Genomic DNA, 57,401 nt, shown 5'->3' on the forward strand with positions numbered 1-57,401 from the left:
GGGCAATAAAACCAGGAACCACTATCAGCGCGACAGGACCCACGTTTAGCAGAGCAACCCCGACATCAAACTCCTGTGATAACGGCTCGACAAAGAAGCCATAAATACCCACCAAGCCTGGCCCAAGGGCAAGGCACAACATCCCGGCGATAGCCGTTGACCACGACTTCTGGACCGAACAATGGGTTTCTTTATCTAAATGCACGACGTATACGCAGTCTGATACGGCCACTTCGCCAACAAGCCGATAGCATACACGCGATAAAATCGGTGCGCAGCCATTTGCTGATTGCACTGCAAACGCACAGCGGTCGCCACAGCGAAAGCCGCGGAACGGTCCAACCAAGATGATTGGCCAGGAATGGGCGCAACCCCCGGGGAGGAATCATCCCGGAGGTTGTGGTCAGTAAACCGATCAGGCAGCCTTGCGCGGTCCGCCGTTGAAGCCCGGCCAGCGAGAGCCGGATATCGTGTCAGCGAAAGGCAGGAAGCCTTGCGGATCCAGCTCGCCAGCAATGGTCATTTCACGGTCCAGGAAGACCGGCCACCAGAGGTAAGACTCGACCATCTCCTTTTTTGGCAAAAGGCTAACCAGCGGATCCCAGGGACTGTCGCGCAGGATCAGCTCACCCTCGACGTTCTCGCGATGTGCGGTAGCGTACTTGCTCCGCACGTGCACTACGTGAGGCGGATAGTCGAAAGCCGCGGCAGGCCCACCGACGCTGACAGCACGAGAATACTTCAACCACCACTCGTTCTGCTCGAACTCGGGCCCACCATCAACCGGGCCAGTGGACGCGCCCTTGTACTCAGCAAAGGTATAACCCTGATGTGTACAACGCGCGGTAACCTGAGGCCCGAGACGGTAGTATTCGGTGGTGCAGGGATACTTCGGCTGGCCATTGGTTTCCTGGCTAACAAAAATCGCAGACTCCTGATCAATGCCATATCCGAGGGTAAACTCGCCTGCTGTGCCTTTGAAGTTGGCATCCACAGAGGTCACGATGCCGTATTCGGGTTCGTCGGGCACCGGGAAGTTATAGATCGTCAAGCGGACAAAGGGATCGTCACCGGGCTCGATACCCGGCGGCAGCAGTGCTGCAATCTTGTCAGGGTCAGTACGGTAGACCAACTTGAGCATTGGCCAGTTAATAATATCGCCCGGGCTTCCCTGGGGTGCAACTGTTTCATTAGTCATATTATTTATCCCTCTGTTTTACTTCAGTCATTGCTGCGTTTGTTGCTGCTTACATGATGGCGCTCTAGCCCACCATGGCTGGCACGGGCGTTTCCCGATTGAGAATCATGTCCGCGCGAGCACGTATTTTTGTGTCGGTCTCGGGAGTGGTTTCCAACAGCCAAAATGCATTTTTTTCAATACCCTTGATTGCCATATTCGCCACTTCATCCGGATGAGTAGTCTCGAGTTGAATACCGAATTCCTCACACATCTTTTTCATATCTTCTACCGAGTTAATGCCCGACTCATTGCCGTCAACGCCTTCTTTCTTCAAATCTTCAGGACGCACGCGACCTGAGTTGAACAAGCCCGTATCAACAACGTGAGGACCGGGGAACAGCGCGCTCACTTTCACAGCCAAATTACCCGCCTGCACTTGGTAATGCAGGTTTTCCGTGATGGCGTGGACCGCCGCCTTCGTCGCGGTATAAATCGGTACATCTGGAAGAATGGTGTAGGCGCCGTTACCGGAGCCTGTCACGACAAAATGTGATTCCTTGCCGGAGGCAACTAATCGAGGCATAAACGCGCGAATGCTGTTAATCACGCCCCACACATTCACGTTCATAGTCCACTGCCAATCCTTCTCGGAGTAATCCCACATGGCACCCGTTTCACCGGCGCCGATACCCGCGTTGGCAAACACGAGGTCGATACCACCAAAGGCATCAGCGGCCTTATCGGCGACCGCATTCAGGCTGTCGATCGAAGTGACATCACAGTGTTCAATCAACGCGTCAATATTTTCCGCACCGAGATCTTTTTCAATCTGGGCCATTGCTTTCTTGTCGACATCGCCCACAACAATTTTTGCGCCTTTCCGACCCAGCGCAAAGGCCAATGAGCGACCAACGCCACTGGCACCGCCGGTAATAATGGCAACCTTGTTATTGAAATCCTGCATAGTGTTACGCGATCTCCCGCTTGTCTTCAGAGGTGAGGTAAAACTGGCGCACCCACTTGCGGAATGTCACAAGGGTTTGGTCGGCCTTACAAAATACCGGGCGGTGTTTGTGAACCTTGTTGGCCCAGATCGGATAGTCGTCACTGATGCCAGCAATGATGCCTTTCATCACATCATCACCCGCCAGGTCTTCGATCTCGCGGCGCACAATCAGAGTCCAGCGCATCAGCGTGGTGTGCTGGTCTATAGGCTGCGGGCTGTTATACATAATCATTTCAGCATTGGGGCCATAGGTATTGCGCACCATGGCGAAACCGGGGCTGTAAGTCGTGGCATGCAAGTGCCCCGGAACGTCCGCGTCAACCATCTCTGAGTGCAAATGCATGGTGCGGCCATCATCGTCAATCGTAACGACCGAGTCGGGGATTGAATTGTTGTTATGCACAAACTGAAAGTGCACCGGGTCACAGGAATTCTCGCAAATATCCTGCACATGGGCAGGCACCAAGTGCTCGGTGTATCGAGGGCTGGTCCAGTTCGGATCACCCAGTTCAGGCAGGTCGGGCAGCGCCCACTGGGGGGGGGTATTTTCCGGGTGGAACCAAACGTAAGCCTCGCCGTTTTTCTCTTCCGAATGCCAGGTGCGTATTTGTGCGCGGGTTGGAATCTCATCGCAGTACGGGATGTGATTGCACTGGCCGTCGTCAGCCCCAAACTGCCAACCGTGAAAAGGGCAGCGAATGTTTTCGCCAATCACCCGCCCCTCGTGGCCCAGGTGAGCCCCGAGATGAGGGCAATAGGCGTCCTGCACCGCCACGCGACCAGAGCGCGTTCTGTACAGCACCAGATCTCGATCGAAAGCCTTTATTGCCTTCACTTCCCCCACGAGCAGTTCGTGAGAGCGAGCCACGGAGAACCAACCCATAGGAAAGTTCGGGGTGGCGTTGGTTTTAGATTCACACGCTTCGACGATACTCATTGCTTCACTCCTGTGTATCAGGATTGGGTTGCGTTAGTTAAAGAGCGAGGCTTCGGGTCCGATTTCGTCGGCGACCGCTCGCAACTTTGATTTGTCCAATCCGTAAAAATCTACCGCATTGCCGCCCAGAATTTTACGTCCGTCGTGCTCGGGCAGACCAGAAAAAGTGTCTTTGTAATACTGCTTTGTGTTCGGCCAGGTGCCCTCGGGGTGAGGAAAGTCACTGCCCCACATAATCTTGTCCAGGCCGATTTCATCTCGCGCTTCGATATCGGCACGTCGCACGCAAGAGGCCCCGATACCGACATTGCGCTGAAAGTAGCCGCTCGGCGACAGGGAGAGGTGGCTTTTGAAGTCCCCCAGCTTGGCGGAAATATCGCCTTCACTGTACTGGAAGTCCAGCAGGCGCAACCAGGGCGGCAGCATGAACATGGTTCCGCCCTCGACGATCATTACCTTCAGCTTCGGAAAACGCTCGAACACGCCACCCCAGATCATGAAAGTGAGGGGGCGATACAGCCACCACATGACCTCAGAAACAAAGACGCCCATGGCGCCGGGGAATTCATCCCGCCTGTCCTCGGCCGGAAATCCGTCACCGAAGTACTCCGCGTGTGGTGCCGGGCCGGAATGAAAGTGAATAATCACTCCAAGGTCTTCACAGACTTCCCAGAAGGGATCATACTTGACGTGGTGATAGGCGTCCTGCTGATACCACATAGTGGGAATCATCACGGCTTTCAACCCATTATCCACGCACCAGCGCACCGCTTCGACAGCCTGATCTACATTCCACAAAAGGGGGATAGATGCTACCCCGATATGGCGCGCCGGGTCGTTGGCGCAGAGTTCTGCCAACCAACGATTGTGGGCCATAGCGCCAGCCCACTGTAATTCGGGCACCATGTCTTTGGGCGACAGGCCGAGGCCTGCGCCGAAGGGCGGCGTGTTCTTCTCGGTGATGCCGTCGGGGAAGATCACCTCCGCGGCGATACCGTCCTTTGTCAGCATGTTCAGACGCTGCCTGTAATCCCAGGCGCCGGTAAGCTCCTGCTCAACCGGAGCACGCCAGGCATCGTTGATTTCTTTGATCAGGAACATTTCTTCCGACTTTTCCATCATATCAACAGTGATGGGCACGGCCATATCCAACATTTCGTGGTACTTTGTCTCCACGTAGGGTTTGTAATCGGCGATAGGCAGGCCGGCGTGGCAATCCGTGGAGACGACCAGAATACGATCAGACATGATATAAAAACTCTCTGCTGGGATACTGTGTTACTGAATTTACACCTGATATTAGCTAACCAAATGAGCAAGCTTGCACATTTGTATACAAAATAGTTTAATAGATAACTGATTGCAACCCCCCTGACGGAAATTTCATGGAAACGGCAGAGGCACCCCTGGGCCGCCGCGAGAAGCGCAAATTGGAGATCCGTGCGCGCATCGAAGATGCGGCTTACGCCCTGTTCCAACGTCACGGTATAGAAGAAACCAGTATCGAGCAGATATGCATCGAAGCGGACGTGGCCCGGCGCACCTTCTACGGGCACTACCCCAACAAGCACGCCCTGCTGGGTGGGCTGGGCATCTCGAAGCTGTACAGTCAGATGGGCCCCATGCTGCAGCAGCTCATGGCCAACCACCCCACTACCCGATCCCGTCTTGAAGCCATGATTGACTACATTGAGTCGAATTTCGCCAGCATGAACGAGATCGACCGACAGCTGATCGTCATCGGTCCCTCGGTGATCGCCCAGGACAGGGAAAAGCAGGCCGAGCTTGGTAACACTGCCATGGAAAGTTTTGTCGGCCTGATTCATGCGGGCAGGGAGCACGGCGACGTGAATACAGAATTTTCCCCCGAGATACTCGCCTCGGTGGTCGTGGGCACATTGAATACCCTCACCACCAGTTGGGCCCTCGACCACAGTTTCCCGGTATTCGCCAAACTGGAAGAAGCCCGGGGCGTATTCGAACGCCTGATCTGCAAAGACAACTGAGCTGTCGCATTATTGCCCCCCGATACCGAAACGGGCACGCTCTTGCGCAGTATCACTGACCACGGAGCTGACACCATGGGACCTCTACAGGGACTCACCATCGTTGAAATCGCCGGTATTGGACCCGGTCCCTTCGCCGCCATGCTATTGGCAGACATGGGCGCCGACGTGATCCGGGTAGAGCGTCCCGGCGGCAGCTTGTTCACCTCTGTACACAACCCCAAGCTCGACTTTCTCAATCGCAACAAGCGCTGCATCAGCGTCAACCTGAAAGAGCCCGACGGTGTGGATACCGTGCTGTGCCTGCTGCAAAAAGCAGACGGGCTGATTGAGGGGAATAGACCCGGCGTTATGGAGCGGCTCGGCCTGGGTCCGGATGTCTGTCTCACCCACAACCCGGCACTGGTCTATGGCCGCATGACCGGCTGGGGACAGGAGGGGCCGATGGCGCAGGAGGCAGGCCACGACATAAATTACGTGGCCTTGAGCGGAGCCCTTTATCCTATTGGGCGACGGGGTGAGAAGCCCGCGATCCCGCTAAACCTGGTGGGCGATTTTGGTGGCGGTGGTTTGTGGCTTGCCTACGGCATGGTCTGCGCACTGCTGGAGGCGAAGGGCTCAGGGCAGGGGCAAGTCGTGGACGCTGCTATGATCGACGGCGCCGCCACCCTGATGGCCAGCACCTTCGCCGCGCAGCAGGCAGAATTCTGGAGCGAGGAACGGGGTACCAATCTACTGGACTCTGGCTCTCATTTTTACGAGGTGTACGAAACCAGCGACGGCAAATACATCTCTCTGGGGTCTATCGAACCACAGTTCTACGCCGCACTGCTGGAAAAGCTTGGCGACGACGCGGTACATTTTGAGCACCAGTTTGATGCGGAAAACTGGCCTGCAATGAAAGAGAAAATGGCTGAGGTTATCAAGCGCCGCACCCGCGACGAGTGGGACGCGATAATGGCTGGCGCCGATGTCTGCTATGCGCCGGTACTGGCCATGAGTGAAGCGCGACACCACCCACACCATCAGGCCAGGGAGTCATTTATAGATGACGGGGAGGTTTGGCAACCCGCGCCGGGGCCGCGCTTCAGCCGCACTCCCGGAGAGATCCGTCACCCGGCGGCAGAGATCGGCGAACATACCAAGGCGATTCTGCGTGAGTTTGGCTTCAGCGAGGAGGACATTGCGGCAAGATTGGCCAGCGGCGCTGTGGTCGGCAAGTAACCGCAAGACCCCCACGGAACCTCTGCCGCGTCCGTTAACGACGGGTCCTCGATTCGTCGGCTTGTGGCACAATGCCCCCTCACGCACACCGCACAATAATTGAGCCCTTCCATGTCGACAAATACGATCCCCCAATACTGCCGGCACGTTGCCGTCGATGCGGCAGACTCGCCTCTGCACATCGCAACCGGAGCAGTACCCACACCACATGCCGACGAAATACTGATACAGGTTGCAGCAGCCGGCATTAACCGTGCAGACCTGCTGCAGAGGGCGGGTCTGTACCCGCCACCGGAAGATGCATCCCCGGTCCTCGGTCTGGAGGTCGCCGGTACTGTTGTCGCCACCGGCGACTCAGTCGAAGACTGGCACGCGGGCGACGCTGTCTGCGCACTGACACACGGCGGCGGCTACGCTGAATACGCGGTCGCTCCTGTCGGGCAGTGCTTGCCCGTCCCGACAGGCTTCAGCATGACGGAGGCGGCAGCCCTCCCCGAGGCACTGCTCACTATTTGGCATAACCTCTACCAGCGCGCGCGCTTGCTGCCGGGTGAACGGGTGCTGATTCATGGCGGCGCAAGCGGTATGGGCACCATGGGCGTAATGATGGCGAGTGCTCTCGGTGCAGTCGTCTACACCACCGCGGGCTCGGATGAAAAATGCAGAGCGCTGGAAGCGCGCGGTGCCACTCGCGCAATCAACTACAAGACCGAGGACTTCGAGCAGGTACTGTCCGATCTCGGCTTGCGCAATGGCGTGAACGTGACGCTTGACATGGTGGGGGGCGATTACATTCAAAAGAACCTGAATCTGGCAGCTCCCGAGGGCCGCATCGTGAATATCGCCTACATGCGCGGTTTCAAAACAGAAGTGAATTTTGCTCCCCTGTTGATAAAACGCCTGGTGATGACCGGATCAACCCTGAGAGCACAAACCTTCGAACAGAAAGCAATCATGAAAAACGAAATCATGACCACAGTTTTTCCGCACCTTGAGAATGGCGACATACGTCCTGTTATCGACAGCACCTACCCACTGGCAGAGGTGGAGCAAGCACACGCGCGCATGAAGGAGGGCACGCACATGGGCAAGATTATTCTACTCATGGAGCAGGCATCCTAGTGCTACCCCCATGCCTTGATCGACTCGAGAAGCCTGTAGTGGACTGTCCGCGTCTGCGATGGCCGATCCCGTATCCGCTAAATCGCATTGTTTTGAGACTGTCTCGCCAATACACCGTGGCACCGGCATAAACAGCTTCAGCCGTTGCGGAAATCGGTACGCTACCCAGTGTCTTGCCGAAGACAACCTGCATCGCGCTGCCGGCCCAAGCTAAACGCGGCACGGTCCATTTGTTACATCTATTTAGAATATGAAAAAAAACACTTGTAGCGAAATAGTCTTAAAAGCGGCCAACTCACTGCATACATAGCCTCTTCTTTCTAAAAAACACCCTTTTATACCCGGTTTTTATACTGTTCAGCGCTAAAGAAAAGTTGTTGATATTTCATTATGCGCTTAAAAACACGGTTTTTACCCTGCGAAACGGCGCTCGCTCGCTTCGTTCTATGCCGGTGCTATACTCAAATACAACCTCGGCGTCAGCATCGTCAGACCGGAAGCAAACGTCTGGCCGCACGACAAGAGAAGTCGGCAACCGCCCGATTTTATCGTGGCTTTTCCGACTTTTCCCTGACACGACGCCTGATCCGAGTGCTTGCTTGCCAACAAAAATAAAGGGGCACAGCGTATGAAGCGTCACTTCTACATCAGCGAAGACCTGGATGATCTTGAGATCGTTGAGCATCAACTTGAAGACGCAGGGGTTATTACTCCGCAGATTCATGTGCTCAGCGAGGATGACGCTGGGGTCACGGCCCACCGTCTTAACGATGTCGAAGCAGTGTTACGCAAAGACGTTGTTCACGGCACAGAACTGGGAGCACTGGTGGGCATATGCACCGCTATCTTGATCCTCGTTGTTGCCTGGTCAACCGGTATCGCCGATACAATTACCTGGGTACCACCGGTTTTCCTTTCCATCATTATTCTCGGCTTTTGCACCTGGGAAGGCGGTTTCATCGGTATTCAACAACCTAATTACGATTTCAAGCGCTTTCAGGACACCCTGCGGTCGGGCAAGCATGTATTGCTCGTCGACGTAAACCAGAATCAGGAGCATATCCTGCGACAGGTGACCAATGAGCATCCCAAACTCACCCCTGCCGGTGAAGGCCATTCGGTACCGGGATGGTTTATGGGATTGAGAGGACTTTTCGAAAATACTATAAAGGATACCGCTTGGCGCACTACGAGTGTGCACTCTAGAGAAAAGTAACAGATACGAGACACCCTAAAAAATAAAGATTCCCCCCTGTCTGCCTGCGGGCGGACAGACAAGGAGTGTGAATGAAAATTGTAGTCGCGCTGGTCCTGCTCGTTCTCGGTTCCATTGTCTTTCACTGGTTAAGCCCCTGGTGGTTAACCCCACTCGCAGCTGATTGGGGAGAGATCGATCTCACTATCGACATCACTCTTTACATAACAGCGGTTGTGTTTGTCGCGGTTAACCTCTTTCTCGCCTACTGCGTCTATCGCTTTCGCTACAGCCCCGATCGGCGCGCCGAATACGAACCTGAAAACAAGAAGCTCGAAGGCTGGTTGACCGCCATCACCTCCATAGGTGTGATCGCGATGCTTGCACCCGGCCTGGTGGTATGGGCGCGTTTTGTCGACGTTCCCGAAGATGCACACGAGGTCGAGGTCGTAGGTCAGCAGTGGCAGTGGAATTTTCGCTTACCGGGAGAGGACGGAATACTCGGCGAAGTTGATGCCGCACATGTTGGGCTCAACAACCCGTTTGGCATGAACCCTAATGACCCCGCCGGTAACGATGATGTACTCGTCAACACGAATGAATTGCACCTACCTATCGATCAAAATGTCAGATTATGGATGCGCTCCAAAGACGTATTACACGACTTCGCTGTGCCGCAGTTCCGCGTGAAGATGGACATGGTCCCAGGCATGGTGACCTACGCTTGGCTCAAGCCCACAGTGGAGGGCAAGTACGACATACTGTGTATGGAACTTTGCGGTATCGCCCACTACGCCATGCGGGGCTATGTAGTGGTGGACTCACAGGAAAACTATGACGAATGGCTTGCGGCCCAGTCCACATGGAGTGAAATAAATGGTCGCCCGCCGGGCGACCCGGTTGCCGGCCAAAGCCAGTTCGCCACGTGCGCGGCCTGTCACGGACAGAACGGCGAGGGAAATATCGCGATGAACGCGCCCGCGCTTGCAGGATTGCCCGCGTGGTATATCGCCCGCCAGCTTGAGTACTACAAGCAGGGTATCCGGGGCGCTCATGAAGACGATATTTACGGCAAACAGATGGCGCCCATGGCTAACATGCTGGCGGACGATCAGGCCGTGCGTAATGTCACCGCCTATATCGACACGCTGGAACTGGCCGATGCGGCACACACAATCGATGGCGATCCGACGAAAGGCGCAAGTCATTATGTGTCCTGCGGCGCGTGCCACGGCGCGCAGGCACAGGGGAACTACGCTCTGCAGGCACCGCGCCTTGCGGGGCAGGACGACTGGTACCTGAAACGCCAGCTTCAAAATTTTCGCGAGGGTGTTCGCGGCACACACAACGAGGACAGCTATGGTCACCAGATGGTGCTGATGGCCCGCTCATTAAAGAACGAAGATTCTATAAACGACCTGCTGGCTTACCTGAACACACTGTAACAAGTGCAACAGGCGCAGGGCACTGGACTGAGGAACACACAGCATGCAACACGTGGCAATCGCTGACCAACCGGATGAACTCCACGACCCACAGAGTTTTATAGCCAAGTATGTATGGAGCCAGGATCACAAGGTAATTGCGATCCAATACGGCGGCACCGCTATTTTTGTCGGGTTGATTGCTCTCGTGCTGTCCGGGCTGATGCGGTTGCAACTCGGTTTCCCCGATACATTCGATTTTATCGATCCTAGCTCCTATCTGCAGTTTGTCACCATGCACGGCATGATCATGGTTATCTATCTGCTGACTGCACTGCTGTTGGGCGGTTTTGGCAACTATCTGATTCCGCTCATGGTAGGTGCCCGGGACATGGTGTTCCCCTTCATGAACATGCTGAGTTACTGGGTATATCTGCTATCCGTACTAATCCTGCTGGCCAGTTTCTTTGTGCCGGGAGGGCCCACCGGAGCGGGATGGACGCTTTATCCACCACAGGCGATCCTCGAGGGTACACCCGGTTACGACTGGGGCATCCTGTTGATGTTGGTTTCGCTGGCGGTGTTCATCGTTGCGTTTACCATGGGTGGACTGAATTACGTGACTACCGTATTGCAGGCGCGCTGCCGCGGCATGACGCTTATGCGTATGCCGCTGACGATCTGGGGAATATTCACCGCTACCGTGCTGGGCATACTTGCCTTTCCGGCGCTGCTGGTAAGCGCCATTATGATGATTCTCGACAAGACCCTGGGCACCAGCTTTTTTATGCCGGTCTTGGTCTCGCTGGGCGAGTCACTGGAATACACCGGTGGCAGTCCCATTCTGTTCCAGCACCTGTTCTGGTTCTTCGGTCACCCGGAGGTATATATCGTTGCCCTGCCTGCCTTCGGCATGGTGTCGGACGTGCTGTCAGTGCATGCTCGCAAAAATATTTTCGGATACCGCATGATGGTTTGGGCCATTGTCGCTATCGGGGGCTTGAGCTTTATTGTCTGGGCACACCATATGTATGTGAGTGGCATGCACCCTGCATTCGGCTTTTTCTTCGCGACCACCACACTGATTATCGCAGTGCCTACAGCTATCAAGGTATACAACTGGGTCCTCACACTGTGGCGCGGCAATATCCACCTCACGGTGCCCATGCTGTTTGCAATAGGCTTTATCTTCACCTTTACCCACGGCGGGCTGACTGGCTTGTTCCTCGGTAACGTCACTATCGACCTGCCGTTGTCAGACACCTATTTCGTGGTAGCACACTTCCACATGGTAATGGGTGTATCGCCAATCATGGTGTTGTTCGCCGCTATTTATCACTGGTTCCCTCTGATGTCGGGAAAGATGTTCAACGAGACCCTGGGCAAATGGCATTTCTGGTGCACCTTCCTTGGCACCTACGCTATTTACCTGCCAATGCACTATTTGGGTTTCCTCGGAGTGCCCCGGCGCTACTTCGCTATGGGCACGACAAATTTTATTCCTGAAAGCGCACAGACTCTCAACGCGCAGATCACTATCGCAGCGCTTCTCGTTGGTCTCAGCCAGTTGATCTTCCTGTACAACATACTTTGGAGCTTGCGATACGGCGAGAAGAGTAAGAAGAACCCATGGGGTGCGGCCAGTCTCGAGTGGCAAACACCGGACCAGCCCCCACGCCATGGAAACTGGGGCCCCGAACTGCCGGAAGTGCATCGCTGGGCCTATGACTACAGCGTGCCTGGCGTTAAAGAAGACTTTATTCCACAAAACCACCCGGTCACCGCTGAAGAACGCACAGATGGCGAGGGAGGTCACGCATGAAGTTGTTGAAAGTCCTTGGGACCAAACCCTGGCTGCACGATACCGAAGCCGGCGGCGTCGCTGCTTATGCAGGCCCGGACAACGAAGCCGCCGCGCGCATTGCTTTGCGGTTTGTTCTGGCCATTGTCGGCGTGCTGTTCTTTCTCTTTATCATCACTTTTTTGTCGCGCTCACAATATCCCGACTTCGAAGCACTGGCCGGCGCACCGTGGCAGCCATTCACCGACCCCACTCGGCTATGGTTTAACACCAGTCTGCTCTTTATGGCCAGTGTGGCCATGCAGTGGGGCCTTGGAGGCACGCGGCAAGGTAAACTGAATGTCGCTGTCACAGGCATCAGTGCTGCCGTCTTCTTCACCTTGATGTTTATCGTCGCGCAAATGGATTTGTGGCTACATCTGCAATCTATGGGATATTACATAACCTCTAACCCCGCCAACAGCTACTTCTATGTGCTCACCGCGATTCACGCACTGCATCTTATTGGCGGGCTGGTTATTTTATCCAATGTTGTCTTTCGTGTGTGGTACGACAACAAGCTCGAAAGCCTGGCGGCACCACTGCAGCTTTGCACTACCTACTGGCATTTTTTGTTCGGGGTCTGGCTGGTGCTGTTCGCACTACTTTCTAGCAGGCCGGAAACTATTAACGCGCTAGCGGCAATGTGCGGCTTCTGAGGCTTTGCAATGACAAGTGAAACAGATAAGAGTGCTACCTACACTGAGCCCGGCGTTGCGGGCTTAGTATCTGACTGGGCCGCGGATAAGCAAACCTTCGATATGCCCTGGGGCAAGATCATGATGTGGATCTTCCTCTTGTCAGATACTTTTATCTTCAGCGTATTCCTCACCAGTTATATGAACGTACGCATTTCGGCAACGGACCCATGGCCCAACGCCAGCGAGGTGTTTGCGCTGCAAATATTCGGCGAGTATGTGCCGTTGCTGTTGATTGCCATTATGACCTTTATATTGATAACCAGCTCCGGGACGATGGCCATGGCGGTTAACTATGCCTACCGGGGAGACATAAAAAAAACAGTGTGGCTTATCGTTGCCACCGCACTTTTCGGTGCGTCTTTCGTAGGAATGCAGGCGTTCGAATGGAGCAAATTGATTGAAGAGGGCGTCCGCCCCTGGGGTAATCCGTGGGGCGCATCCCAGTTCGGTTCTGCATTTTTCATGATTACCGGCTTTCACGGCCTTCACGTAACCGCGGGTGTTATTTACCTTTTGTGGACTGCACGACGGGTTGGCTCGGGTTACTACGAGGGAAAAGACCTCGCAATTGTCGAGATTGCCGGACTCTACTGGCACTTTGTAGACCTGGTTTGGGTGTTTATCTTTGCGTTCTTTTACCTGTGGTGAGGTGACAGTATGAGTGAAACAGCGGGCCAGCAGCATCCAATTGGTATCTACCTGAAGATATGGCTTCTGCTTTTTGTGTTCAGTGCGTTCTCCTACGCGGTCGACTACTTCCAGCTGCAGGGTTCCCTGCGCTGGACATTGATACTCATTTTTATGTTCCTTAAGGCCGGCTTGATTATTTCCATCTTCATGCACGTGCAGTGGGAGCGGCTTTCACTCAAGTATGTCCTCTTTTTGCCTCTCACAGCCATCGCTGTGCTAATCATACTAATGGCCATTGAGGCCGATTATACCTATCTTACCCGACTGATATTTTTCGACCGCTAGGCGACAATCTATGAATGTATCTGCCAAAACGCGGATGTTTCGCGGCTTCCTTGTCGCCAATGCCTGTATCGCTTTGGTCGCGGTGCTTATATTACTGAATCGACCGCCAGCTCCGCCCTTAATACAAGGAGTGCTCTTACCCGAGGCCCGCGCGCTACAATCATTCGAGCTATTGGACCACCACAATCGAGTATTTGACAACGAGGCACTCAAAGGCCGTTGGCATATCGTCTCTTACGGTTTCACCACCTGTCCGGATATTTGTCCAACTACGCTAAATCAGCTTGTAAGCGTGAGCAATCTGCTGGAGGCCCAGGGCCGCGAGAACGATTTGCGCGTGCTTTTTTACAGTGTGGACCATCGCCGTGACACGGTAGACCAACTCGCTTCCTATATGCCGTTCTTCAATAAATCCTTTGTGGGTCTAACCCATGCGGACGATAGCGAAAACCCTCACCTGCCCTTTGAAAAAGGTCTCGGCATTGTGGCGCAGTTGGTCCCGAAAACAGGCGACGATGTTAACCCCGCGGACAACGAGTACGAAGTCAACCACGGGGTGACGCTGTTTCTGCTCAACCCAGAGGGTAAACTGCAGGCGATCTTTGAGCCGGACTACCGAGGCTCCGGGTTTCACACATTCAGCCCTGAACGCGTAGTGCAGGACTATCTCGAGATTCGGGATTACCTTGGGTAGCGTGGCCCCCGCGCGCATTAAGTTTTACAAATATAAAACGCGCGGTTGCGGATGATTTTCTTTTTGCCGCCGGAAGCAATCGCACCCCCTTTTTACATCACCGCTGGCAACTTGCGGGGCTTGAAAATGTTGAGGTCGAATTTGTCCGAGATATAGTCAATCGCCTCCTGCGCACGAACGCTATTGCCCGCCTCGTTAAGTCGGGGAGAGAAAGCAGCAATGGCCAAAACGCCAGGCACCACAGACACAATACCACCACCTACACCTGTTTTACTCGGCAAACCGGCCGTGTAAGCCCATTCACCTGACTCGTCATAAAACCCGGCTGTCAGCATCACAGCCAGCAGGTGATGGACGTATTCTTCCTTCATGAGGCGCTTACCCGTCTTGGGGTTAACGCCGCCATTAGCCAGCGTAGCGCCCATAAAACCCAGATCCGTGGTCGAAACTCCGACAGAGCACATTTTCGTATAAACGCGCAGGGCATCCTCCGGCTCGCTGTAAAGGCGGCCGTAGTTATAAAGTAGGTTAGCGATCGCACGGTTAGACCATGAAGTGGTGATTTCTGATTCGTACACCTCATCCATCACCTTAAGCTCGGTGCCTGCAAAATCTTTCATGTTCTGAAAGACCTTGTCCCAGCGCTCCTCTTCGTTCTTGGCTTTCACCATGCTCACCTGGGCAATGGCGCCGGCATTCACCAGTGGATTGACCGAGCGCGCTTTTATCAGTTCCATTGCCAATTTCGAGTTGAACGGTAGGCCTGTCGCCTCCACCCCGATTTTTTCCTGTACCTCCTCTGGCCCGTACTCTTCCATCACCAGCGCCAGGTTGAACGGCTTGGATGTAGATTCAATGGCAAAGATATAGTCTGTATCGCCGGCAGAATATACATCGCCGGCCTTGGTAACGATCACCACACCAAATAGCTCGGAAGGCACGGTCGCGAGGATTGGAATATAGTCCGCATTCTTGCCGTCCTTCAAACCCTTGAATTTCTCATAGGCCTCATCGACAGCATTCTGCAACTCAACGCCTGTATAGCTGTAAGGTCCTCGTGCATACGCCTGTGCACAGAGCGTGCTCGACAGTGCGATAATAAAAACGAAACTGATAAATTTGTGTAGCCTTGTATTTTCTGGACAATTTGCCATTTTACTATCCTCTGTTTAAACGAGATTCTGCAAACACCAATCATACCGCGTGTTGGCCATAGTGAATGTTGTGGCGCCACTGGAGAGTACGGTTCAGATCACCGCGCGAAAAGATTGCCCGAGTCAAAGTTGACCTGCAGCGAGAACTGCACACGATAATCAGAGCCCTTGTTACCGTCGATATTCTCGCGCTGCCCCCATATAAACTCACCGCCCATCATCACATTGTCCAAGGGGTAGTGCAGCAGATTGATCTGCGCAATCTGCCCCTTTTCGAATTCATTGCCCGCTTGACCATCGTCTGTATTGAGGTCAGTCATAGACCAGCCAAAGGACGTCGACCAGCGTTCATTCCAGTAGTGATCGTAGTACGCGACGATGCCCAAAATGGGCACGGTCCCTGCCTTGGCGCTGTCCAAATCAGCTGAGTCCGGCGCGATATCCACACCACCATCATTCATGTAATTGCCCACGCCTTCGCCATAGACAGCCTCAAGCTTCACGTTGTCCTGACCCCAGGTGTTCAGCACCGTACTGGCATTGATACCCCAGCCCACCTTGTAACCATCATCACCGTTGTCCAGTCGCTCGTAGCCAAGCTTGCGCACGATACCCGCCAGCTTGTAATGACCGAAATCGCCATTTTTCTGATAGGACGCTGTAAAGTCGGGCAGGTCGTTGTGCGCCTGGAAAATATCAGCGGCGGTAGAATCTGTAGAGGCGCAGCCCGGCTCAGGATTCGGCAGGTCGCAGGCCTTTACATTGCGGAAACGTCCAACCGTGAATGAGGTGTTGGGATCCTCCAGTGAGAAAGACAACATATCCGGACCCAACGGTATAGAGTATCGCGCCTGCTGATTTCGATAAAACACCATGCCGGTAGGCCCCCAGTAATCGATAGTATTGGGGAACACACCCGGGTCCATAAAGTTGGACCAGGTCTGGCCCATGCCGAAATTCTTGTACGTAGCCCAGGCATGCCGCAAGCGCGGCGTGGTCTGGCCTTGATCGCCCCCCACTCCAAACAGTTCAGCCTCCAGCAGGTAAGTCACATCGGGGCCATAGTCGCCTTTCACACCCAAGCGCGACTGGCGCACACTGAAAATAGATTCGCCATCATTGCCGTAAGTCCCACTTTTGGTGGGAATCGTACTAACGCGCAAGGTGTCGTTCCAATCAGGGTCGACGCGCTTGAAGTCGTAGATGGCATCGGCTCTGACAAAACCGTATACCTCCATACTAAAATCGGGCTTGGCCTTCTGCTCGGTTACCGATTCAGTAATAGTTTCGTCGACAATAACGATGTCTTCAACGATGGCGGCCTCACCAGCCTTGAGTCGCTGCAGCTCAATATTCATATTCTCAAGCATTTTTTGCTGCTGCTCGACAAGCATTTCGAGCGCTCGAATACGTTCGGAATCAGAAGAGGCCCAAGTAAAATCTGAGCATAAGCAAAGTACCGCAGCAAACACGACCGAGGTGGTGGAACTCAGGTTGCCTTTCATCTTGATTCCTCAAACATAACGTCATCGGAAGCGCAAAAAACGCGCAAGTGCCGATCTAGGCTAAGTCTAACCATAAAACGAAAAACTGCCAGCCCTTTCATGACAAGAGAGAGCTCAATCAGTGTCAGACCCAGCCGAAATTCAATACCCTATGCCGTCAGTGAACCGTGGCGTGAATGCCCGTCCAACGTGAACGGCTAATCGAAGCGCCACGACCGCAGCTGGATGAAACGACGGCACCGGCAATGCTTGAATGAATGTGATAGCGTCATGCTTTTATCAGTGGCTACTTGGGAGCAGTAATGGCTTTACGGTTCGGAGACATCAATGTTGCACTGCAGGGACATGTGGCTCTGCTGGAAATCTGCAGACCCCCGCACAATTTTTTTGACATAGCCTTGATTAATGATACGGCGGCCGCGCTGGAAACATTGGATAAGGATCCCGAGTGTCGTGCCGTTGTGCTCGCCTCCAAGGGGAAATCATTTTGCGCAGGCGCCGATTTCAACCAGAAGGCTACCGTATTCGATGACGCAACAGAGCAACAAGGCAATCCACTGTACGCTGCAGCGATTCGGATTTTCAACTGCAAAAAACCACTCATCGCCGCCGTGCAAGGCGCGGCAACAGGCGGCGGACTGGGCCTCGCGGTCGCGGCGGATTTTCGGGTGTGCTGTGAGGAGGCCCGGTTTACAGCGAACTTCGCAGCCCTTGGTCTACACCCAGGTTTCGGACTGAGCCACACGCTGCCACAGCTCATTGGTCAGCAACGCGCTAACCTGATGTTTTATACATCTCGACGCATCAAGGGCGAGCAGGCTTACGAATGGGGTCTCGCAGATATTTTCACCACCCAGGAAAAACTGCGTGAAGAGGCGCTGGCCTTTGCGGCCGAGATCGCCGCTAATGCCCCACTGGCGTTACTGTCGATAAGGGCGACGATGCGCGAAGGGCTCGCAGGCAAAGTAAGCACAATGACCGACCATGAGAACCGGGAGCAGTTGCGCCTTTCTGCGACTGAAGATTTTCAAGAGGGCATCCGCGCCATGACCGAGCGCCGGCCAGGTACTTTCAGCGGACGCTAGCTGAACCGGTGCGAGCTAGTGTCAGCGAGTCCTCTCAGGGAGGCGTCCCTCCGGCACCGGCAGCACCCATTGCACGTTGCTGCAGCATCTGCTGCATGTAGGCCATCATTTTGTCGACGGTAAAGCTCGCCGTAGGCTGACGCGGCGGGAACTGCCGGAAAGTCATCAACCATTTGCCCACCTCCTGCTGCACCGGCACGAAAAGCCACAGTTGATCCGCGAAGAAGCGAGTATACAGGCCCGAATCGAGAGACGTTTCGTAGGGGTCAGAGCGCAAGTGGATCATCCGCGGGAAGTTTAGCGACTCACGCGGGCCACCCCAGCCGTCCATTTGCAGTGCGAAATGGATTTTCCAATCATTCCAGCGCATAGCATTGAAGTTGGCATTGTCGTCGAAGTAAAAAATCGTCTCACGCTTACCCGGCCCCGTGCCCGAAAGCAAATCGGTTTGGTCATATCCATCGAGATGGACCTTGAATGATTTGTCTCCCGCTGTATAACCCTTCTCCAATTTCTTATCGATGTCCTCGACGCCTGCCGCAGAGGCCAATGTGGGAAACCAGTCCTGATGAGAAAATATGTCATTGATGACGGTACCGGGCTGCACCACCCCGGGCCAGCGAATCAGCGCTGGCACGCGAAAACCACCTTCCCAAGTTGATCCTTTTTCGCCACGGAAGGGTTCTGCACCGCCGTCGGGATAGGTGTTAGTCTGAGAACCATTATCGGTACTGTAAATGACAATGGTGTCATCCTCGATGCCCAGCGTCTGCAATTCGTTCAGCAATTGACCGACTTGATGATCGTGCTCCATCAGACCATCGGCATAAAGACCGTAGCCCGACTTGCCGTCCCACTCGGGAGACAAGCGAGTCCAGATGTGCATCCGCGTGGCGTTGAACCAAACGAAAAAAGGCTTGTTGTCTTCGTGGGACGTGCGCATGAACGTGAGCGCCGCGTCAGTAAACTCCTGGTCGATAGTCTCCATCCGCTTGCGCGTCAGGGGCCCCGTATCCTGTATCTTGCCGTCAGCAAAAGAATGAATCACGCCGCGGGGCGCAAAACGCTTACGAAAGTCGGGGTCCTTGGGATAGAAATAGGTCTCCGGCTCCTCTTCCGCATTGAGGTGATAGAGGTTGCCCAGAAACTCATCGAATCCATGGTTGGTCGGCAGGAACTTGTCCTTGTCGCCGAGATGGTTCTTGCCGAACTGGCCTGTCGCATAACCTAGCGGCTTGAGAATCTCGGCAATGGTCGGATCCTCCGCCTGCAGGCCGATCTCTGCGCCCGGCATACCCACTTTCAGAAGCCCGGTGCGCAGGGGGTGTTGCCCGGTTATAAAGGCGGAACGCCCAGCGGTACAGCTCTGTTCGCCGTAGTAATCAGTAAACAGTGCGCCCTCGTTGGCGATACGGTCGATATTGGGCGTGCTACCGCCTAGCATGCCGCGGTGATAGGCGCTTATGTTAGACCAACCAATATCATCTCCCCAAATGACAAGGATATTCGGCGTTTTCGCATGAGCAGTGAGGGATAGCGCGAACATGCACAAGAACGTCAGGTATACTCTTCTCATCGAGGCTCGCCTCCAGCAGCGGCAACTAACATTAGCGATTGTCGTGTAGGTTACAGGGAAAACGTGCCGGACAATGATCCGGATGGCCCCACTACCTGTACACTTACTTTACACACTGCGGCTTTCTGTCACCACTAGGAGACCCTGTTATCTTTTTTGTATCCCTGACACAGTACGCCACGCCGCGCCCGAACTCGCGGGCAGCGCGCACCAATCGGTGCATCCTTGCTGTCCTCTGTGCTTGCCTTGCCGCCTGCGGCGGTGGTGGCGGCGGTGGCGGTAGCAGCGCATCTGACAGCCCCCCACCCGAGCCACCGCTGCCGCCCCCCGTATTCGAGGCCTTTACGCTGTCGGGCACCATCAGCACGTCCAGCAGCCAGACTGTCGACAGCGACACCAACGATCCACTGCAAACTACGATCAGCAACAACACGCGCAGCAGCGCCCAATCAATCGCCAACCCGATTACCCTGGGCGGTTATGTCAATCAGCCGGGTAGCGGCGCCGAGGGGCAGTCACAGCTCGGCGGTGACGTGGAGGACTATTTCCGCGTCGAGTTGCTGGAGGGGCAGCGCATCACCATGGTGGTGGCTGACTTTAACGTCGCCGACGCCGACCTGTACCTATGGAGCGCCGAAGACGAAACAGTCGTATTCTCCATTGGCACCGGAGAGGTAGAGTTCGTGGATGTGCCCGCAGACGGCACCTACCTGGTTAATGTCTTCGCATTCGGTGGCGCTACCAACTATACCCTCGCCATCGGCGCGCCCAACACTACGCTGGCTTACTCCGATCAAAACCATGAGATCGTCCCGTGGGAAGCAGTAGTGAATTACACCGCCGAGGCGGAAGCTAACAACGCAGCCCCCGCAGACCTGGGTGCGAGCCGCCGCTGGGGGCTGCAACACCGCGCCGGCGGAGCGGGACGCAGTCGGCTCATGGCTATGCGCCGATCCCTTCTTTTAGGGCAGCCGCCGTCGCAAAGCCTGGCCAATGCAGCCACCAAGGGAATCAATATCACAGACGCCTCACAGCGGGCGCGCTGGGAAACACTGATGATGATTAAGTCGCTGCGTAAAGATCCGTCCGTGCGTTCCGCATACCCCAATTACCGGGTGTTCACTCAGGCCATCCCGAACGATCAGGGCTTGCAGTATCAATGGCATTATCCATTAATCAATTTACCGGAGGCCTGGGATACAACCGTCGGGAGCACCGACGTGCTGGTGGCGGTGATCGATACCGGCATTCTGTTCAACCATCCCGATCTCGCCGGTCAACTGGTGTCCGGCTACGACTTCGTGCGTAACCCGGATGAGGCGCTGGACGGCGACGGCATCGACCCTGACCCGTCTGACCCTGGCAGCTCATTTGGAGGAGGCTCCGAAAGTTTCCACGGCACCCATGTCAGTGGCACAGTGGCGGCGCGCAGCGACAATATTCAGGGTGTCGCCGGCAGCGCGTTTGGCGCCCGAGTGATGCCACTGCGTGCGCTGGGAGCGGGCGGGACAGGAACGTCCTACGACATCGGACAGGCGGTTCGATTCGCCGCAGGCCTACCTAATGATTCTGGCGCAGTGCCAGACGCGCCGGCGGACATCATCAACCTGAGCCTCGGTGGTGCGCCTTTCGACCAGTCTAGACAGAATCTCTACAACGAGGTCAAAGCGGCTGGCGTGATCGTCGTCGCGGCGGCCGGCAACAATGCAAGCAGCATGCCACTGTACCCTGCGTCTTATAACAATGTTATCTCCGTCAGCGCCGTCGACGCGCAGCGCCGCCTTGCGGTCTACTCAAACTACGGGGCGGCAGTCGACGTCAGCGCGCCGGGCGGCGACCGGGGTGTCGACCTCAACGGCGATGGATTTCCCGACGGTATATTGAGTACCAGTGGCGAAATACGACCAGACAATAGCTTAAATTATGTTTATAGCTTCCTCGACGGCACCTCCTTTGCTGCACCGCACGTGTCCGGTGTGCTTGCCTTGATGAAAAGTGTAAACCCTGACCTCACGCCGGCAGACATTGACAATCTGCTGGCCTCTGGAGCATTGACCGATGATCTGGGGCCGGCTGGCCGCGACGATGATTACGGCCATGGTCTCATCAATGCGCAACGGGCAGTGCTGGCAGCCCTGGAAGCATCCGGTTCTTCACCCGCAAACAACCCCATACTGGTCGCCTCAGCCACTACGCTGAACTTCGGTGGCAGCACTTCATCCCTGACATTGAACCTCGATAACGCAGGTGGCGGTTCGCTGCAGTTGCAGGCACTGACGACGTCCGAAGCCTGGCTACAAGTCAGCGCCGTCGACGCGGATACCGCCGGTCTGGGTACCTATTCAGTCACGGTAGACAGGGCCCTACTCACCGCTGGCATTTACTCAGCCGATATTGTTGCCCAGTCCAGTGTAAACACCCTGACGGTGAGAGTGCTGGTATCCGAAGGGTTGGGTGAGTCCGGAACAGGACTGGGCGTGATTTACGTCCTGCTTCTCGAAGTGGGAGAAGCGACCCCTGTCGCACAGTTCGTTGCCACCAGCAGCAACAGTCTGTACCCCTTCGAATTCAGGGATATCCCGGCGGGCGATTACGAAATCTTGGCGGGCACCGATACGGACAACGATTTTCTCATTTGTGATGCAGGGGACGCCTGCGGCGCCCTGCTGACCATAGACCAGCCCGTTCAGCTAACACTGGACCAGAATACCTCGGGGCTTGATTTCCCGGTGGAGTACCTGGTTTCACTGCCCTCTCTCAGTGGCAATGGCAATGGCAGTGGCAGTGGCAGTGGCAGTGGCAGTGGTGGCAAATCTACTGAAGTGAGGCGCTTGCAATGAGCCCGTTGTGCGGATAAGTCAGTTCTTGCATGGTTTTTCTTCGCAGCTGCCTTGCCCTTATTGGTAACGCATACGATAATCTGACGGCGATTGTGATGAGACGGCGCGTGGCGGGATCGAGGTCGCGGCAGCGCAGGCTCAACACGCCTTTTTATACTCGCGAAACTAGCCCGAGCAGCGGAGCGGAGAGTTGAAATGGAATACGATTCGAGTGTGCACAGCATAGAATGCCCAAAATGCGGCCACGGCATGGAGGAGGTCTCCTACGGGAGCGATCTGCTCATTGACCGCTGCACCAACTGCCAAGGCATCTGGTTCGACAAGGGAGAAGCCACCCTGCTAAAGAGCAAATGGATGGGCGAAGCACTCGATACCGGCAAGGCCAGCGAAGGCAGGAAATGGGATTCGGTCGAAAACGTGGCCTGCCCGCGCTGCGGCCAGGAGATGAATAAAGTCTCCGACCCGGACCAGCCCCATATTGTCTATGAAGTCTGCCAGGAGCATGGCATGTATCTGGACGCTGGCGAGTTCACCGATCTGGCCAATGAAACCCCTGCAGACTGGTTCCGAAAAATATTCAAGGCCCCTCGCGGCCAGTAGCACAGAAGGAAACCGCGGCCAGGAACTCGCCACCCAGGGGCCGCGACCCTTCTCTACCAGCTGTAATCTACCCTGAATTTATACGTCTGATCGAGTTCTTTCACACCTTCCACAGACCCACTGTCGTATTCCAGCAAGACCTCCGCCGCGGCCTCCAATTTCCATAATAACGGAAAGGAAAGGCCAAACGTATTGTTCAGCATCACATCTGACGTGTCGTCCAAGTTCCAGATACCAAGCTGGCGGTAGTACACAGAAGAGTTGCCGCCCAGGATATTACTGGACGCATCGATACTCCAGTTGGTGGCTGGGTAATCCTGATCTTCCGCAGTATCATACTTTTCGTCAACCCATGACACGCCCCAGTCGCCGCTGAGTGTCAATCTTGGTTCGGCAAAAAATTGCCGGCCATAGTAAGGTCCAAGCATCGTGCGCCGATCCAGATCCCTGAATTTGTCTGACTCTACAAATAGTATCCCTCCAACATAGTTGGGGTCGGTGAGGAAATAATCGTACCTGCCCGATGTCTGCCAGTTATCTGCGGTTTTTTCGTTGTCGCTTTTATCCAGCTCGCTCGTCCACATGAAACGGTAGCGATCCCGTGTGCTTCGCCAGGCCGCATGTATATTGACATCCAGTTCGTCTGTATCGGTATTGCCCCGCTGCAGCTGGAAGGCCATACCCGCCTTACCCGTCCAGCGGTATCCCTCTCCCATCTCCCACGGCTCCGGGTTCAGTACCCGTAGGTCATCTCGAGGATAGGTTTTTGCCTCTCCACCCAGAACCAGTCGCTCTTCGCTCATACTGAGGGAAGAATCCCGGTGAACCGTATTGTCCTCCATCAAAACTACCACCGCTTCAGGCACATTGATCCCTTCAACTTTGTCCATCTTGATTTCCAACGTACCCGCAAAATCAGTTTCTATAGTCACCACGCCATCGCGGGAACTGACCACTTTGCCAACGAGGCGGGAGCCGTTCTTGAGCAATACTTCATCCTGGACCGCTGCGGCATCTTCCGCCCAACCGGACGTTGCAAACATCAGAGGTACAAGCCAAAGAGGCCAGCGAGTGAACAATCTGGGCATATTCATCAGTTTTCCTTTATTCAACAGCATGGCCATACAAGTAAAAACTTTTCCAAGGCCATATGGTAATGAGTTCTTGTCCACTATCCTACCTGCAGCGAAATAAATATCTACGGGCGCTCGGGATAGCCTGCGACAAGCTTGCCCTGCTAGACTAAACGATAACGTATTTTCAAGCGGTTAGACTGTGAGCACATTCGACTACGACCTTTTTGTGATCGGCGCCGGCTCCGGCGGGGTGCGTGCTGCCCGAATGGCAGCAAGTTTCGGTGCCCGCGTAGCCATAGCGGAAGACCAATACATGGGTGGCACCTGTGTCAACGTGGGCTGTGTCCCGAAGAAGCTCTACGTTTATGCGTCTCAGTTCGGCAAGGGCTTTGACGATGCTGTGGGCTTCGGCTGGAAAGGCAAGAAACCCCAGTTCGACTGGACTACTCTGCGGGACAACAAGAAAGGGGAGATAGCCCGCCTCAATGATATTTACGACACCCTGTTGCAAGGTGCCGGCGCGGACGTCATCAATGGCCGCGGGAGAATTATCGACGCACACACAGTGGCAGTTGGAGATACTCATTACTCGGCGGATAAACTCCTGATCGCTACCGGGGGCTGGCCCTTCGTACCCGAGTTCCCCGGCAATGAACACGCCGTTACCTCAAACGAAATTTTTGACCTCGAAACATTCCCACGACGACTCGTTATCGTGGGCGGTGGTTATATTGCAGTAGAGTTTGCAGGGATATTCAACGGTCTGGGAGCAAACGTAACGCAACTGTATCGTCAGTCTCTGTTTCTTCGCGGCTTCGACCTCGATATCCGCAAACACGCCGCGCAAGAAATTCCAAACAGCGGTATAGACCTGAAATTTGAAGTCAACGTGCGCAGCATTAAACAGATAAAAGATGGCCTGCGGGTGGAGCTGGACGACGGAACGGCGTTGGAAGCAGACGCGGTACTCTACGCCACCGGCCGCAACCCTAACCTAGCGGGTTTGGGGCTTGAAAACGTGAACGTGACGCTAAACGACGCCGGCACTATTGCGGTCGACCACGCGTTTCAAACCACCGAGGCCAGCATATTTGCCGTGGGTGATGTAATTGGTGGTATGGAATTAACACCTGTCGCCCTGGCCGAGGGCATGGCGTTTGCCCGGCGCCAGTTTGGGGGTATGAACCAGCAGGTGGATTATGACTTCATTCCCTCTGCGGTGTTCTGCCAGCCGACAATCGGCACGGTGGGCTTCACTGAGGAACAGGCACGGGTAGAGTTCGGTGAATTGCGCCTGTTCAAATCCAATTTCCGTCCCCTGAAGCACACACTGAGCGGCCGAGAAGAAAAGTCCTTCATGAAACTCATAGTGGATGCCACCACCGATCGAGTGGTGGGCCTGCACATGATGGGGCCGGACGCCGGCGAAATTACGCAGGGCTTTGCCGTCGCCATGCGTGCCGGCGCCACCAAGGCTATTTTTGATACGACGATCGGTATTCATCCCACCACCGCTGAGGAATTCGTGACTCTGCGCGAGCCCTGGACGGGGGACTGATCATGGCACTGGAGCTATGGCAGGCAGGCCTGCTGGTGGTGGTTGGAACCATTGCCGGATTTTTAAATGTTATGGCCGGAGGCGGCTCACTACTCACCGTACCCGTCATGGTCTTCATGGGTATTCCCGGACCCGTCGCCAACGGCACCAACCGCATCGCGATCCTCGCACAGAACCTCACCGCGATCACCACCTTCGCACGCCGGGGCTTTCGGGACTTTAAACTGAGCCTGACTCTGGCCCTATGCGCTATTCCCGGAGCCATCGCAGGCGCCATGCTAGGCGTACAGTTGGACGGCGTGTGGTTCAATCGAGCCCTCGCTCTGATCATGGTTGCCGTCATGCTGATCATGTACTTTGACAAGGGCAAACAGGCCCAGCCGGATGAATACCAGCCCACCCCACAACAACTCCTGCGAGGACACCTGCTGATGATAGGGGTGGGCTTCTGGGGTGGGTTTATACAGCTCGGTATCGGCTTCATTATTATGCCGGTGCTCAACCGGGTCATGGGCCTCGATCTGGTACGCACCAACATGCACAAGGTATTTATTGTGGCCGTGTACACGGTGATTGCACTTGTGGTCTTTGCAAGCCAGGTGGAATTACTATGGATGGTCGGCATTTTCCTCGCAGTGGGAAACTCTATTGGCGGCTACCTGGGGGTACACTACTCCGTTGCCGGCGGTGAGCGCCTCATCAAGCGGGTGCTTAATGTGGTGCTGATTCTGTTCATCATCAAATTACTTTTCGACATTTGAAATGGCTGCCGCCCGCCCATGCCTATAACACAGCGATACACCGCGCGAAGTCAATCACCGCGTGGTTGAAGTCGAATCACTGTGTCGTCACTACGGCGATACCGCCGCCGTAGACAACCTGAATTTTAGCATCGGCACCGGTGAAATCGTCGGTCTGCTGGGACATAACGGCGCCGGCAAAACCACTCTGATGAGAATGCTCTGTGGCTATCTGGAACCCTCCGCAGGTAAGATCACGGTGGACGGGATCGATGTGATAAAAGACCCACGCACTATGCAGCAACATCTTGGTTACCTGCCGGAAAATCTACCGCTCTATCCGAACATGACCGTTGCAGAGTATCTGGAGTATATGACGGTTCTTAAGGGGATTTCGGCAAAAGCGCGGCTGCAATGCATGCGCGAGGTCATAATGGCCACGGACCTCGAGCAGTACGCATTGGCACCGGTGCACACCCTGTCACGGGGCTCACGACAACGGGTTGGCGTGGCGCAAGCACTGTTAGGTCAACCCCGTCTTTTGATCCTGGATGAGCCCACCAACGGACTGGATCCGGGCCAAACCTGGCAGATGCGCGAGTTGATTCAACAGGCCGCCAATCACGCTACAGTCATTCTCTCCACCCACATCATGCAGGAAGTAGAGGCGGTATGTGACCGCGTTCTTCTCATGCGCGGCGGTCAACTGGCTGTGGACCAGGCGCTGCCGGAGCTGATTGAAAAAGGCCTTGAAAACGTGTTCCGTGAGGTCCATAAAAATGGGCAGTGACCCTGTAGCAACGACAGTTGCGCGCAGGGAGCTACGCCTCTTTTTTGCTTCTCCCGTGGCTTGGCTGTTCCTCGCGTCCTTTGCCGCTGCCAACGGCTTCATTGTATTCTGGGTGGAATCTTTCTTTGCTCGCAATATCGCCGACATCCGCCCCCTCTTCGAGTGGATGCCGGTATTGCTGATTTTTCTCTGTGCAGCACTGACTATGCGCGCTTGGAGCGAGGAGCGCAGCCGCGGCACTATAGAGCATATTCTCACCCAGCCTCACAGCCCCTGGTCTTTCGTAGCGGGGAAATTCTGCGCCTGCTTCACTCTGCTCGGTCTGGCAGTCGTGTTGACACTGCCTCTGCCCTTCACGGTTGCATTGATCGCTAACCTTGACTGGGGGCCGGTGCTTGGAGGATATGCTGCAACCCTGATGCTGGGGGGCATGTACCTGACCATCGGATTGTATATCTCCGCGCTGTCCGATAACTCCGTGGTGAGTCTTATTGCCACCGTAATGCTGTGCTCCGTTTTGTATCTGTCTGGCAGCCCCGACTTTACCGCCTATTTCAGTGACCACACTGGCAATATGTTGCGCATGCTGGGCAGCGCTGCGCGATTCGACGCTATCACCCGCGGCGTATTGGATCTACGCGACGTCATCTATTACATGTCCATGGGTGCGGGTTTTCTTGCTCTAAATGTATACGCACTGGAATCCCTGCGCTGCTATGGCCAGCCCGCCACAGTCGGGCTGAAGCGTAAACGGCGCATCACCCTGCTGCTTATCGCCAACTTGTTCATGACCAACTTGTGGCTTAGTCCGCTGGACACTCTGCGCCTCGACACCACCGAGGGTAAGTTGTACTCCGTTTCTCCCGCTACGAGTTTTCTGCTGAAGGACCTGCAGGAGCCCCTACTGATCCAGGGCTACTTCAGCAGTAAGACGCACCCCTTACTGGCACCGTTGGTGCCACAAATTCAGGACTTGTTGCAAGAATATGAGATCGCGGGCAACGGCAAGGTGATCCGCCATATCGTAGACCCTGCCACAGACCCGTCACTGGAGCGCGAGGCCAACGAGATCTACGGCATTTCCTCCACCCCGTTCCGTATTGCGGATCGACACCAAGCCTCGCTGGTCAATGCCTATTTCAATGTGCTGGTGCGCTATGGCAATGAATTTCGCAGCCTGCGCTTCACTGATCTGGTCGAAGTGCGCGCGGTGCCAAATACACCGACCGAGGTGTTGCTGCGCAATCCGGAGTACCAAATCACCAACGCGATTCGTCAAGTAGTGACCGACTATATTTCCGGTGGACGCCTGTTCGACGGTATCGAAGAGCCCGTTGAGTTTATAGGCTACGTATCGAAGGATGCACTGCTGCCGCAAACACTGCGCGCCTACAAACGCTCTATCGAACAGCAACTGGCCCTGGCGGCGGATAACTCGGAGGGTAAATTCAGCGTGCGCTTTATCGAACCCGAAGCACGGGACGGCGACATTGCCAGGCGAATTCGTGAGAACTGGGGATTTAAACCGATGGTAGCTCAGGAGGGTGCCGGCACTGAGTTTTATTTCTACCTGACGCTGGCTACTTCGGAGCAAGTGGTGCAACTGCCCGCGGGGGAATTCAACCCTGCCAACTTCCGGTTGGCGCTGGACGCGGGACTGAAACGGTTCGCCACCGGCTTCAATAAAGTCGTCGCGCTGTCTCTGCCACCGGACCGCACTGGCGTCTCGCCACTGCAGGCTTCGGGACCGGTCTTTACCCATCTCGAACGCGCCCTGTCGCGTGAATACAGCCTGCGCCAGGAGGATCTGTCGGACGGCACTGTTGCAGCAGATGCCGACATACTAGCGGTGATCGCACCCCGGTTGCTCGGTAGTCGTGCGCTATTTGCCATCGACCAGTTCCTGATGAGAGGGGGCACCGTGGTGCTGGTTACGGCACCGTTTTCGGCGAGTATCACTGCAGGAAAACTGCAACTCAATACGTACGATAGCGGGCTACAAGAGTGGCTGCTTCATCACGGAATCAACATCGAGGAAAGCGTGGTGCTGGACAGTCAAAATGCAAGCTTCACTGTGCCGGTGACGCGCCTCGCAGGAGACTATGAGTTTCAGGACGCCGAGCTGCGCAACTACCCCTATTTTATCGACCTGCGCCCACCGGGCTTGATCGCACATCCGGTGACTCGCAACCTGCCGCAACTAACCATGCCCTGGGCATCCCCGATCGTCGCAAAACCGGCCGCGGATACGCAGATAACTCCACTGCTGCAAAGTTCTTCTGACGCATGGTTGTCGAGCAAGCGGGGTATCATGCCGACCGCGGGGACCGGCGGCGCCGCCCATATGCAGGCACCGGCGGGCGACGGCAAGGCTTACACACTAGGTCTGCTCATGAATGGCCGATTCAGCTCTTTTTTTAGAGAGGGGAATCCGGGCGCAATCATCACCGGAGACTTTCCTTCCGCCAACTTGCTGGAACACTCCGCCGAGTCAGCCCGTATCGTTCTGTATGCTTCGAATGACTTTATGAGCGACGAGATATTGCAGGGCATCGTGGCCGCCAGTAGTACACAGTATCTGGGCAGCCTTGAGTTAATGTTGAACTCGCTGGACTGGGCCATGCGGGACGAGCAACTGCTGGGCATCCGCTCCCGGGGACATTTCAACCGCACGCTGCCGCCCATGGAGCGGCGCATGCAAAAGACCATCGAATACACAAACTACGCTTTCGCCCTGTTACTGCTCGCCGTGATGGTTCTAGGAAGCTGGTTCAACGCTCGCCAGCGCCGCCGCCGCTATTCACGTGGACTCTTACTGTGAACCGAACCACCACATTCCTGCTGTTGGTGCTGGTCACACAGTGTCTGATCGCAGCAATGGTATTCTGGCCGCGAGCACCGGCTAACGACGGCGGCGCTGGAATCGCACTACTGCCCTCCTTTGACAGTGCCGCGGTGGATACCGTACAACTGCGCGACGCGCTCGGTAACAAGGTAGTTCTGCAACGCTCCGGCGACCAATGGACGATTCCCGGAGAGACTCCGTTGCCAGCAGACGCACAACTAGTCGACACGTTGCTCACGGCCCTCTCCCGACATCAACGGGGCTGGCCGGTGGCCCATACGGAGCAGGCCCACCGGCGCTTTCAGGTAGACACCGAATTTTTTCAACGCAGGATTGATCTCGCTGGAGGCGGGCAGGCCCTCGCCCGCCTGTATCTTGGCGCCTCGCCGAGCTTCCGCCGCGCACACGTGCGCAACGCAACGCAGCAAAACGTATACAGCATAACCCTGGACACCAGCAGCCTGCCGCTCACGGGCGGCGCGTGGGTTGACCCCCGGCTTTTGCAGGTCAGGGTGCCACTGAGAATAGACGCTGACCTTTATAGCGTGCACTACGAAAGCGACCGATGGCTTGCAGCCGGGGGTTTACCAGCGAATAAAAACGAGGCGGCAGCCTTGGTCAACGCTCTGAAAACTCTGCAGGTGGGAGCTCCAGCAACTTCCGCCACGGCGGACTCTCTGGCCCTGACAGAGGCAGACCTAATTTTGTCGGTGCAAAGCCTCGGGGGCGACAGCACTCTAGCGCTTTATACGGAGGGAGGTCGGCACTTTATTAAAAGCAGCGAGTACCCCTGGTTTTTCGTCCTGAGACAAGGCGACTACCGTCGTCTGACGGAGGTTGATATCGACCTGATTTCAGGGGAGCCCCGCACTCGGGAACAAAGTGATAGCTTGGAATAACCTCACCCAAAAGGCATGCTAGACTGCCGAAAGTGGTCTTATCAGGAGCTTCCGAGCTTGACGCGTTTTTTAATTTTTTTTATGGCCCTGCTGGTTTCCCTGTTTACACTGGAGATGCTGGTACCCGTGCAAGATCATGTGATCACGCCCTTTACCTCACTGCTGGCACGCATCAGTGCGGCGATCATACTACCCTTCGATTCGTCCGTAATTGCCTACGGTAAAGTTCTTCAATTTAAGGACACGGGCTTTGCCGTATCTATCGAATCAGGCTGCAACGGCGTGGAAGCCACCATCGTGCTGGTGGCCGGGGTGTTGGCCTATCCCGCCAACTGGAAGGCCAAGGCACTGGCCATAAGCATCGGGTTTCTTGCCGTTCAGACGCTTAACCTGGCTCGCATCATCAGCCTGTTCTATCTGGGGGACTGGAACATGGAAATATTTACCTGGATTCATCTGTATTTATGGCCGTCGCTTATCATGCTGGATGTTTTGATCGTATTCACCGTATACCTGCGCTATCTGTCTCGACTGGCTCAGTCTGCGGAAACCGGCAATGCCTGAACAACCGCATATGCGGCAATTCCTGCTGTATGTATTTGTACTGATAGTGCCCTGCTTTGTTGTATGGACCACCCTCGGTGGCTCAGTGGCAACACCGGCCATAGGTCTGGTCAGCCAATGCCTGAGCAACTGGTTTCCTACAGTTGTAGACGCTCTCTACCTTGACGGCTCTAGCGCGCTGTTGATGACCCGCTTCGGGGAGAATAATGGGGAAGCCGTACCCCTCGCCGGGGCGGAGTATCAACTCGGTTTCAGGATCAACCCGATGATCGTGACGGTTTCAGTGCCATTTTATACCGTGCTGCACTTTGCGACCCAGCGGGACACCTATCTCGGGAGCTACCTTTACGGCCTTATCATTCTTTATTTACTGATGATGTTCGGATTGCTATGCCTGTGTCTCAAGGAGCTTATGGTAAATCTCGGGGGTACTTTTTTTGAACAACCTGACGTGTTTGTGCCCAATGCCAACGTCATCGGTATCCTCTACCAATTTAACGTGCTGATTGTTCCTACTCTGGCGCCCGCTATTATCTGGATCTGGCAAGGCCGCAATACGCCCCTGTTAAGGTCTTCTCTCGGTGTCATAGCCAACAATAAAACGCCGGACAACAAGAGTGGCTCTCCCCTGCTGCGCAAGCAATCATCCGAGTAGTTGCGGAAGTCACCGTGCGGCGCGTGCCGGTGATCTCAGATCATCGAGCAAAGCACCGCAGGCACATAATCGACTCCACTGTGCTGCAGGTATTGCGCGGGCTCTAACTTTTATTCATCCGGCCTAAAAACGCTCGCATCGATACGATCGAAACCGCTGATTTTATCATTGCCACTCACTCATGACCCGCTAGCGAATCCGGCTACGCCACGATTAATCCTTAAAATCCGGCGCCCTACTTTCTTTGCGTGCCTTGATCGCTTCCTCGAAGTTCTGCGTTGTCATCCGCACAAACAGCTGCGCATGACCCTCGTGGTTCATATGTGTATGCAGGCTGCCCGCATCGACGCCGGACCACAACATCTGTTTACTGAGTTCTACACCCAGCTGGCTGAAACCGTTGATACGCTCGGCGACAGCGTAACACTCCTCCAGTAGCACCTCTTTCGGCACCGCCCGGGATACAATACCAATGGCGGCAGCCTCCGCTGCTTCTACGTCACGCCCTGTTAGCATAATCTCAAACGCCCGACTTGTACCTACGGCTCGGGGCAAGAGGTAGCTGAGCCCTAACTCCGCAGATGTGAGGCCATTGTTAATCCCCGCAGGGCGGAAATAAGCACCCTCCGCTGCGATGCGGATATCCGTAGCCATCGCCAGACAAAAGCCTCCGCCAATGGCGGGGCCGTTGATTGCCCCGATAACGGGCTGGTGCATATCGTGTATCGCCTTGATAACGTCATCGAGTATTTTCATAGCACGGCGGGCAATACCGGGCACCGTTAAGCCATCGAATATATCTAACCACCCCGGATCTTCCAGATCCGCGCCAGAACAAAAACCTGCTCCAGCGCCTGTGACGATAACTACGCGGGTCTCGTTATCAAAACTCACCTCTTCCAGCGCTTCCTTGAAAGGCACCATGACATCAAACGCCATCGCGTTCATGCGATCCGGGCGGTTAAGCGTGATCTGTGTGATGTATGGCCGGGGCTTTTCTACAACAACGAAAGACATACGATTGACCTTAACGAGGGTTGGAGGGTTCTCAGACTACGCCCTTGGCCAGACCTGTTCCATGACAAAATAGGCCACCTCAGCCGTTAAATCGCTAGCGGCCGAAAAACCATGCAGCCCCTGGGACGCCAACCCATTGGCGTGGTATCGTCCGGTGAGAGGGTTTGACCCTACGGCTACTCGGCTCATGCTGGCACTGGGCGCCATTGTCTGGGCAATGTATCGGGCGTCTGCTAGCGGTGGGGCAGGCCGCAACAATAAAAGGACAGAAATGCATACACGATACGTATTTTTCTACACCGCCAGGGCCGCTATTTTCCAGATCTATGCGTTGCTCTTACTGTTACTTACGCTTTTTTTTATCGGGGTCACCTCTACTATTGACCAGCTCACCGTAACGGTTGGCACGTTTGTGTACATCATAACAGTAGTGTCTTGGGCATTTTATATTGATCGAAAAAACAGAGGAAAGCGGACTATTTAGATTTGAAAGAGCGTTAACCCGTTACGGTCGAGAATTACGTTGCAGTCGCGCAAAACCGAAACGTCAGGCGAGGAATCAAAGGAATTAATTTCAGATGATAAGGCGATCAACGTGTTCGAGCATCACAGCCGCGACGCTCATTTTCTACACATGTCTCGGTTATACATCAGACTCCCCGGCATCGTACTCGATTGATGATGAATCTTTCGTGTGGGGGCCATGCTCTGAATTTTTTCCATCAGGCTGCCAAAGAGCAGTGCTGCATGGCGATCCTGCCAAATCAGACGTAGATGTATTTTTTGAGGTGCCAGGTCACTATGACTTACCCGCACGCTGGCATACATCACCGGAACGAATGACACTGTTGTCTGGAGAGCTGGATATCAACTACCGAGGTCAATCTACCGCCCGATTAAAGAAGGGTATGTATGCCTGCGGTCCAGCCAAGGCCAGGTCTGGCCGGAATACCATAGCGCGGCAACCTTGATTTGAACGGTTTACCCTCTTTAACACGCCCCAGGTAGGGGCATGGCCGTCATAATCGACAGGCGAATGCATCGAGGCATTATGAACATACGAATATTACTCATTCTGGTCTTTACGCACTTATCGGCAGGTGCGTTGGGGTTTGCAGCCGGAATCTACGCACTACCCATACTCATCGCACCGCCGCCGCCAAGCCAAGTTGACGTAGAGGCGGTCGCTTTGGACGCCCGCTATACTGCGCAATTCAAGCGCGACCTGAAGGACAGTGATGCTTTACACTGGGGCGAGGGCAAGGTTTCGGTTGGCGAAAAATATGTCACTTTTATGGGAAATCTTGCTCCGGGGCCTGATTACAAACTCTATTTTTCGCCTCAGTTTGTAGAAACAGAAGCCGATTTTGAGCAGTTAAGGCCTTCCATGCAGCTTATCGGTAATATTGATACATTCAAAAACTTCGTTATCGCGGTGCCGCCTGGCGTGAATTTAACGCAGTTCAATACGGTAATCGTTTGGTGCGAGACTTTTGGGCAGTTTATTACATCAGCGAAATTCCGCTAATCGATAGGGCTCGTCCCACAAGTATGTTACTTTCCCTGCCCATACTCTGCAGCAGTGCGGTGGCTAACCCGCGGGTGAACGTCTATATTAATATGATCAATTTCAGCAGTTTAATGATTCAAACCGGGAACAGTGGCGCTCAAGTGATGCAAAACGGTCGCCGGATGCCCAATAAGCTTGGACTGCGGGCCGAAAACTGGCCCGCCCGTTGCTATATTTTCCCTTCGACATTCAAATTGTGTCAACTATAGGTAGGCATTTTGATGGCTAAACCCAATTATTCTTTCGAGAAACGGCAGCGGGAAATCGCGAAGAAAAAGAAGAAAGAAGAAAAGCGCCTTAAAAAAGCTGAGGCAAAAAATATCCCATCTCAGGATGCTGAATTGCCGGGAAACAGTGACAATATCACTGATAATACTGGCGATTTATAGCAATTTGATGTAAATAGACTTACGATTCGTCTTCGTTTCTGTGAACTCGAACGTAAATCAACAGAATTAATCATTACATAGTGAGGAAGTAACATGAGTAAAGGTACCGTTAAGTGGTTTAACGCTGACAAAGGCTTCGGCTTCATTACACCTGAAGACGGCGGAAAGGATCTGTTTGTTCATCATTCGGAAATACAAAGTGGCGGCGGTTTTGCGACACTTAATGATGGCCAGGCCGTTGAATTTGAAGTGGGTCAAGGTCAAAAAGGCCCCTGTGCAAACAAGGTCGTCCCGCTCTAGATATCCAGAGTACAACACGTCAATTCAGCCGGGGCGGCTTACCACGCGCCCCCGTTGTTGACGTTACATTAGTAAGCGTGAATAAACCCCCATACTTATCGACGTCTTTTTAGTCTTTGGCTAACGCCTCGCAGGACAAACAGCTCGTTGTATTTTTAACTCGGTCGAGCGTGTCGCAGTTCAGAACCCCTTTATTCTTTACAGCCTTGCCAACAGTCTACGCGTATTTTTCTCGATTCGTACCTGCAGTCCCGCTATTGCGTCGGCCGCATTATCAGTTGTCTCGAGGGTCGCACTAGCCCCTGTGGATATGCCAATGAATATCAGCATCATGTGACAAAACGCCCCGCGGTTGAGAGGTAAATTATGCGGCCTTTGGATGAACACAGTGTTTCGTGCCCCTACTGTGGCGAGTCTATCGATATACTGGTAGATCAGCAGGAGGCAGGACAAGAGTATATCGAAGACTGTCAAGTGTGCTGTAAACCCATCATTTTCAACTTAGCGGTTGATTCGATAGGAAATCTGACAGTGCATGTGAGGGATGAAAATGAAGCCTACTGACCGGACGAAGTGTTAGCGCAACCCATCTATGAACGCTGCAACCGACCTGCCAGATGACGTGATAGCTGTTTATCGTGTGTCTCGGGCACCAACTAGAGGATAGGGCCATGACTTACCGTTCTGCAGGATTACTTGCGTCGTTGTTATTGATGGGGGGCTGCGCGACACAATCCACCCCTTCCTCGCAGACCACGACTACCGGATCAGATCGCGATATGCATGGCTGTATTGCTTCCGCGGGATACACCTGGTGCGAACGTACGCAAGACTGCGAGCGGCCGTGGATTCTGGCTGAGAAGGAAGGCTTTAACAATACTTCCCTAGAATTTAGCGCATACTGCAGCGACTGATACGATTTAGCATCGCCAGATACCCTGAATCAATCCTGCAATTTTTGCAGGATGCCGGAGAAGTCTTGCTGACCATTACCCGCGCTCTGGTACTCCATATACAGACTTTGTGCCAGTTGCCCCATGACGTTTTTCACACCGCTTTGCTCGGCAATCTCCATAGCAAGACCGAGATCTTTCACCATCAGGTCGACCATAAAGCCAGGCTGGTAATCATGACTGGCGGGCGCGGCTTCCATCACCCCAGGATAAGGGTTATACACCTCTAGTGACCAGTTGCGGCCGGAAGAGGCCAGCATAATATCAGACAGGACTTTCGGAACGAGTCCATTCCGAGCACCCATTTCAAGCGCCTCACAGGTGCCGATCATTTGGATTGCCAGCAGCATATTATTACAGCCCTTGGCTACCTGCCCGCTCCCGGCAGGGCCAGCATGAAAAATATTCTTGCCCATGTCTTTCAGGATAATCTCGGCTTTTTTGAAGGTCTCTGCGCTGCCGCCGCACATGAACGCGAGCGTTCCCGCAGCTGCCGCGGCGACACCCCCGGAAACGGGAGCGTCCATGAAGCCAATGTTCATCGTAGCAGCGGCCTCACCGACTGTCCGCGCAGTGGCAGCATCGATCGTGCTGCAATCGAGTACGGTCGTAGCGATGTCCAGTTTTGCGAGCAGACCAGTATCCCCGAGGTAGGTGCCCGCTACATGCTTACCAGCGGGTAGCATAGAAATCACATAATCAGCCCCCACCACAGCCTCCGCCGCGGTGGCGGCAATCGAAGCGCCCGCGCTTGCCAATTGATCGCAGGCTACCTGCGCCAAGTCAAAAACCACCACGTTGTGGCTAGCCTTCACCAGGTTAGTGGCCATTGGGCCGCCCATATTCCCAAGGCCTATAAATGCAACATTAGCCATTATTCAATACCCCTCGTCATTCGGTTACAGGTCTGCCAGCGGATTGCTATTCCAGGGATCACTGAAAAAATTTGCCAGTACACTCTCTGGCACATCCCGGGAGGTCTTGTATTGCCAGCTTGGACTGCGGTCTTTGTCAATCAGCAGTGCGCGCACACCCTCGGCAAACTCCGGATGGCGGACGATGTTGGTCGCCAGGCGAACTTCGGACTGGAAGATTTCTTTCAAAGAGGCGTGCCGGTTCTCCGCCAACTGCCGCGCGATCCACAGAGCCGCAAGAGGCGAACCATGCGCAAGGCTTTTGCCGGCTTTGGATAACCACGGGTCCTGAGTCTGCAGTGACACAATATTGTTAATAATCTCGTGGATATCATCACCGTCACACAGGGTATTGATAGAGCCGAGGTGCGGCTCTACCTGTCCACCGGGGCACTGAGCGATACTCTGCTCAGCAAAAGGCCGCAGTGCGTGGCGCACAAGGCCATGATTTTTCGCCGGGTCAGTCGACCATTGCTGAGCGAGCAAGCTGTCGACCACCGCGGCCTTGTGCTCGCTGGTAATAAAACGGTCGGCAATACCCGTGTAGATGGCGTCCGCGGCGTTAATGGAGGCACCGGTCAAAGCCAGGAACTGACCCGAACTGCCGGGCATGTGATTCAGGAACCAGGTGCCGCCGACATCGGGAAACAAGGCAATCGTGACCTCTGGCATAGCGATACGGGTTTTCTCTGTCACCACTCGATGCGAACAACCTGCCATGACACCCAAACCTCCGCCCATCACAATGCCGTGACCCCAGCAGACAATGGGCTTGTGATAGGTATGAAGTGTATAGTTCATCCGGTATTCACGAGCGAAGAAGTTCTCAGCATAGTCGCAGGGCCCTCCCGGTGTTTCCACCGACGACTTGTGCAGTGCCTGCACGTCGCCGCCAGCACAAAAAGCTTTTTCGCCAGCACCTTCGATAAACACCGCGCCGATATCATCAGCCTCGCGCCAGACGTCCAGTTGTGCCTGCAACAAATCTACCATTTCAAGCGTGAGGGAGTTCAAGGTTGCCGCGACACTCAGTGTTACCCGGCCAAGTTTGCGGGCTCCGGCCGGCAATTCCTCAAACAGAATAGGGGCATCAGACATGTGTAATTTTCCTTAGCTGTTCTTCCAGTCGGGCTTACGCTTTTCGAGAAATGCGTTAACGCCTTCTTTCTGATCTTCTGTCGAAAATAGGTCTACGAAAAGATCACGCTCTCCTTGCAAGCCATCGCCAATCGCCTTGTCGCGGGCGGAGTGAATGAGGGTCTTGCACATTCGCACGGATGTGGGGCTTTGATTCCCCACCTGTTCGGCCAGCTTCAGGGCGCGCTCCAAAGACTCACCCTTGCCGACAACCTCCTCTACCAAACCGATACGCTCGGCAGTAGCCGCATCCAGACGTTCACCACACAATATGACGCGCTTCGCCCAGCCCTCGCCCGCCAGCCAAGCCAAACGCTGAGTGCCTCCTGCGCAAGGCAACAATCCTACCTTGGCTTCGGGCAGCGCCATCTGAGCCTGCTCCTCTGCAATCCGTATATCGCAAGCCAGTGCCACCTCAAGACCGCCGCCCATAGCGAAACCATTGACCGCCGCGATGGACACTCCGCGAAAATTCGAAAGGGTCTCAAAAGCCTCGCCGAAATAGCGTGCCATTTCTCCGGCAGTCTGCGGGTCGCCATCGGCAAATAGTTTTAGATCAGCACCGGCAGAAAAGAATTTCTCTCCCTCACCAGTAATCACTAGCGCGTAGATAGACTTATCTTCGTTCAACTTCTCCACGGCATCGCGCAATGCAGGCAGGCTCTCCACATCCCAGGTATTTGCTGCGGGGTTGTCGATGGTCAGCAATGCGACGCTGTCACGAATCTCAATTTTCAGTTTATCCGATGTGCTTATACTCACTTGATAATCTCCAGTGCGCCTTCCATTAACAGTTTGCGGGAAACAATAACCCGCATAATCTCGTTGGTTCCCTCAAGGATTTGATGAACGCGGGTATCGCGCACGTGCCGCTCCATGGGGTATTCCCGGATGTATCCATAGCCACCGAATAATTGCAGAGCGCTGTTACACACCTCGAAGCCCACATCAGTGGCAAAGCGCTTCGCCATGGCACAGTATGTGGACGCTTGGGAATCTTTGATGTCAAGCTTGTAAGCCGCAAGCCGCACCATTTGCCGCGCAGCCACCAGTTCGGTGAGCATGTCCGCCAGCTTAAACTGAGTGGATTGAAAATCTGCGATCGCACTACCGAACTGCTTGCGCTCCTGCACGTAGGTGGTGGCTTCTTCCAACGCCTGCTGGGCAGTGCCGACACTGCAAGTAGCAATATTGATACGCCCGCCGTCAAGCCCTTCCATCGCAATGGCGAAGCCCTGTCCCTCTTCACCCAGTCGATTGGCTATCGGCACACGCACGTCCTCAAACGTAATCATGCGCGTGGGCTGAGCATTCCATCCCATTTTATCTTCTTTTTTGCCGTAGGAAATGCCCGGCGCGTCCGCAGGAATCAATAAAGCGGTAATACCTTTGGGTCCCGTCTCTCCGGTGCGCAGCATGACTACCAGCACATCGGTTTCACCGGCACCAGAAATAAATACCTTGGTGCCATTGACGATGTAATCGTCCCCATCCCTTTTCGCTGTGGTACCAAGGGAGGCTGCATCGGAGCCCGCGCCCGGTTCGGTCAGGCAGTAAGAAGCCAGCTTGGTGCCCACAGTGAGTGACGGACACCACTGCTCGATAGTGGCCTCGGAACAGTAGCGACCAATCATGTTGGTCACCATGTTGTGAATTGTCAGGAAAGCAGCGGTTGCGGTACAGCCCTTGGACAACTCCTCCACGATAAGGCTGGCATCCAACCGCGTCATGGCGAGGCCACAGGCATTTTCCGGGGTGTACATGCCCATAAATCCGAGTTCACCGGCCTGTTGCAGTGCTTCCTTGGGGAAAATCGCGTGTTCATCCCACCTCGCGGCATTGGGCGCGAGCACGCCGTCTGAAAATGCTCGGGCACTTTCGACAAAAGCCTTTTGGTCCTCTGTCAGAGAAAAATCCATGTCGATGCTCCTCGAAAGAAAAAAGGGCGCTAAAAAGACGGCTCTCGCAGGAAACTGAGCCCGCGTAAAACCGTTATATTTTAATGCTAAAACCTGCCGATGACAGCGCCAAACAGTTCGTTATCCGAGGGAATCTCCTTGCTCTTGGCCAGCGGCTTGGAAACCCAGGTCTCGTTGATCAGATCGCGCCAGGTGATATTGTGGTTGATACTGTTACCGCCCCAGGAACCGCAGCCCAACGAAAATGTCTGACGCATACCGTTCCAAAGGTTGCCACTGTTGGAAGCGGCCTGTGGCTGGTTAACCATGACACGAGAGGTGCGCGTGGCCGCGGCCAGCTTCATGACGTTGTGGTCGTTGTAGGAGTATATGCCGCAGCTATGGCCTTGGCCCTGATAGGCCTGAATACGGTTGGTGAGATCAATAGCCTCATCGATATCTTTCACCTTGTAAAAGGCCATCGTTACGGTGAGCTTCTCGCCGGAGAAGGGGTGATCCGGACCGGCGCCGGTCTCTGGAATAATCAGGAACTGGCGCCCCTCGGGCAAGTCAAAGCCTGCCTGCCCCGCGATCACCGCCGCAGGCTGCGCCACAATCTTGGCGTTGATGTGGCCATCTTCCCACAGTACGTTTTGCAACCTCGCTTTCTCCTCTTCATTTACGAGATAGCCACCCTCGGCTTTGAGCTTCTCCAGAAACTCCTCGTAAATCGATTCGAATACCAGCACCGCATTGTCTGACGAACAGGAGGCAGCAAGATCGAGCGTTTTGGAAATGCGGATCTTTTCCGCGGCTTCATTCAGGTCAGCCGTGTCATCCACGGTAATTACCGCGTTACCTACGCCCACGCCCAGCGCGGGCGTGCCAGAGGAGTAAGCGGCATTGACCATGGCGCCTCCTCCGGTAGCCAGAATACGGTCACACTGGCGCATGAGCTCATTGGTCTTGTCCAGGGAAGGCACATCAATACTCTGCACCAGGTCCGCCGGTCCGCCCATCGCAACAATGGCTTCACGCATGTAGTCACAAATTTTCTTGTTAGTCAGCTTCGCTCGAGGATGCGGTGCTATGATGATCGCATTGCGTCCCTTCACCGCAGAAATTGACTTAATCACCGGAGTGGCTTCGGGGTTAGTAGAAGGAGATAACGCACCGATCACGCCAACAGGCTTCGCGATCTTGATGATATTGCGTTCCGGGTCTTCCTCGATCACACCAACAGACCTATCGTCGATAATGTCCATCAGAGTGGCGCGTGTCTTGCGGTGGATTTTGAGGTACTTTCCCTCGTAATTCCCAAGCTGTGTCTCCTCCACGGTAAAGCGCGCAATTTCCTCTGACCGCTCTTCCTGCGCCACCGCCCAGACCATGGCGGTGATCAGTTCATCCACCTGCTCCTGAGTGTATTCAGCAATTCTTGCCTGTGCCACGCGGGCACGCTCCATCATCGACGCTACGTCGTCTCGCGCTGCTTCCAGTTCCGGGCTGATTATGTCTTCACTTTTATTCATCGTTGCATGCTCCCGCTGTGAAATTAGGACGGCGGCGGCCCAGGATGTGACCCCTTCGCTGCACTCGCTGCTCAAATAGTGTGCGCCAGAATACCCGTGACCAGCACACCGACCAAGGGAAGAAATTGTCAAATATATGGATTATATTGTTATTTTATAAGACAATAGTGGCAACCCCAGCCCGGCCCAGGCCCCGTCATGAGTGCACCCTCCAAGTGGCCGCTGCCAGAAAACGGTATTCGGTTCCTTACGCCCGCCTTTATGCGTAAAAAACTGGCACGACATCCTCTCACACGGGAATGCTATCCCACCGCTATGGGGTTCTATCCCCGCGCCGAAAAACACCGCATGGAGCGTCAACGCCATGACGACAACCTGTTAATTTATTGTGTAGAGGGTCGGGGGATAGCCTCCGCTGACGGATGGCGCGGGGAGATCGGGGCGGGAGACGCACTGCTACTGCCCCAGGGCACGACGCACCACTATGAAGCCGACAACGACGAGCCCTGGAGTATTTACTGGGTGCACTACCAGGGCACCAGCACGGCGGTGTTCAACCAATACCTTGGTGACCGGGAGGGCGCCCCACCGGTGCTGCCGGTAGGGATATCGCCTCAGCTCGTAGCGCATTTTCGGGGCCTGCTGGCCGTGCAGCGCACCGGGTACAGTAACCGCGCTTTCATCAACGCCGCCAACCAGCTACGCCACCTGCTCACCCATATCACCCTGGATATGCGACAGGCCAGCGCTGCGCGGCATGACAATCTGGATCTTGAGGCCGTGCAGAACCTGATGCTGGAACACATCGGACAACCGCTGGCACTGAATACCCTGGCCGCCGCCGCCAATCTGTCCCGCTTCCACTTTTCCAAAAAGTACAAAGCATTGACCGGTTATTCTCCAATCAAGCACTTTCTCAACATGAAAATGGAACACGCCTGCCACCTGCTGGATTCCACGCAACTAAGCGTCAAGGGAGTGGCGGTTGCCCTGGGATACGACGACCAGCTCTACTTTTCCAGGCAGTTCAGCAAAACCGTAGGGCTATCACCCCGTGCTTACCGGCGGAGCGTCCGTGGGTAATTCCTGCTGCACATCCGGCATCGACTCGGGCGAGCTACTCAGGTGCTTCATAAGCAGACCCCGCATCCACTGGTGAGGTGCACTCCGCGAGGTCCGAGTGTGCCTCATCAGCGACATTTTGCCGCGTTGAGAGCTGTTGGTATTGCGAATCATACGCTTCAGTTCCGCCGGCATTTCGTGTCCCACAATACGCTCCCGGTATAAACCACCTTCCTGAAAGCCGGCATTCGCCACCAGCAGCGCATCTGTGCGAGTAAGCACACCGACTGCTGAAGAAAACTGGGTCGTCTCCAGTGCAATACTGCGATGCACACCGTATTGTCCCAGCACATCATCCACCATGCTGGTGTTCTCCCGGGTCAAGCCCGGCAGGTATAAGCGCAGGTGAGGATAGGCAAGAAAGTCCTGCAGGCTCATATCCTTCTTCGCCAGCGGATGCTCCACGCGCATATAACAACGGGGAGCAATGGCGGCAATGGGCTCCGCCAGAATGTCCCGCTCGGTTTCAAGGGCTACGAAGGCGGCGAAATCCGCCTCGCCTTTTTTCAGCTGCTCCTGATAGTTGGGCGGTACCTCGGCCATAATGACCTGTACGTTGGGGGCAGTGTCCAGCAGCTCGGCCATCAGGCTGGGCAATAGGGACTCACAGAGGATAGGTGGCATCAGCAGCTTGAAGCTGCCGGCATAGGTATCAGCGCTGAACTCTGTGTCGCCCAACACCTGCTCGATGGTCTCCAGCAGGGTGGGTAAATCCAGTCCCAGTTCCTCCGCCCGGGGAGTGGGAACCAGGCCGTGGGAGGTACGGGTGAATAATTCATCCTCAAAAGAATCGCGCAGTTTTTGCAGTGTCTTCGACAGGGCGGGCTGCGATACGGACAGCCGCTCCGCAGCGCGCGTCACATTGCGCTCCTCCAGCAGGATCTGCAAAGCGACAAGCAGATTCAGATCGGTCCTTATCAGCTTGCGCGAAATCATGCTTTCTCCCGAGAAATAACTTATGGTTATCTTAGTTTAGGTTAACAAACTGATACAGGCAAAGCACCCAACATAGTTACATCTGCCGCGCGCTCGTGCCGCATATGGCTCGCAATCCCGCACCCTGCTAACATGGCTCCCGCCGACTTTGCCCGCACGGACCGAGCGGCATGGCACCCTGAAACTGCGTTAATACCGAGGAACACCATGCGTCTATCTACTGCCCTGGCCTACACCCTTCTCCCTCTGGTTATGACTGCCTGCAGCGGCATTGAGATCGAGCCTGCTCCAGTCGATCAGTTTGCCGCCGGGGATTACCGTTACTACAGCTGGCGCTCGAACCCCCTTCCCGGTGATACACGCTCCTCGGACCCTGTTTACGCGATAGACCCAGTATTGCGTCGGGAGGTAGATGCGAACCTTCTCGCGAAGGGCTATATTCTGGATGGGGAACGGGCTCAGTTCACGGTGGACTACATTTTTGCCAAGCGCCTGCTGGATGGTGAGCGCAGCAACTGGGCGAGCAATGTGTCTCCCCGCGCCGCGGTCAACCCCAATCGCCAGATTGACCAAGCCAGTGTGGACAATGCGATCGCACTGGGCGGAGTCAAGGAAACCAACAATATTGTTCTGCAATTCAACGACAAGCAGAGTCACAAGGAAGTCTGGCACGTCACCCTGACGAAGTTTGTAGAGGACGCTAACCGCGCGGACGTATCCCGGATAGAGAATGCCATGGGCAAGTCCATCACGCGCGCTCTGAAAACACTGCCCGAGGCATCGGCCCCGTAGCGCTGTGAAAGCGGCGTCTAGAGCGCCGCGTAGACCTCCGGATTCACACAGTAAGGCATCGGCTCGCCCCGCAGAGCCGCCACCGCATTTACGACCGCACGATCCGCCATCTTTAACCGGGTGCTGGCCGTCGCACTGCCAATATGCGGCACCACGACAACTCTTGGGTGCTTGAGCAGCAGACTATCCGCGGGTACCGGCTCCTCCTCGAACACGTCTAATCCAGCCGCGAACAGACGGCCATCGTCGAGTGCGGCCGCGACTGCGGACTCGTCCACAATACCGCCACGGGCGGTGTTGATCAGCACCGCGCCAGGCTTCATGGTGGCGATGCGGGCACCATTGATCAAATTACGAGTCGTGTCCGCGAGCGCGACGTGTACACTGACAAAATCGCTTGTTGCCAGTAGCGCCTCCAGAGACAATGAACACACACCGGGCACTTTACGTCCAGACGGCGTCCAGCTGGCTACCGTCATGCCAAAGCCGGCCGCACGCCGCGCCATAGCCTGTCCGACAGGTCCCAGACCGACAATGCCAAGCGTCGAGCCGCTGACGTCCTTGCCAAGAAAAAACCCCGGAGACCAGCGATTGCTCGCAGTCCATTTACCATCGCGAATATAACGATCCCCCTCTGCAATACGCCGTGCCGCCGACAACAACAGGGCAAACGCTGTATCGGCAGTTGCATCCGCCAGCACACCCGGTGTATTCCCCAAGGCGATACCGCGGACCGACAGCGCCGACACATCAATATGGTCGACACCAACAGATACACTGGACACGAACTTGAGCATATTCATATCTTTTAAGAGTGCGCGATCAATCGTATCCGTCAATGTGCAAACCACCCCGTAGCAGGCGGACCTCCGCGTGCCTAGTGCCGGGTCTGACAGGGACTCACCCGCATCTAGCACATCGAGCTCGGCATGTTCAGCCAGCCTAGCAAGGTATTGATCAGGTAAGGGTTGGGTAACGAGAACCGTGTTTGGCAACGTATTCGTCTCCGACTTAATCCGGCAGCGTTGCAGAGTTCAGGCCGAGATGCTCGACAAGACCTCTCTGCCACTCGCGTAAGGTATGCAGCGCATACGGACCGCCCTCGGACAGATTGCCCCATACCGGTTGCGGCCAGCAGGGGTCCCCCTCACGACGCCCGATAATGTGTAAATGCATATCCGGCACCACGTTGCCAAGGCCGGCAAAGTTCACCTTCGGGTAACCCAGTTTCTGCTTGATGAACGCTGAAACGCCGACACATTCCGTCATTACCCCACGCAGCTCAGCCTCTGGTAGATCGAGCACATCCTGCAGGGCGGTGCGCGGTACCAGAATGAACCAGGGCAGCGCAGCGTTGCGATTAAGCAATACCTCCGTGGCGCGCAGGCTGCCCAGATAATGACAGTCCTTTAACAGTTGTTCCGGCAGGGCGAAGTCCAACATATCTAGCAGCTAAATGGTCATGCCACCATCGACCACGATACACTCACCGTTGGTGTAAGAGCTGGCATCGGACACGAGGTAAAGCACGGTGCCGGCCATCTCGCTTGCTTCCGCGTGACGACCCATGGGAATACCCTCGACCGCGACTTTGTAGATATCCTCGTTATCAAAAAGAGCGCCGGCAAACTTGGTCTTGGTGAACCCTGGCAACAAGGCATTGCAACGGATGCCCATTGGGGCACACTCCTTTGCAAAAACTTTGGTCATATTCACCACTGCCGCTTTGGTAATTGAATAAATACCTTGCATGATGCCGGGCTGCAAAGCGTTAATCGACGCGGTGTTAACAATGGCACCGCCGCCGTTATCACGCATCAGCTTGCCAGCCTCAATCGACATAAAAAAGTAGCCGCGCATATTTACATCCACGGTTTTATTGAATGCACCCAGGTCGGTATCCAACACGTGACCAAAGTAGGGGTTGGTCGCGGCGTTGTTGACGCAAATATCCAGCCGTCCGTGAACGGCGCGAATATGCTCGAACAGAGCTGCAATGTTATCCATGTTTCCCACATGACACGCGAAAGCCTCTGCACTCCCGCCAGCTTCCTGAATTGCGCCAGCAACAACACTACAGTCGTCAATCTTTCGGCTGGACACAATCACATGGGCACCCTGCACCGCCAGCAATTTGGCGACTTCTTCACCGATGCCTCGGCTGGCACCAGTGACAAGGGCAATTTTCCCGGCGAGATCAAATAGCTGCGTGGTCATAGCTCAATTCCTTCCAAAAAAATGATTGCCCACGACGTGATAACAGCAGATCCGGACGGCTGAGATACTACGCTTTTTCTACCCTCACTGCACATGGGTTTGTGAGTGCTGCACCGGCCGTTTCACACTCAAAAACAAAGTCAGAATCAGGTACACCGATACCAACAGTGCGGACACCAACCACGCACTGGAAAAACCCAATAGGGAAAGGCTGGTTCCCGCGACCAGTGGACCCACCACCCGCCCCCAACTAGAGGCCGCATTGGTGATACCCATCATCCGGCCTCGGTACTCCAGCGCGGTAGTGTAGCTGATAATGGTATTCAACATCGGAACACAGAGGGTCGCGCCGGTCATCGCAACAAAAATTGAGCCGACCATGGTCACCATAGAGTCAGCCATGCTCGCAGCCAAAAGACCCAACAACAGCAACGTTACGGCAATATGCAGCAGCCGCCACTCGCCGAGCAACCTCGCCAGTATGCCCAGAAGGCCGCCCTGACAGATCACCATGATCACACCCTGAATACCAAATACAATACCGACCTCCCGCGCACTGAAGCCCAATTCCTCGCCCATCCAGAGGGGAAACATATAGACAATGGTGCTGACTGCCGCCTGGTGCAGAACAAACTGAAAAACAAATAAACGGTTTTGAGTGTGCCGCAGCAACTGCAACAGAGACAGTGACTGGCTGGTCATGCGCCGCGACTCAATCGCCGCCCGTTTATCCGCAGGCAGAGACTCTTGTAAAAAAAACGCAGCGGCAACAATCGCCAACAGTGACATGACCCCCGCTACCAAGCAGGGGAGCGTGAAACCCGTGCCGTCTAAAGTAAGCAAGCCACCCATCACGGGGCCAAGGACAATCCCCGCACCAAACGCAGCACCGATGAGCCCCATGCCTCGCGCTCGATTCTCCGTAGTGGTAATGTCAGCGATCATGGCGGAGGCCACGCCAAAGTTACCGGCCATCAGCCCGGCGAAACCACGTGCCGCGAACACCATCCATAGCTCTGAGGCAAAGGCCAGCATCAGGTATGCGAGGACAGCGCCCGCCAGGCAAATTATGATCACCGGCTTGCGACCAATCCGGTCAGATAACTTGCCCCACTGTGGGCCGCTGAGACCAGCGCAAGTCGCGTAGGTGACTATCACCAATGCGATATCCATCTTGTCCGCACCGAGTTGCGGAGACAGAAAAGGCAGAATGGGTATGACTATGCCAAAGCCGATCAGGTCGATAAGAATAACGCAGAAAAGGACAGCCACCGTAATCTAAATCCGCAGGGGCGAGGACGCGATTAGCGGAACCACTCTGCTAATCGCCTTGCCAACGTTTTACCTGCTCGTGGTCAAGGTCAAATAGGTCGAGGGCACGACCGACCGTTTGAGTCACCATCTCATCAAGGCTCGCGGGCCTGGTATAAAAAGCCGGCACTGGCGGTGCGATAATCGCACCCATCTCAGACAGCGCCGTCATACTGCGAAGGTGCCCGGTGTGTAAAGGTGTTTCGCGAACCATCAACACCAGACGACGACGCTCCTTTAGAACCACATCCGCAGCACGAGTCAACAGGGTTGAGGTAACACCTGTGGCAATCTCAGACAAGGTGCGTACCGAACAAGGTGCAACCAGCATGCCCCCTGTTTTGAACGAACCGCTCGCAATCGTCGCGCCGACATTACTCGTGGGATATACCTCGCTGGCCAATGATTCCAGCTCCTCAAGCGGCATGTCCATCTCATAGTGCAGTGTTAATTTGGCAGACTTACTGATCACCAGATGGGTTTCTACCCCGCAATCGCGCAACAACTGAAGTGCACGCAGACCATAAATAATACCCGATGCACCGCTGATACCCACTATTAAACGCTGCGCCATAAACACTCTCCGCTAAGCCGTTGCTGTAGGACTCTAGCAGTACCCATGAAAAAAATCATTGTTCTGCTCCGCTATGACGTTAACGGTACGCGCTGGCGGAACAAGGCGCTGCTCCAGTGAGGGTATCGCCGGATCGAATAAACGCTCTGGCTATCTAAAGAAGAAAGCCTAAGGAGCGTAGTCAGCCAGTATCGAAGAAAACGGCGAAATAGCTCGAGGCGGTGAGACGCCCCTTTTCGCCGTGTAGAACTTTAACCAGGGCGCCGTGCACTCATGCGCAGGCGCCCATCACCGCTGTGAGGGTTTTGCCCGTATCGTCGCCTCTACGTAGACGCGAAATCGATAGGGCCTTCACTCGTGCTCAAAAAGAGAAACGAATACCCGCTGCAACCGACTGCCCCGCCTCCGGCGCATAGTTACGCAGGAATGAGGTGCTCAATCGAATCTCTTCATCGGTGATATTCTTCCATTTTATAAACACTAGAAGCTCTCGCTCCTGAGCAAAACTGAAGCGGTAGTCTGCACCCAGATCCAACCGCGTATAGCCGTCAGTATCAGTCTCGAAGTCACCCGGGCGATCCTGGTCACCTGCATTGAGCACACTCACCCAGGTACCAAAAGCATCTCCGGTCCAGCTCAGGCGAGCGCCGACTCGCACCGGCGGCAAGCGGGGCACGTCTCCGTTGTCCTTAAAATCACCCCTGATCGCGTCGCCGCGTAAATCAAGCGCAAGCGCACCGGGGCCAAGATCGGTCAGGTGAAAGCTACTTTCAAATTCAACGCCGTAGAACTTTGCATCTTCCTGCAGGTAATCATAGACAGCGGTTTCGTCTACTTCTTCACCGCTATTTCGCAAGAAAATATAGTCATTGAACTGATTATAGAATACGGACAATTCCGCCCAAGAATTCGCGGAGTGCCACTGCAAGGCCAAGTCGGCATTCAGTGATGTTTCATTGTCCAAATCCGGATCACCCACTTCGATAATGCCCGTTGCGGCGTGAGTTACTAGCTCCTCGGGATCCATGGCGTCGACGTTGGAGAAAAGCTCCTCGGTTGAAGGCGCACGCGCTGAGCGCGCCAGGGAAACACCTGTCTGCCAGTTATCGTCGAACTGCCAAAGAGCCGATAAAGACGCACTCCAGTTGGTGAAATCCTCATTGGAGGCGGCATTAGTACTCGGGTCACGCTCTACGTATTCGCCACGCAGACCGGCTTCGTAAGTCCACTCATTTCGATGAAAATCCTCGATGAGAAACAAGCCGAGCTCTGTGCTGTCTGTTTTGGGAATAAACCCCTCCTCACCAACGGCTTCGAAAGTATCAGACTTGGCCTGCAGGCCTACTACACCTTCTGTGCCAAGCAGGGCGTTGTGCACCACTTCAAGCCGCGTTTCCCAGGTATCGCGCTTGAAACGCGTGCCAACCTCGCTGCCCTCCAGCTCCTTGTGCTCATAATCCGTGTAGGTGAGGAAACCGCGCACCACCTCAATCGAGTCCATCGGCTCGTAAAGATGCACCATGGCATCATAGCGAGTCTGGTCCATATCGATGCGAACAATCTCTTCTTCTTCCTCTTCTCCCTCGTGATCCTCTCCCTCGTGCTCTTCTCCTTCGTGCTCTTCTTCTTCGTGATCTTCTCCCTCGTGCTCCTCTCCTTCGTGCTCCCCATGCTCTTCTTCGTGCCCATGCTCATGGGCCCCGGGGGGAATGCCGTACTTGTTGTTCAGGTTATTCACCGCGAAGCCAGCATAACTTCCCTTTTCATCGAAGTGGAAGCTGAAGCCGGCGGTAATCACATCCGTGTCGGTGTCGGTATTGGCGATTTTCCCTTTCGAGTTGTTGATCTCCTCCTCGCCGTGCTCCTCGCCTTCATGATCTTCGCCTTCGTGCTCCTCGTCGTGACCCATCATTTCTTCTTGTTCAGCAAGGGCTGCCTCATCGATAGCTCTGCCAGGAATTCGCAGATCACTGGTAGAGCGGGACGTGCCGGAAAGGTGAAAGGCGAGGTTGCCAAAACCCGCTTCCAGAACGCCTACACCGCTGTTCAGGTCGGGGGCATAGTCGTACCGGTATTCCGCCGCGCCCTCGATACCTTCGATACGCTCACGTGGAATGCGATTGTCAATAACATTGACGATACCCCCAATCGCGCCACCCCCGTAAAGCAGCGTGGAGGGTCCTCGCAAGACCTCAATGCTTTTCGCCAGCAGTGGTTCTACGGTGACAGCGTGATCCGGGCTAAAACTGGAAACATCCGCAGACGAGGTATTATTTTGTAGGGTAATCGCCCGCGGACCCTGCTGCCCACGGATAACGGGGCGACCGACGCCCGGCCCAAAAGATGAGTTCGCGAGACCCGCGCGGTTTTCCAGCGTCTCGCCTATGGTGGTAGCAACCGACCGCTGCAGCTCTTCACTGGTGATCACCGTCACCGGCAGCACGGAGTTACTCTCCTGCCGGTGAATAGGCACTGAGACCAGAACATGTTCTAGAGTCCTGTCTTCCGCAGAGACAGGTATTGAGGCGGCAGCCACCGCAAGGCATAACAAACGTTTCATGAATTTCTCCTGATGAATTTTAAGTCCGAGATTCAGGAGACTTGGGGCGGACCCCGGATAACAACAAGACGGAATGGTAAGCTGACAACAACAGCATCAGCTGTCGAGGCTATCCGTGCTGAAATAATAGTGGGCACTTGCAACGCGACGGCTGCAGAGAGCAGGACGTCACCGGAAGCAGAACTAGTGCATGCCGCACAATGAACAACGTCATCGTGGTCAGCATGGCTATGCGTCAATTCCAGATTGAGGGCAAGCGTGCACAGCAGCGCCATAAAGGCCAGACCGCGCACCAACAATGTCTGTCGTATTTTCATCAGCCGGCTACCTTAAACCAAAACTTGCTCACAGTCACCCCGCCAGTGCTTTCAGTATGGCCTGCATTTGGGCATGCATGAGGTTTACCGCTTTTAAAGGCCGCAGCATTACCTTGAATTCAGTAATCTTTCCCTCTTTGTTGAAGGTCATGATATCGACTCCATTTATTGAGATGCCTTCCACCTCGCAACTGAATTCCAGTACGGCATGCTCTGGAGTGACGACCTCTTTTGTGTAGTGAAACGTCTCGTTAAAAACACCGAGAGCACCATTTAAATAGAGGCTGGTCAGGTCGCGACCACATTGTGGCGTATGAACGATGGGCGATAGAAATACGCAGTCCGGATCCAGGATATCACCCAATCTGTCGAGATCCTGTCGCTGGATCATGTCGTGCCACAAAGCCAGTGTGGTCATATCATCTATCCCGGTTTTAGTATTCTTGTTCTTGCTTAAACTCACGCTCAATGCGCTGCTGCAGCTCGTAGCGAGCGACGCCCCTTCGCCGCCCGGAGGCAGTCAGCCGTTGTTGGTAGCGTCCACGGCGATAGTGCTGGACCAGCTGCGCGAAACGATCCGGCTCGGTTTCACCGGCAATCAACTCTTCGATGAACGCAATATCGATGCCCACCCGAAACGCAATGCGACTGGGTCGAATCTTGTGCGCGTGATACTCGGCAACAATATGCAGTTGCTGCTCCCGTGAGTGGGTACATGCTCGAGAGTACCCGAACGGGGGCGACGGGGTGCGGCTATCGGCCTGTGGCAGGTCCTTACTCACGCGTACGCTACCGTGGTGTAGTCAGCCATTCGAGGCTTCCGCAGGCAGTTGGCCACAAATAACCCTCCGGTTTGGTTAATTTTCGCCCATCTGGGGTCTATACTACGCGCCTGACTACTCATTCTGTTGGCCACAACGCCGATAACAAGGACCTGATCATGAATGCACCCGAGCAAGCACCCACCGCGGCCGATATAGAGCAACAAATGATAGCCACTCTCACCTGCCAACGCGAGGACTACCTCCAGGAGGGGGTCGTGACGGCAGAAACACGGATCGACCGTTTGCAGCGCGGTGCAGACGTGCTTATCAAATACAATGCCAAACTGGTCGACGCGCTCAACACCGACTTCACCTGCCGCCCCCGGGAAGTAACACTGCTCACCGATATCGGCGCCGGTATTGCACCCATGAAGCATGCCATCAAGCACGTACGCAAGTGGATGAAGCCCGAAAAGCGACCCACCATGTTCCCTTTCAACCTTCTCGGCGGTCGCTCCCGCGTTGAATACCAACCGCTTGGCGTAGTCGGCGTGATCGCACCCTGGAACTTCCCGGTGAACATGGTTTTCGCTCCGCTGGCCGGCGTACTCGCCGCAGGCAACCGCGCCATGATCAAGCCCTCCGAATTCACCCCCGCCACCGCTGAGCTGTTGGTTGAAATGATACACGAGGCCTATGACGAAAAAGAAGTCGCCATCTTCAACGGTGGCGCCGAGGTAGGACAAGCCTTTTCCGCGCTGCCTTTTGATCACATGATTTTTACTGGCGCGACCTCAATCGCTCGACACATACTCGCCGCTGCCTCGCGCAACCTGGTGCCCGTTACATTGGAGCTCGGTGGAAAATCACCCGTTGTTATTTCACGCGGCGCCGACCTGGAGAAAAGTATCGGCAGGATCATGCTCGGCAAGACGCTCAACGCGGGACAGATTTGCCTGGCCCCGGATTACCTCATGGTCCCGGAGGAAAAACTGCAGGACGTGATCGAAGCCGCAAAAACAGCGGTCACGAATATGTACCCCAGTATTCTCAATAACCCCTCTTACACGTCGGTGATTAACGAACGGCACTTCAGCCGCCTGAACGACTATCTCGCCGAGGCACAGGAGCGCGGCCAAACTATTCTCCCCATCAATCCTGCCGATGAAGACTTCAGCAGCCAACAGGGCACTTTGAAAATCCCACCCACTCTGGTGCCGCAGCCCGCGGATGACCTGAAGATGATGGAAGAAGAGTTATTCGGCCCCTTGTTGCCTATTCGCACTTATAGCAACTTTGAAGAGACTATCGATTACATTAACAGCAAGCCCCGCCCTCTGGCCGCCTACTACTTTGGCGAGGACAAAGCCGAGGAAAACGCCTTGATCAGTCGCACCACCTCCGGTGGCGTATGCGTCAACGATGTGGTCATGCATGTCGCCCAGGAAGAGCTGCCGTTCGGCGGCGTAGGCCCAAGCGGCATGGGCGCCTATCATGGCCAGAAGGGGTTCCAGACCTTTTCCCACGCCAAGTCGGTATATCGACAGTCCAACTTGAACATCGGCAAACTGGGTGGCATGCTACCCCCCTACAGCAAGGCGACCGAAAACACGATCAAGATGCAGCTGAAGTAGAACCTAGCTGGCAGCCGCGTGCAAACGCGGCCGACTCATGCTATCGCGGACAACAGCACTGCGGCCATTCGAGTCTGCCCCGAAACCTAATCAGGAGAAAAACTATGCGCAACCTAGCCCTCATTGGCGTTTTTGCTTTTCTAACAGCGTGCGCTGCAGAACCCGGCAGCGAACGCTGGTGCACCCAGAAAGCCGATCAGCCCAAGAGCGAGTGGTCCAGCTCCGATGCTGTTACTTATGCGAAGAATTGTCTGGTCGATGGCACGTCGATCGGCTCAAAAGAATGGTGTGAGGAGCTTGCCAAAACGCCCAAAGGCCAGTGGACCGGTGAAGAGGCCGCAAGCTACACCAAACACTGCGTCATGTAACACGCATCGGCGGCGCGCTTGTGCATCAGCTTGCCGCCGGCTGGATGAGCAGAGTCGGTATGCCGAGGTCGTGGCTTTTTAGCGTAGCCACCCGTGTACCGGGTTTGCGCCCGTCCCGCGGTGCTGACACCTGTACACCGGCGTCCTGCAGAATCCGCACACGCTCTGCCAACGACGTGCACTGGTAGGCTACACCCCAGAACACGTTTTTCTCAGGCCCGTCCGCCGACGTCTCAATCACCTCGAGGGTCATCTTGCCGCCGCGGAAAAACAACATGCGCCCGCCCCAGGCCTCGATATTTTTATCCAGCGCAAGGCGTATACCTAACTGGTCCCGGAAGAGGTCGATACAGGCGTCCGGGTTGACGGTGCGCAAGACCACATGGTCAACAGATAAGGCCGGGCGGTGCTCGCTCGACCATTTTTCCCGCAGCTGCTCCGTAAAACGTCCATCACACTGGCACAAATGCAAACCCAGTGAATTCTCTATGACCTCATCCCCCTCCGGGGCGTGCTCCCGTGCGAAAACCAGACCTTGCAGATGAGGTGCCGCTGCGCCACGCTCTACCAGTTCCACAACGGTGTTCGTCAGCAGCCATCGCGCGGCGCGCGCGGAATCCTTAGCGCCACCCGGCAAGGGCGGCACGCCCATAACGGTCTGGTACTGATTCACCGCCTCCGCCAGATCAGGAACCGACACCACCAAACGATCAAATGCATTGGCCAAAGCTGAATCTCCTGTGTCAACGCCTGCCACATCATAAAAGGTTTTGGCATATTTGCCGATCAGTCTTACACTGGAAGCACTAGAATAATAGTAGGCCAATGCCAGTCTTGTCACACCCGCCGCGACTAAAACATTAACCCGATGGAGAAGTTAACTATGTCAGCAACTCTTAGAAAAATCGCAATGTCCGGGCTGGTAGCGCTGCTCGTCACACTTCCCCTGTCCGCAGTTGCGGGCGATTCGCTACAGCGAATCATCGACTTTCGCACACTGAAGGTGGGCATGTCTGGCAACCAGCCACCTATGACTATGGCCAATCGAGAAGGCGGGCTAATGGGCTTCGACGTGGACTTGGCCCAGGCCTTGGCGGCTGCGATGAATGTTGAACTGGAAATCAAGCAAATGCCATTCGGTGACCTGATCACGGCACTGGAAAAAGACGAGATCGACATGGTGTTGTCCAACCTGTCTATCACGCCCGAGCGCACCGAACTGGTATCCTTTGTTGGCCCCTATATGATGTCTGGTAAATCCATACTGACAACCAGTGATTCCATGGGTGCGCTGACATCGACCGACGAGTTCAATCGCAAGGGCCTGAAAATTCTTGCCTTGAAAAATTCTACTCACACAAGCTTCGTTAAGCAGGTAGCGCCCGAAGCCACGCTCATCGAGGTAGAGAGCTATGACGAAGGCGTTTCTCTCCTGATAGAAGGCAAAGCCGAGCTCATGGTGGCGGACATGACCCAGTGTATTCTGGCTGTCATGCGATTCCCCGATGCGGGGCTGATTACGCTGGACGAGCCACTGACCGTCGAGCCAATAGGAATAGCCGTCAGCAGGGAGGACAAACAATTCTATAACCTCGTAGACAACTACCTGCGCTCCTACGAGAAAACCGGTGTGCTGAACCAGTTGCGCAACAAATGGTTTGAAGAGAGCGCGTGGATCGCGGCGATGCCCTGATCGGGATTACCTTTGACAAGCAACGCCTCTTCGCTTATCACGGTGGGCCAAAAGGCGTTCAACCTGTGAGCGCCCATCACGACTCCCTTCTGCGGAGTACCCAACCGCCACTATGAAGACATCAAGGCCCATTATCATCGCCCACCGCGGCGCCAGCGGCTATCTGCCAGAACATACCCTCGCGGCCAAGGCCGTGGCCCATGCAATGGGCGCCGATTATATGGAGCAGGACGTGGTCCTTACCCGGGATAGTATAGCCATCGTGTTACACGATATTTACCTCGACAGTACCACTGATGTCGCACGGCAGTTCCCCAAGCGCGCGCGAGCAGACGGCCATTTTTACGCCATTGATTTCGAACTGGCAGAGATACGGCAATTACGTGTGCGGGAGAGGGTGCACGATGACAACCGAGACGGCAAGGCCGTGTATCCCCAGCGCTTTCCAGTAACACCTCATCTGTTCGCAGTGCCCACACTGCAAGAAGAGATCGAGCTACTCGCCGGCCTGGACAAAAGCCGGAATCGGCGCACCGGTATCTACGTGGAAATGAAACGCCCAAACTGGCATCGGGAAGAAGGCCTGGACCTGCCGGGTACAGTGCTGGAGGTGTTGGCCGAGACAGGTTATATCGAGCGACCAGAGCAAGTTTACCTGCAGTGCTTTGACGACCAGACTCTGCTGCGCCTCAAAAGCGAACTTACCACGCCTATTCCACTGATACAGCTGCTGGGCGATAACGAATGGGGGGAGGACACGCGGGCAGATTACAACTGGCTGAGAACAGCGGACGGCATCGCCTATATCGCGAGCTACGCCAACGGTATAGGACCGCACCTCTCCCATATTCACGTTGGCAGTGATGACAGCGGCGCGCCGCAATTCACTGAACTGGTGGACCTGGCGCATGCCCATGATCTCCAAGTGCACCCCTACACCTTCCGCAAGGATGACCTACCCGAGGGCGTGAGCGACTTCACCGCGCTGCTTGAGATATTTGTGACCGACGCCGGTATCGACGGTATGTTCACAGATTTCCCCGACGTGGCACTGGCATTCCTAGAGCCGCCATGAAGCGCGAGGAGCTGCGCCTCTACCTGCTGGCACGACCGGAAGCCTGGGAGGACTATCCTTTTGGCCCCCGTGTCGCCGTCTTCAAAATACGCTCGAAAATGTTTGCAACGCTGATCGAGGATGAGGGTCTCGTGAGG

58 protein-coding genes (2 of these 58 cut by a window edge) are annotated in these 57,401 nt (G+C 55.0%); 31 read left to right on the plus strand and 27 right to left on the minus strand.

The window, feature by feature from the left end:
• The 5 genes from EYC82_RS11880 to EYC82_RS11900 all read right to left on the minus strand — a co-directional run.
• Positions 1–205 carry the beginning of an MFS transporter gene (locus EYC82_RS11880; protein WP_279249749.1) on the minus strand. It extends 989 nt beyond the left edge of the window, so only the first 205 of its 1,194 coding nucleotides appear in the window; its start codon is at positions 203–205; its stop codon lies beyond the left edge, outside the window.
• 210 nt (positions 206–415) lie between these two features.
• Positions 416–1,198, minus strand: a complete 783-nt coding sequence (locus EYC82_RS11885) for an acetoacetate decarboxylase family protein (protein WP_279249750.1) — start codon at positions 1,196–1,198, stop codon at positions 416–418.
• A gap of 64 nt (positions 1,199–1,262) precedes the next feature.
• Positions 1,263–2,144, minus strand: a complete 882-nt coding sequence (locus EYC82_RS11890; protein ID WP_279249751.1) for an SDR family NAD(P)-dependent oxidoreductase — start codon at positions 2,142–2,144, stop codon at positions 1,263–1,265.
• A gap of 4 nt (positions 2,145–2,148) precedes the next feature.
• Positions 2,149–3,123, minus strand: a complete 975-nt coding sequence (locus EYC82_RS11895) for a Rieske 2Fe-2S domain-containing protein (RefSeq protein ID WP_279249752.1) — start codon at positions 3,121–3,123, stop codon at positions 2,149–2,151.
• Between the two features lie 33 nt (positions 3,124–3,156).
• Entirely contained in the window at positions 3,157–4,371 is a 1,215-nt protein-coding gene (locus tag EYC82_RS11900) for an amidohydrolase family protein (protein WP_279249753.1), read from the minus strand.
• 137 nt (positions 4,372–4,508) lie between these two features.
• Between EYC82_RS11900 and EYC82_RS11905 the strand changes: the two genes are divergently transcribed.
• The 10 genes from EYC82_RS11905 to EYC82_RS11950 all read left to right on the plus strand — a co-directional run bounded on the left by EYC82_RS11905 (position 4,509) and on the right by EYC82_RS11950 (position 14,304).
• Positions 4,509–5,129, plus strand: a complete 621-nt coding sequence (locus EYC82_RS11905; protein WP_279249754.1) for a TetR/AcrR family transcriptional regulator — start codon at positions 4,509–4,511, stop codon at positions 5,127–5,129.
• 75 nt (positions 5,130–5,204) lie between these two features.
• Positions 5,205–6,353, plus strand: coding sequence for a CaiB/BaiF CoA transferase family protein (locus EYC82_RS11910; protein WP_279249755.1), 1,149 nt, complete (start codon positions 5,205–5,207; stop codon positions 6,351–6,353).
• A 111-nt stretch (positions 6,354–6,464) separates the two neighbouring features.
• Positions 6,465–7,475, plus strand: coding sequence for an NAD(P)H-quinone oxidoreductase (locus EYC82_RS11915; protein WP_279249756.1), 1,011 nt, complete (start codon positions 6,465–6,467; stop codon positions 7,473–7,475).
• A gap of 628 nt (positions 7,476–8,103) precedes the next feature.
• Positions 8,104–8,691 (plus strand): NAD/FAD-utilizing enzyme, encoded by a 588-nt coding sequence (locus EYC82_RS11920; RefSeq protein ID WP_279249757.1) that lies wholly within the window; start codon positions 8,104–8,106, stop codon positions 8,689–8,691.
• Positions 8,692–8,762: 71 nt separating this feature from the next.
• Positions 8,763–10,115, plus strand: a complete 1,353-nt coding sequence (gene coxB / locus EYC82_RS11925) for a cytochrome c oxidase subunit II (RefSeq protein ID WP_279249758.1) — start codon at positions 8,763–8,765, stop codon at positions 10,113–10,115.
• 43 nt (positions 10,116–10,158) lie between these two features.
• Positions 10,159–11,916, plus strand: a complete 1,758-nt coding sequence (locus EYC82_RS11930) for a cytochrome c oxidase subunit I (protein WP_279249759.1) — start codon at positions 10,159–10,161, stop codon at positions 11,914–11,916.
• Positions 11,913–12,593, plus strand: a complete 681-nt coding sequence (locus EYC82_RS11935; protein ID WP_279249760.1) for a cytochrome c oxidase subunit 3 — start codon at positions 11,913–11,915, stop codon at positions 12,591–12,593. Before EYC82_RS11930 ends, EYC82_RS11935 begins: the two co-directional genes overlap by 4 nt.
• Positions 12,594–12,602: 9 nt before the next feature.
• Positions 12,603–13,283, plus strand: a complete 681-nt coding sequence (locus EYC82_RS11940; protein WP_279249761.1) for a heme-copper oxidase subunit III family protein — start codon at positions 12,603–12,605, stop codon at positions 13,281–13,283.
• 9 nt (positions 13,284–13,292) lie between these two features.
• Complete coding sequence (locus EYC82_RS11945; protein WP_279249762.1) at positions 13,293–13,610, plus strand: cytochrome C oxidase subunit IV family protein; 318 nt, start codon at positions 13,293–13,295, stop codon at positions 13,608–13,610.
• Positions 13,611–13,620: 10 nt separating this feature from the next.
• A complete protein-coding gene (locus tag EYC82_RS11950) occupies positions 13,621–14,304 on the plus strand; it encodes an SCO family protein (RefSeq protein ID WP_279249763.1) in 684 nt (227 codons plus the stop codon).
• 92 nt (positions 14,305–14,396) lie between these two features.
• Here EYC82_RS11950 and glsA read toward each other — a convergent pair whose 3' ends face one another.
• Positions 14,397–15,458 (minus strand): glutaminase A, encoded by a 1,062-nt coding sequence (gene glsA / locus EYC82_RS11955; RefSeq protein ID WP_279249764.1) that lies wholly within the window; start codon positions 15,456–15,458, stop codon positions 14,397–14,399.
• Between the two features lie 98 nt (positions 15,459–15,556).
• A complete protein-coding gene (locus EYC82_RS11960; protein ID WP_279249765.1) occupies positions 15,557–16,963 on the minus strand; it encodes a DcaP family trimeric outer membrane transporter in 1,407 nt (468 codons plus the stop codon).
• A 302-nt stretch (positions 16,964–17,265) separates the two neighbouring features.
• Here EYC82_RS11960 and EYC82_RS11965 point away from each other — a divergent pair, with 302 nt between their 5' ends.
• The gene (locus EYC82_RS11965) at positions 17,266–18,048 is read left to right on the plus strand and encodes an enoyl-CoA hydratase/isomerase family protein (protein ID WP_279249766.1); all 783 of its coding nucleotides are present in this window, start codon (positions 17,266–17,268) and stop codon (positions 18,046–18,048) included.
• Positions 18,049–18,082: 34 nt separating this feature from the next.
• Here EYC82_RS11965 and EYC82_RS11970 read toward each other — a convergent pair whose 3' ends face one another.
• A complete protein-coding gene (locus EYC82_RS11970; protein WP_279249767.1) occupies positions 18,083–19,624 on the minus strand; it encodes an arylsulfatase in 1,542 nt (513 codons plus the stop codon).
• Positions 19,625–19,727: 103 nt separating this feature from the next.
• Positions 19,728–20,084 carry a hypothetical protein gene (locus EYC82_RS11975; protein ID WP_279249768.1) on the minus strand — a complete coding sequence of 119 codons (357 nt, stop codon included), beginning with the start codon at positions 20,082–20,084 and terminating at the stop codon, positions 19,728–19,730.
• A gap of 73 nt (positions 20,085–20,157) precedes the next feature.
• Here EYC82_RS11975 and EYC82_RS11980 point away from each other — a divergent pair, with 73 nt between their 5' ends.
• Both EYC82_RS11980 and EYC82_RS11985 read left to right on the plus strand, forming a co-directional pair.
• Positions 20,158–22,464 (plus strand): S8 family peptidase, encoded by a 2,307-nt coding sequence (locus EYC82_RS11980; RefSeq protein ID WP_279249769.1) that lies wholly within the window; start codon positions 20,158–20,160, stop codon positions 22,462–22,464.
• 195 nt (positions 22,465–22,659) lie between these two features.
• Entirely contained in the window at positions 22,660–23,064 is a 405-nt protein-coding gene (locus EYC82_RS11985; RefSeq protein ID WP_279249770.1) for a zf-TFIIB domain-containing protein, read from the plus strand.
• A gap of 53 nt (positions 23,065–23,117) precedes the next feature.
• Here EYC82_RS11985 and EYC82_RS11990 read toward each other — a convergent pair whose 3' ends face one another.
• Positions 23,118–24,158, minus strand: a complete 1,041-nt coding sequence (locus EYC82_RS11990) for a DUF481 domain-containing protein (RefSeq protein ID WP_279249771.1) — start codon at positions 24,156–24,158, stop codon at positions 23,118–23,120.
• 181 nt (positions 24,159–24,339) lie between these two features.
• Here EYC82_RS11990 and gorA point away from each other — a divergent pair, with 181 nt between their 5' ends.
• The 7 genes from gorA to EYC82_RS12025 all read left to right on the plus strand — a co-directional run bounded on the left by gorA (position 24,340) and on the right by EYC82_RS12025 (position 32,191).
• Positions 24,340–25,698 (plus strand): glutathione-disulfide reductase, encoded by a 1,359-nt coding sequence (gene gorA, locus EYC82_RS11995; protein WP_279249772.1) that lies wholly within the window; start codon positions 24,340–24,342, stop codon positions 25,696–25,698.
• A 2-nt stretch (positions 25,699–25,700) separates the two neighbouring features.
• Positions 25,701–26,459 carry a sulfite exporter TauE/SafE family protein gene (locus EYC82_RS12000; RefSeq protein WP_279249773.1) on the plus strand — a complete coding sequence of 253 codons (759 nt, stop codon included), beginning with the start codon at positions 25,701–25,703 and terminating at the stop codon, positions 26,457–26,459.
• Positions 26,460–26,520: 61 nt separating this feature from the next.
• Positions 26,521–27,228 carry an ABC transporter ATP-binding protein gene (locus tag EYC82_RS12005; protein ID WP_279249774.1) on the plus strand — a complete coding sequence of 236 codons (708 nt, stop codon included), beginning with the start codon at positions 26,521–26,523 and terminating at the stop codon, positions 27,226–27,228.
• Complete coding sequence (locus EYC82_RS12010; RefSeq protein WP_279249775.1) at positions 27,218–30,049, plus strand: Gldg family protein; 2,832 nt, start codon at positions 27,218–27,220, stop codon at positions 30,047–30,049. The genes EYC82_RS12005 and EYC82_RS12010 overlap by 11 nt, the downstream gene beginning before the upstream one ends.
• Positions 30,046–30,972 carry a DUF4340 domain-containing protein gene (locus tag EYC82_RS12015; RefSeq protein WP_279249776.1) on the plus strand — a complete coding sequence of 309 codons (927 nt, stop codon included), beginning with the start codon at positions 30,046–30,048 and terminating at the stop codon, positions 30,970–30,972. Before EYC82_RS12010 ends, EYC82_RS12015 begins: the two co-directional genes overlap by 4 nt.
• A 57-nt stretch (positions 30,973–31,029) precedes the next feature.
• Complete coding sequence (gene xrtH, locus EYC82_RS12020) at positions 31,030–31,536, plus strand: exosortase H (RefSeq protein WP_279249777.1); 507 nt, start codon at positions 31,030–31,032, stop codon at positions 31,534–31,536.
• Entirely contained in the window at positions 31,529–32,191 is a 663-nt protein-coding gene (locus EYC82_RS12025) for an exosortase H-associated membrane protein (protein ID WP_279249778.1), read from the plus strand. The genes xrtH and EYC82_RS12025 overlap by 8 nt, the downstream gene beginning before the upstream one ends.
• Before the next feature lie 213 nt (positions 32,192–32,404).
• Here EYC82_RS12025 and EYC82_RS12030 read toward each other — a convergent pair whose 3' ends face one another.
• Positions 32,405–33,208 (minus strand): enoyl-CoA hydratase, encoded by an 804-nt coding sequence (locus tag EYC82_RS12030; RefSeq protein ID WP_279249779.1) that lies wholly within the window; start codon positions 33,206–33,208, stop codon positions 32,405–32,407.
• A gap of 1,012 nt (positions 33,209–34,220) precedes the next feature.
• On the opposite strand from EYC82_RS12030, the gene EYC82_RS12035 reads away from it, so the two are divergent.
• The 4 genes from EYC82_RS12035 to EYC82_RS12050 all read left to right on the plus strand — a co-directional run bounded on the left by EYC82_RS12035 (position 34,221) and on the right by EYC82_RS12050 (position 36,031).
• The gene (locus EYC82_RS12035) at positions 34,221–34,736 is read left to right on the plus strand and encodes a DM13 domain-containing protein (protein WP_279249780.1); all 516 of its coding nucleotides are present in this window, start codon (positions 34,221–34,223) and stop codon (positions 34,734–34,736) included.
• Positions 34,737–34,999: 263 nt separating this feature from the next.
• Complete coding sequence (locus EYC82_RS12040; RefSeq protein ID WP_279249781.1) at positions 35,000–35,167, plus strand: hypothetical protein; 168 nt, start codon at positions 35,000–35,002, stop codon at positions 35,165–35,167.
• Positions 35,168–35,260: 93 nt separating this feature from the next.
• Entirely contained in the window at positions 35,261–35,467 is a 207-nt protein-coding gene (locus tag EYC82_RS12045) for a cold-shock protein (RefSeq protein WP_279249782.1), read from the plus strand.
• Between the two features lie 366 nt (positions 35,468–35,833).
• Complete coding sequence (locus EYC82_RS12050) at positions 35,834–36,031, plus strand: CPXCG motif-containing cysteine-rich protein (RefSeq protein WP_279249783.1); 198 nt, start codon at positions 35,834–35,836, stop codon at positions 36,029–36,031.
• 379 nt (positions 36,032–36,410) lie between these two features.
• On the opposite strand, the gene mmsB is transcribed toward EYC82_RS12050, so the two are convergent.
• The 5 genes from mmsB to EYC82_RS12075 form a co-directional block, all read right to left on the minus strand.
• Positions 36,411–37,295, minus strand: a complete 885-nt coding sequence (mmsB, locus tag EYC82_RS12055; RefSeq protein ID WP_279249784.1) for a 3-hydroxyisobutyrate dehydrogenase — start codon at positions 37,293–37,295, stop codon at positions 36,411–36,413.
• A gap of 24 nt (positions 37,296–37,319) precedes the next feature.
• Positions 37,320–38,432: an enoyl-CoA hydratase/isomerase family protein gene (locus tag EYC82_RS12060; RefSeq protein WP_279249785.1), complete on the minus strand. Its 1,113-nt coding sequence runs from the start codon at positions 38,430–38,432 to the stop codon at positions 37,320–37,322.
• A gap of 12 nt (positions 38,433–38,444) precedes the next feature.
• Positions 38,445–39,233: an enoyl-CoA hydratase gene (locus EYC82_RS12065; RefSeq protein WP_279249786.1), complete on the minus strand. Its 789-nt coding sequence runs from the start codon at positions 39,231–39,233 to the stop codon at positions 38,445–38,447.
• Complete coding sequence (locus EYC82_RS12070) at positions 39,230–40,390, minus strand: acyl-CoA dehydrogenase family protein (RefSeq protein ID WP_279249787.1); 1,161 nt, start codon at positions 40,388–40,390, stop codon at positions 39,230–39,232. The genes EYC82_RS12065 and EYC82_RS12070 overlap by 4 nt, the downstream gene beginning before the upstream one ends.
• An 86-nt stretch (positions 40,391–40,476) precedes the next feature.
• Positions 40,477–41,901, minus strand: a complete 1,425-nt coding sequence (locus tag EYC82_RS12075) for an aldehyde dehydrogenase family protein (RefSeq protein WP_279249788.1) — start codon at positions 41,899–41,901, stop codon at positions 40,477–40,479.
• Between the two features lie 198 nt (positions 41,902–42,099).
• On the opposite strand from EYC82_RS12075, the gene EYC82_RS12080 reads away from it, so the two are divergent.
• Positions 42,100–42,984, plus strand: a complete 885-nt coding sequence (locus EYC82_RS12080; RefSeq protein ID WP_279249789.1) for an AraC family transcriptional regulator — start codon at positions 42,100–42,102, stop codon at positions 42,982–42,984.
• Here the strand turns inward: EYC82_RS12080 and EYC82_RS12085 are convergent.
• Complete coding sequence (locus EYC82_RS12085; RefSeq protein ID WP_279249790.1) at positions 42,949–43,959, minus strand: LysR family transcriptional regulator; 1,011 nt, start codon at positions 43,957–43,959, stop codon at positions 42,949–42,951. The two genes, EYC82_RS12080 and EYC82_RS12085, sit on opposite strands and share 36 nt — an antisense overlap.
• A 207-nt stretch (positions 43,960–44,166) precedes the next feature.
• Here EYC82_RS12085 and EYC82_RS12090 point away from each other — a divergent pair, with 207 nt between their 5' ends.
• Positions 44,167–44,751 carry a DUF4136 domain-containing protein gene (locus EYC82_RS12090; RefSeq protein WP_279249791.1) on the plus strand — a complete coding sequence of 195 codons (585 nt, stop codon included), beginning with the start codon at positions 44,167–44,169 and terminating at the stop codon, positions 44,749–44,751.
• Between the two features lie 17 nt (positions 44,752–44,768).
• Here the strand turns inward: EYC82_RS12090 and EYC82_RS12095 are convergent, their stop codons facing one another.
• The 9 genes from EYC82_RS12095 to EYC82_RS12135 all read right to left on the minus strand — a co-directional run bounded on the left by EYC82_RS12095 (position 44,769) and on the right by EYC82_RS12135 (position 52,512).
• Positions 44,769–45,746, minus strand: a complete 978-nt coding sequence (locus tag EYC82_RS12095; protein WP_279249792.1) for a 2-hydroxyacid dehydrogenase — start codon at positions 45,744–45,746, stop codon at positions 44,769–44,771.
• Positions 45,747–45,762: 16 nt separating this feature from the next.
• The gene (locus tag EYC82_RS12100; protein WP_279249793.1) at positions 45,763–46,194 is read right to left on the minus strand and encodes an HIT family protein; all 432 of its coding nucleotides are present in this window, start codon (positions 46,192–46,194) and stop codon (positions 45,763–45,765) included.
• Positions 46,195–46,203: 9 nt separating this feature from the next.
• The gene (locus EYC82_RS12105) at positions 46,204–46,968 is read right to left on the minus strand and encodes an SDR family oxidoreductase (RefSeq protein WP_279249794.1); all 765 of its coding nucleotides are present in this window, start codon (positions 46,966–46,968) and stop codon (positions 46,204–46,206) included.
• An 84-nt stretch (positions 46,969–47,052) separates the two neighbouring features.
• The gene (locus EYC82_RS12110) at positions 47,053–48,240 is read right to left on the minus strand and encodes an MFS transporter (protein ID WP_279249795.1); all 1,188 of its coding nucleotides are present in this window, start codon (positions 48,238–48,240) and stop codon (positions 47,053–47,055) included.
• A 49-nt stretch (positions 48,241–48,289) separates the two neighbouring features.
• Positions 48,290–48,853 carry a UbiX family flavin prenyltransferase gene (locus EYC82_RS12115; RefSeq protein WP_279249796.1) on the minus strand — a complete coding sequence of 188 codons (564 nt, stop codon included), beginning with the start codon at positions 48,851–48,853 and terminating at the stop codon, positions 48,290–48,292.
• 361 nt (positions 48,854–49,214) lie between these two features.
• Complete coding sequence (locus tag EYC82_RS12120) at positions 49,215–51,413, minus strand: TonB-dependent receptor (protein WP_279249797.1); 2,199 nt, start codon at positions 51,411–51,413, stop codon at positions 49,215–49,217.
• Between the two features lie 32 nt (positions 51,414–51,445).
• The gene (locus EYC82_RS12125) at positions 51,446–51,730 is read right to left on the minus strand and encodes a hypothetical protein (protein WP_279249798.1); all 285 of its coding nucleotides are present in this window, start codon (positions 51,728–51,730) and stop codon (positions 51,446–51,448) included.
• Between the two features lie 34 nt (positions 51,731–51,764).
• Positions 51,765–52,148: a nuclear transport factor 2 family protein gene (locus tag EYC82_RS12130; protein ID WP_279249799.1), complete on the minus strand. Its 384-nt coding sequence runs from the start codon at positions 52,146–52,148 to the stop codon at positions 51,765–51,767.
• Between the two features lie 16 nt (positions 52,149–52,164).
• A complete protein-coding gene (locus EYC82_RS12135; protein WP_279249800.1) occupies positions 52,165–52,512 on the minus strand; it encodes a hypothetical protein in 348 nt (115 codons plus the stop codon).
• Positions 52,513–52,670: 158 nt separating this feature from the next.
• Here EYC82_RS12135 and EYC82_RS12140 point away from each other — a divergent pair, with 158 nt between their 5' ends.
• Both EYC82_RS12140 and EYC82_RS12145 read left to right on the plus strand, forming a co-directional pair.
• Positions 52,671–54,128: a coniferyl aldehyde dehydrogenase gene (locus EYC82_RS12140; RefSeq protein ID WP_279249801.1), complete on the plus strand. Its 1,458-nt coding sequence runs from the start codon at positions 52,671–52,673 to the stop codon at positions 54,126–54,128.
• Positions 54,129–54,232: 104 nt separating this feature from the next.
• Complete coding sequence (locus EYC82_RS12145; RefSeq protein WP_279249802.1) at positions 54,233–54,496, plus strand: DUF3012 domain-containing protein; 264 nt, start codon at positions 54,233–54,235, stop codon at positions 54,494–54,496.
• A 25-nt stretch (positions 54,497–54,521) separates the two neighbouring features.
• Here the strand turns inward: EYC82_RS12145 and EYC82_RS12150 are convergent, their stop codons facing one another.
• Entirely contained in the window at positions 54,522–55,223 is a 702-nt protein-coding gene (locus tag EYC82_RS12150) for a VOC family protein (RefSeq protein WP_279249803.1), read from the minus strand.
• A gap of 156 nt (positions 55,224–55,379) precedes the next feature.
• On the opposite strand from EYC82_RS12150, the gene EYC82_RS12155 reads away from it, so the two are divergent.
• The 3 genes from EYC82_RS12155 to EYC82_RS12165 all read left to right on the plus strand — a co-directional run.
• Positions 55,380–56,189, plus strand: a complete 810-nt coding sequence (locus EYC82_RS12155) for a transporter substrate-binding domain-containing protein (RefSeq protein ID WP_279249804.1) — start codon at positions 55,380–55,382, stop codon at positions 56,187–56,189.
• 112 nt (positions 56,190–56,301) lie between these two features.
• Positions 56,302–57,264: a glycerophosphodiester phosphodiesterase gene (gene glpQ / locus EYC82_RS12160; protein ID WP_279249805.1), complete on the plus strand. Its 963-nt coding sequence runs from the start codon at positions 56,302–56,304 to the stop codon at positions 57,262–57,264.
• A protein-coding gene (locus EYC82_RS12165; protein WP_279249806.1) for an MmcQ/YjbR family DNA-binding protein crosses the window boundary here: on the plus strand, positions 57,261–57,401 show its beginning. The gene runs 264 nt beyond the window's last position; only the first 141 of its 405 coding nucleotides appear in the window; the start codon lies at positions 57,261–57,263; the stop codon falls past the right edge of the window. Before glpQ ends, EYC82_RS12165 begins: the two co-directional genes overlap by 4 nt.

The sequence above is a fragment of the Candidatus Marimicrobium litorale genome (genome assembly GCF_026262645.1).
Lineage (GTDB): Bacteria > Pseudomonadota > Gammaproteobacteria > Pseudomonadales > Halieaceae > Marimicrobium > Marimicrobium litorale.

What these genes read in the sequence shown, in the direction of transcription:
- mmsB (WP_279249784.1), bottom strand. Translation starts at nt 37,295, where the DNA reads ATGGCTAATGTTGCATTTATAGGCCTTGGGAATATGGGCGGCCCAATG.
- EYC82_RS12130 (WP_279249799.1), bottom strand. Translation starts at nt 52,148, where the DNA reads ATGACCACACTGGCTTTGTGGCACGACATGATCCAGCGACAGGATCTC.
- EYC82_RS11930 (WP_279249759.1), top strand. Translation starts at nt 10,159, where the DNA reads ATGCAACACGTGGCAATCGCTGACCAACCGGATGAACTCCACGACCCA.
- EYC82_RS12030 (WP_279249779.1), bottom strand. Translation starts at nt 33,208, where the DNA reads ATGTCTTTCGTTGTTGTAGAAAAGCCCCGGCCATACATCACACAGATC.
- EYC82_RS12050 (WP_279249783.1), top strand. Translation starts at nt 35,834, where the DNA reads ATGCGGCCTTTGGATGAACACAGTGTTTCGTGCCCCTACTGTGGCGAG.
- coxB (WP_279249758.1), top strand. Translation starts at nt 8,763, where the DNA reads ATGAAAATTGTAGTCGCGCTGGTCCTGCTCGTTCTCGGTTCCATTGTC.
- EYC82_RS12105 (WP_279249794.1), bottom strand. Translation starts at nt 46,968, where the DNA reads ATGACCACGCAGCTATTTGATCTCGCCGGGAAAATTGCCCTTGTCACT.
- EYC82_RS12010 (WP_279249775.1), top strand. Translation starts at nt 27,218, where the DNA reads ATGGGCAGTGACCCTGTAGCAACGACAGTTGCGCGCAGGGAGCTACGC.
- EYC82_RS11985 (WP_279249770.1), top strand. Translation starts at nt 22,660, where the DNA reads ATGGAATACGATTCGAGTGTGCACAGCATAGAATGCCCAAAATGCGGC.
- EYC82_RS12090 (WP_279249791.1), top strand. Translation starts at nt 44,167, where the DNA reads ATGCGTCTATCTACTGCCCTGGCCTACACCCTTCTCCCTCTGGTTATG.
- EYC82_RS11970 (WP_279249767.1), bottom strand. Translation starts at nt 19,624, where the DNA reads ATGAGAAGAGTATACCTGACGTTCTTGTGCATGTTCGCGCTATCCCTC.
- EYC82_RS11940 (WP_279249761.1), top strand. Translation starts at nt 12,603, where the DNA reads ATGACAAGTGAAACAGATAAGAGTGCTACCTACACTGAGCCCGGCGTT.
- EYC82_RS12155 (WP_279249804.1), top strand. Translation starts at nt 55,380, where the DNA reads ATGTCAGCAACTCTTAGAAAAATCGCAATGTCCGGGCTGGTAGCGCTG.
- EYC82_RS11900 (WP_279249753.1), bottom strand. Translation starts at nt 4,371, where the DNA reads ATGTCTGATCGTATTCTGGTCGTCTCCACGGATTGCCACGCCGGCCTG.
- EYC82_RS12115 (WP_279249796.1), bottom strand. Translation starts at nt 48,853, where the DNA reads ATGGCGCAGCGTTTAATAGTGGGTATCAGCGGTGCATCGGGTATTATT.
- EYC82_RS12060 (WP_279249785.1), bottom strand. Translation starts at nt 38,432, where the DNA reads ATGTCTGATGCCCCTATTCTGTTTGAGGAATTGCCGGCCGGAGCCCGC.
- EYC82_RS12000 (WP_279249773.1), top strand. Translation starts at nt 25,701, where the DNA reads ATGGCACTGGAGCTATGGCAGGCAGGCCTGCTGGTGGTGGTTGGAACC.
- EYC82_RS12075 (WP_279249788.1), bottom strand. Translation starts at nt 41,901, where the DNA reads ATGAATAAAAGTGAAGACATAATCAGCCCGGAACTGGAAGCAGCGCGA.
- EYC82_RS12120 (WP_279249797.1), bottom strand. Translation starts at nt 51,413, where the DNA reads ATGAAACGTTTGTTATGCCTTGCGGTGGCTGCCGCCTCAATACCTGTC.
- EYC82_RS12040 (WP_279249781.1), top strand. Translation starts at nt 35,000, where the DNA reads ATGGCTAAACCCAATTATTCTTTCGAGAAACGGCAGCGGGAAATCGCG.
- EYC82_RS12080 (WP_279249789.1), top strand. Translation starts at nt 42,100, where the DNA reads ATGAGTGCACCCTCCAAGTGGCCGCTGCCAGAAAACGGTATTCGGTTC.
- EYC82_RS11885 (WP_279249750.1), bottom strand. Translation starts at nt 1,198, where the DNA reads ATGACTAATGAAACAGTTGCACCCCAGGGAAGCCCGGGCGATATTATT.
- EYC82_RS11960 (WP_279249765.1), bottom strand. Translation starts at nt 16,963, where the DNA reads ATGAAAGGCAACCTGAGTTCCACCACCTCGGTCGTGTTTGCTGCGGTA.
- EYC82_RS12025 (WP_279249778.1), top strand. Translation starts at nt 31,529, where the DNA reads ATGCCTGAACAACCGCATATGCGGCAATTCCTGCTGTATGTATTTGTA.
- EYC82_RS11945 (WP_279249762.1), top strand. Translation starts at nt 13,293, where the DNA reads ATGAGTGAAACAGCGGGCCAGCAGCATCCAATTGGTATCTACCTGAAG.
- EYC82_RS12070 (WP_279249787.1), bottom strand. Translation starts at nt 40,390, where the DNA reads ATGGATTTTTCTCTGACAGAGGACCAAAAGGCTTTTGTCGAAAGTGCC.
- EYC82_RS12035 (WP_279249780.1), top strand. Translation starts at nt 34,221, where the DNA reads ATGGCCGTCATAATCGACAGGCGAATGCATCGAGGCATTATGAACATA.
- EYC82_RS11910 (WP_279249755.1), top strand. Translation starts at nt 5,205, where the DNA reads ATGGGACCTCTACAGGGACTCACCATCGTTGAAATCGCCGGTATTGGA.
- EYC82_RS12140 (WP_279249801.1), top strand. Translation starts at nt 52,671, where the DNA reads ATGAATGCACCCGAGCAAGCACCCACCGCGGCCGATATAGAGCAACAA.
- EYC82_RS12145 (WP_279249802.1), top strand. Translation starts at nt 54,233, where the DNA reads ATGCGCAACCTAGCCCTCATTGGCGTTTTTGCTTTTCTAACAGCGTGC.
- EYC82_RS12125 (WP_279249798.1), bottom strand. Translation starts at nt 51,730, where the DNA reads ATGAAAATACGACAGACATTGTTGGTGCGCGGTCTGGCCTTTATGGCG.
- EYC82_RS11905 (WP_279249754.1), top strand. Translation starts at nt 4,509, where the DNA reads ATGGAAACGGCAGAGGCACCCCTGGGCCGCCGCGAGAAGCGCAAATTG.
- EYC82_RS11965 (WP_279249766.1), top strand. Translation starts at nt 17,266, where the DNA reads ATGGCTTTACGGTTCGGAGACATCAATGTTGCACTGCAGGGACATGTG.
- EYC82_RS11915 (WP_279249756.1), top strand. Translation starts at nt 6,465, where the DNA reads ATGTCGACAAATACGATCCCCCAATACTGCCGGCACGTTGCCGTCGAT.
- EYC82_RS12100 (WP_279249793.1), bottom strand. Translation starts at nt 46,194, where the DNA reads ATGTTGGACTTCGCCCTGCCGGAACAACTGTTAAAGGACTGTCATTAT.
- EYC82_RS11935 (WP_279249760.1), top strand. Translation starts at nt 11,913, where the DNA reads ATGAAGTTGTTGAAAGTCCTTGGGACCAAACCCTGGCTGCACGATACC.
- EYC82_RS12045 (WP_279249782.1), top strand. Translation starts at nt 35,261, where the DNA reads ATGAGTAAAGGTACCGTTAAGTGGTTTAACGCTGACAAAGGCTTCGGC.
- EYC82_RS11950 (WP_279249763.1), top strand. Translation starts at nt 13,621, where the DNA reads ATGAATGTATCTGCCAAAACGCGGATGTTTCGCGGCTTCCTTGTCGCC.
- EYC82_RS11890 (WP_279249751.1), bottom strand. Translation starts at nt 2,144, where the DNA reads ATGCAGGATTTCAATAACAAGGTTGCCATTATTACCGGCGGTGCCAGT.
- EYC82_RS11920 (WP_279249757.1), top strand. Translation starts at nt 8,104, where the DNA reads ATGAAGCGTCACTTCTACATCAGCGAAGACCTGGATGATCTTGAGATC.
- EYC82_RS12085 (WP_279249790.1), bottom strand. Translation starts at nt 43,959, where the DNA reads ATGATTTCGCGCAAGCTGATAAGGACCGATCTGAATCTGCTTGTCGCT.
- glsA (WP_279249764.1), bottom strand. Translation starts at nt 15,458, where the DNA reads ATGGCAAATTGTCCAGAAAATACAAGGCTACACAAATTTATCAGTTTC.
- EYC82_RS11990 (WP_279249771.1), bottom strand. Translation starts at nt 24,158, where the DNA reads ATGAATATGCCCAGATTGTTCACTCGCTGGCCTCTTTGGCTTGTACCT.
- glpQ (WP_279249805.1), top strand. Translation starts at nt 56,302, where the DNA reads ATGAAGACATCAAGGCCCATTATCATCGCCCACCGCGGCGCCAGCGGC.
- EYC82_RS11895 (WP_279249752.1), bottom strand. Translation starts at nt 3,123, where the DNA reads ATGAGTATCGTCGAAGCGTGTGAATCTAAAACCAACGCCACCCCGAAC.